Annotated in this window: 44 protein-coding genes (2 of these 44 running past the window's edge); 12 read left to right on the top strand and 32 right to left on the bottom strand. The window is 47.9% G+C overall.

The genetic code is table 11. The annotated features are described in order from the left end of the window. Together ACX0G9_RS04220 and ACX0G9_RS04225 are read left to right on the top strand one after the other, a co-directional pair. Positions 1–6,656, top strand: partial view of an RHS repeat-associated core domain-containing protein gene (locus ACX0G9_RS04220; protein WP_459063601.1) — the 3' portion only. It extends 2,191 nt beyond the left edge of the window; 6,656 of the gene's 8,847 nt are visible here — the last part of the coding sequence; its start codon lies off the left edge, out of view; the stop codon is at positions 6,654–6,656. A gap of 68 nt (positions 6,657–6,724) precedes the next feature. Next, the gene (locus ACX0G9_RS04225; protein WP_459063602.1) at positions 6,725–8,062 is read left to right on the top strand and encodes an alpha-amylase family glycosyl hydrolase; all 1,338 of its coding nucleotides are present in this window, start codon (positions 6,725–6,727) and stop codon (positions 8,060–8,062) included. A gap of 31 nt (positions 8,063–8,093) precedes the next feature. Here ACX0G9_RS04225 and ACX0G9_RS04230 read toward each other — a convergent pair whose 3' ends face one another. Then, the gene (locus ACX0G9_RS04230; protein ID WP_459063603.1) at positions 8,094–9,389 is read right to left on the bottom strand and encodes a M24 family metallopeptidase; all 1,296 of its coding nucleotides are present in this window, start codon (positions 9,387–9,389) and stop codon (positions 8,094–8,096) included. An 81-nt stretch (positions 9,390–9,470) separates the two neighbouring features. Continuing rightward, the gene (locus tag ACX0G9_RS04235) at positions 9,471–9,884 is read right to left on the bottom strand and encodes a hypothetical protein (protein WP_459063604.1); all 414 of its coding nucleotides are present in this window, start codon (positions 9,882–9,884) and stop codon (positions 9,471–9,473) included. Positions 9,885–10,035: 151 nt separating this feature from the next. Between ACX0G9_RS04235 and leuC the strand changes: the two genes are divergently transcribed. The 6 genes from leuC to ACX0G9_RS04265 all read left to right on the top strand — a co-directional run bounded on the left by leuC (position 10,036) and on the right by ACX0G9_RS04265 (position 17,600). After that, on the top strand, positions 10,036–11,442 hold the full coding sequence (gene leuC, locus ACX0G9_RS04240) for a 3-isopropylmalate dehydratase large subunit (RefSeq protein WP_459063605.1): 1,407 nt from the start codon (positions 10,036–10,038) through the stop codon (positions 11,440–11,442). 43 nt (positions 11,443–11,485) lie between these two features. After that, positions 11,486–12,082, top strand: coding sequence for a 3-isopropylmalate dehydratase small subunit (leuD, locus tag ACX0G9_RS04245; protein WP_459063606.1), 597 nt, complete (start codon positions 11,486–11,488; stop codon positions 12,080–12,082). A 17-nt stretch (positions 12,083–12,099) separates the two neighbouring features. Further along, a complete protein-coding gene (locus ACX0G9_RS04250; protein ID WP_459063607.1) occupies positions 12,100–13,623 on the top strand; it encodes an alpha-isopropylmalate synthase regulatory domain-containing protein in 1,524 nt (507 codons plus the stop codon). Positions 13,624–13,686: 63 nt separating this feature from the next. Then, the gene (leuB, locus tag ACX0G9_RS04255; RefSeq protein ID WP_459063608.1) at positions 13,687–14,760 is read left to right on the top strand and encodes a 3-isopropylmalate dehydrogenase; all 1,074 of its coding nucleotides are present in this window, start codon (positions 13,687–13,689) and stop codon (positions 14,758–14,760) included. A gap of 103 nt (positions 14,761–14,863) precedes the next feature. After that, complete coding sequence (locus tag ACX0G9_RS04260; protein ID WP_459063609.1) at positions 14,864–17,149, top strand: ATP-binding cassette domain-containing protein; 2,286 nt, start codon at positions 14,864–14,866, stop codon at positions 17,147–17,149. Between the two features lie 106 nt (positions 17,150–17,255). After that, positions 17,256–17,600, top strand: a complete 345-nt coding sequence (locus ACX0G9_RS04265) for a hypothetical protein (RefSeq protein WP_459063610.1) — start codon at positions 17,256–17,258, stop codon at positions 17,598–17,600. Positions 17,601–17,687: 87 nt separating this feature from the next. Here the strand turns inward: ACX0G9_RS04265 and ACX0G9_RS04270 are convergent, their stop codons facing one another. From ACX0G9_RS04270 to ACX0G9_RS04330, 13 genes are all read right to left on the bottom strand, one after another. Next, entirely contained in the window at positions 17,688–18,197 is a 510-nt protein-coding gene (locus ACX0G9_RS04270) for a hypothetical protein (protein ID WP_459063611.1), read from the bottom strand. A 96-nt stretch (positions 18,198–18,293) separates the two neighbouring features. Then, positions 18,294–18,770, bottom strand: a complete 477-nt coding sequence (locus tag ACX0G9_RS04275) for a hypothetical protein (RefSeq protein ID WP_459063612.1) — start codon at positions 18,768–18,770, stop codon at positions 18,294–18,296. Positions 18,771–18,807: 37 nt separating this feature from the next. Further along, positions 18,808–19,818: an SRPBCC domain-containing protein gene (locus ACX0G9_RS04280; RefSeq protein ID WP_459063613.1), complete on the bottom strand. Its 1,011-nt coding sequence runs from the start codon at positions 19,816–19,818 to the stop codon at positions 18,808–18,810. Next, entirely contained in the window at positions 19,802–20,137 is a 336-nt protein-coding gene (locus tag ACX0G9_RS04285; RefSeq protein WP_459063614.1) for an ArsR/SmtB family transcription factor, read from the bottom strand. The genes ACX0G9_RS04280 and ACX0G9_RS04285 overlap by 17 nt, the downstream gene beginning before the upstream one ends. A gap of 202 nt (positions 20,138–20,339) precedes the next feature. Further along, complete coding sequence (locus ACX0G9_RS04290) at positions 20,340–21,236, bottom strand: MBL fold metallo-hydrolase (RefSeq protein WP_459063615.1); 897 nt, start codon at positions 21,234–21,236, stop codon at positions 20,340–20,342. Between the two features lie 50 nt (positions 21,237–21,286). Then, entirely contained in the window at positions 21,287–23,503 is a 2,217-nt protein-coding gene (locus ACX0G9_RS04295; RefSeq protein WP_459063616.1) for a carbohydrate binding family 9 domain-containing protein, read from the bottom strand. A 193-nt stretch (positions 23,504–23,696) separates the two neighbouring features. Continuing rightward, on the bottom strand, positions 23,697–25,019 hold the full coding sequence (locus tag ACX0G9_RS04300) for a RagB/SusD family nutrient uptake outer membrane protein (RefSeq protein ID WP_459063617.1): 1,323 nt from the start codon (positions 25,017–25,019) through the stop codon (positions 23,697–23,699). Between the two features lie 19 nt (positions 25,020–25,038). Then, positions 25,039–28,158 (bottom strand): SusC/RagA family TonB-linked outer membrane protein, encoded by a 3,120-nt coding sequence (locus ACX0G9_RS04305; RefSeq protein ID WP_459063618.1) that lies wholly within the window; start codon positions 28,156–28,158, stop codon positions 25,039–25,041. Between the two features lie 82 nt (positions 28,159–28,240). Beyond that, positions 28,241–28,987 (bottom strand): DeoR/GlpR family DNA-binding transcription regulator, encoded by a 747-nt coding sequence (locus ACX0G9_RS04310; RefSeq protein ID WP_459063619.1) that lies wholly within the window; start codon positions 28,985–28,987, stop codon positions 28,241–28,243. A 128-nt stretch (positions 28,988–29,115) separates the two neighbouring features. Next, positions 29,116–29,730, bottom strand: coding sequence for a peptide chain release factor H (gene prfH / locus ACX0G9_RS04315; RefSeq protein WP_459063620.1), 615 nt, complete (start codon positions 29,728–29,730; stop codon positions 29,116–29,118). Between the two features lie 3 nt (positions 29,731–29,733). Continuing rightward, positions 29,734–31,134: an RtcB family protein gene (locus tag ACX0G9_RS04320; protein ID WP_459063621.1), complete on the bottom strand. Its 1,401-nt coding sequence runs from the start codon at positions 31,132–31,134 to the stop codon at positions 29,734–29,736. A 401-nt stretch (positions 31,135–31,535) separates the two neighbouring features. After that, complete coding sequence (locus tag ACX0G9_RS04325; RefSeq protein ID WP_459063622.1) at positions 31,536–32,264, bottom strand: peptidase associated/transthyretin-like domain-containing protein; 729 nt, start codon at positions 32,262–32,264, stop codon at positions 31,536–31,538. A 123-nt stretch (positions 32,265–32,387) separates the two neighbouring features. After that, entirely contained in the window at positions 32,388–33,032 is a 645-nt protein-coding gene (locus ACX0G9_RS04330) for a hypothetical protein (protein ID WP_459063623.1), read from the bottom strand. A 257-nt stretch (positions 33,033–33,289) separates the two neighbouring features. Here ACX0G9_RS04330 and ACX0G9_RS04335 point away from each other — a divergent pair, with 257 nt between their 5' ends. Next, complete coding sequence (locus tag ACX0G9_RS04335; protein ID WP_459063685.1) at positions 33,290–33,532, top strand: AlbA family DNA-binding domain-containing protein; 243 nt, start codon at positions 33,290–33,292, stop codon at positions 33,530–33,532. A 152-nt stretch (positions 33,533–33,684) separates the two neighbouring features. Here the strand turns inward: ACX0G9_RS04335 and porV are convergent, their stop codons facing one another. The 14 genes from porV to ACX0G9_RS04405 all read right to left on the bottom strand — a co-directional run bounded on the left by porV (position 33,685) and on the right by ACX0G9_RS04405 (position 53,034). Further along, on the bottom strand, positions 33,685–34,803 hold the full coding sequence (gene porV, locus ACX0G9_RS04340; RefSeq protein ID WP_459063624.1) for a type IX secretion system outer membrane channel protein PorV: 1,119 nt from the start codon (positions 34,801–34,803) through the stop codon (positions 33,685–33,687). Positions 34,804–34,852: 49 nt separating this feature from the next. Beyond that, complete coding sequence (locus tag ACX0G9_RS04345) at positions 34,853–37,645, bottom strand: hypothetical protein (protein ID WP_459063625.1); 2,793 nt, start codon at positions 37,643–37,645, stop codon at positions 34,853–34,855. A 22-nt stretch (positions 37,646–37,667) separates the two neighbouring features. Beyond that, positions 37,668–40,964 carry a TonB-dependent receptor gene (locus tag ACX0G9_RS04350; RefSeq protein WP_459063626.1) on the bottom strand — a complete coding sequence of 1,099 codons (3,297 nt, stop codon included), beginning with the start codon at positions 40,962–40,964 and terminating at the stop codon, positions 37,668–37,670. 13 nt (positions 40,965–40,977) lie between these two features. Further along, complete coding sequence (locus ACX0G9_RS04355; RefSeq protein WP_459063627.1) at positions 40,978–41,901, bottom strand: fasciclin domain-containing protein; 924 nt, start codon at positions 41,899–41,901, stop codon at positions 40,978–40,980. Between the two features lie 10 nt (positions 41,902–41,911). Then, the gene (locus tag ACX0G9_RS04360; protein ID WP_459063628.1) at positions 41,912–43,135 is read right to left on the bottom strand and encodes a hypothetical protein; all 1,224 of its coding nucleotides are present in this window, start codon (positions 43,133–43,135) and stop codon (positions 41,912–41,914) included. Between the two features lie 4 nt (positions 43,136–43,139). Next, positions 43,140–44,789: a DUF4397 domain-containing protein gene (locus ACX0G9_RS04365; protein ID WP_459063629.1), complete on the bottom strand. Its 1,650-nt coding sequence runs from the start codon at positions 44,787–44,789 to the stop codon at positions 43,140–43,142. 26 nt (positions 44,790–44,815) lie between these two features. Continuing rightward, on the bottom strand, positions 44,816–48,130 hold the full coding sequence (locus tag ACX0G9_RS04370) for a TonB-dependent receptor domain-containing protein (protein WP_459063630.1): 3,315 nt from the start codon (positions 48,128–48,130) through the stop codon (positions 44,816–44,818). Between the two features lie 80 nt (positions 48,131–48,210). Next, the gene (locus ACX0G9_RS04375; RefSeq protein WP_459063631.1) at positions 48,211–49,176 is read right to left on the bottom strand and encodes a FecR family protein; all 966 of its coding nucleotides are present in this window, start codon (positions 49,174–49,176) and stop codon (positions 48,211–48,213) included. 78 nt (positions 49,177–49,254) lie between these two features. Next, positions 49,255–49,827: an RNA polymerase sigma factor gene (locus tag ACX0G9_RS04380; RefSeq protein ID WP_459063632.1), complete on the bottom strand. Its 573-nt coding sequence runs from the start codon at positions 49,825–49,827 to the stop codon at positions 49,255–49,257. A 120-nt stretch (positions 49,828–49,947) separates the two neighbouring features. Beyond that, positions 49,948–50,592: a peptide-methionine (S)-S-oxide reductase MsrA gene (msrA, locus tag ACX0G9_RS04385; protein ID WP_459063633.1), complete on the bottom strand. Its 645-nt coding sequence runs from the start codon at positions 50,590–50,592 to the stop codon at positions 49,948–49,950. A 1-nt stretch (position 50,593) separates the two neighbouring features. Next, positions 50,594–51,136 carry a peptide-methionine (R)-S-oxide reductase MsrB gene (gene msrB / locus ACX0G9_RS04390; RefSeq protein WP_459063634.1) on the bottom strand — a complete coding sequence of 181 codons (543 nt, stop codon included), beginning with the start codon at positions 51,134–51,136 and terminating at the stop codon, positions 50,594–50,596. Between the two features lie 18 nt (positions 51,137–51,154). After that, positions 51,155–51,916: a molybdopterin-dependent oxidoreductase gene (locus ACX0G9_RS04395; RefSeq protein ID WP_459063635.1), complete on the bottom strand. Its 762-nt coding sequence runs from the start codon at positions 51,914–51,916 to the stop codon at positions 51,155–51,157. After that, positions 51,894–52,685, bottom strand: coding sequence for a cytochrome b/b6 domain-containing protein (locus tag ACX0G9_RS04400; RefSeq protein WP_459063636.1), 792 nt, complete (start codon positions 52,683–52,685; stop codon positions 51,894–51,896). Before ACX0G9_RS04400 ends, ACX0G9_RS04395 begins: the two co-directional genes overlap by 23 nt. Before the next feature lie 19 nt (positions 52,686–52,704). Then, on the bottom strand, positions 52,705–53,034 hold the full coding sequence (locus tag ACX0G9_RS04405; RefSeq protein WP_459063637.1) for a DUF6799 domain-containing protein: 330 nt from the start codon (positions 53,032–53,034) through the stop codon (positions 52,705–52,707). A 157-nt stretch (positions 53,035–53,191) separates the two neighbouring features. Here ACX0G9_RS04405 and ACX0G9_RS04410 point away from each other — a divergent pair, with 157 nt between their 5' ends. Continuing rightward, the gene (locus tag ACX0G9_RS04410) at positions 53,192–53,884 is read left to right on the top strand and encodes a response regulator transcription factor (RefSeq protein ID WP_459063638.1); all 693 of its coding nucleotides are present in this window, start codon (positions 53,192–53,194) and stop codon (positions 53,882–53,884) included. Beyond that, the gene (locus tag ACX0G9_RS04415) at positions 53,881–55,353 is read left to right on the top strand and encodes a HAMP domain-containing sensor histidine kinase (RefSeq protein ID WP_459063639.1); all 1,473 of its coding nucleotides are present in this window, start codon (positions 53,881–53,883) and stop codon (positions 55,351–55,353) included. Before ACX0G9_RS04410 ends, ACX0G9_RS04415 begins: the two co-directional genes overlap by 4 nt. 52 nt (positions 55,354–55,405) lie before the next feature. Here the strand turns inward: ACX0G9_RS04415 and ACX0G9_RS04420 are convergent, their stop codons facing one another. Together ACX0G9_RS04420 and ACX0G9_RS04425 are read right to left on the bottom strand one after the other, a co-directional pair. After that, positions 55,406–55,804: a hypothetical protein gene (locus tag ACX0G9_RS04420; RefSeq protein ID WP_459063640.1), complete on the bottom strand. Its 399-nt coding sequence runs from the start codon at positions 55,802–55,804 to the stop codon at positions 55,406–55,408. A gap of 439 nt (positions 55,805–56,243) precedes the next feature. Then, entirely contained in the window at positions 56,244–56,405 is a 162-nt protein-coding gene (locus ACX0G9_RS04425) for a hypothetical protein (protein ID WP_459063641.1), read from the bottom strand. A 53-nt stretch (positions 56,406–56,458) separates the two neighbouring features. On the opposite strand from ACX0G9_RS04425, the gene ACX0G9_RS04430 reads away from it, so the two are divergent. Continuing rightward, entirely contained in the window at positions 56,459–56,737 is a 279-nt protein-coding gene (locus ACX0G9_RS04430) for a hypothetical protein (protein ID WP_459063642.1), read from the top strand. Between the two features lie 60 nt (positions 56,738–56,797). Here the strand turns inward: ACX0G9_RS04430 and ACX0G9_RS04435 are convergent, their stop codons facing one another. Continuing rightward, positions 56,798–57,671 carry the 3' portion of an alpha-amylase family protein gene (locus ACX0G9_RS04435; protein ID WP_459063643.1) on the bottom strand. The gene runs 317 nt beyond the window's last position, so only the last 874 of its 1,191 coding nucleotides appear in the window; its start codon lies off the right edge, out of view; its stop codon occupies positions 56,798–56,800.

Consider the following 57,671-nt stretch of genomic DNA (forward strand, 5'->3'; position numbering starts at 1 on the left):
CGGCAGGGATCTCACTAGCTGCCAAGGTCGGGCATACGCCCTGCAATTTTGTACTGTTCAATAATCAACTTTATTATTGCGATAATACGGGGACCTGGAATGTCTTTAATTTTACACTGCCCGCCCTGACAGGCAACGACGCCCTGTCCGTATCGCTGCTTTCCTCCAATTACCTGGTGTTCCAGCAAAACGGAACAATTCTGGTATATCCCTTATTAAACGGCGGTATCCAGGAGCCGGGTACGGCCATCACCCTGATCAACCAGCAAAGCTATGCTCCCGGACTAACCCTGACCGGGCAACATGCCTTTGTATCCTATACCGGGACCTGGGGCTCGGCCGGATCGTTGCTTAACCTGAACCGGGTCATCGGTAATGCCATCGCCGGTTTGCAAACCGCCTATACAGTAGTATCCATCGATAACTATAACGGTTACCAACATCTTTATACCGCCTATAGTTATGACAATACAAGCGCCGTGTCCTCCAATAACGGTTACCATGGCAGCTTCCTCAGGATACTTTCCGTGGCCGGACAGCCCTTGCCTGCATTGCCTGCGAATGGCTGGGTGGAATCCTATTATTACAACGGACTGACGACGGCCGAATCCCTGTCGGCGGGAATCGTTTATCCATCCGGCAATGGCGCGAATGCCGCTTCCTATTCCAGTATCGCGGCCGGAGCCCTATATGCGCAAAAGACTTTCCCGGCCGGCGCGGCGGCAGGCGCCAACGATTCAGGTCTTACGATTTATCAAATTATCTACCCGGTTCCCCTGGGAACCAACGGACAGGGTTTTTATGCCCGCGCCATCAGGACTGAGCGCATAGTTGATTCCGTTACCAGCATATCGACGGCCGTATACAGCGCCCTTACCGGGTTGATTACCGCCAGCACCGACTATAACTATAATTCCCTCGGCCAGGCCGAACAGAACAGCACCGGCTATACCTATTTCTGGGAGATCTACGACACCTCCCGAACGCTCAACCTCCTGACGCCAACCATCCTTACCCAAAAAAACAACACCATCGGCTCGGTGGTTACCCCGGTATCTTCTTTGGCTACCGTTTACCAGGGTGATTGGGGACATGGTTCCGGGCAATGGGCGCCGGTTGGTTACTACCAGGCACAAAGCGCAACAGCACCGCCCTTTACCTCCTGGTTTCCGGCGTCCACGGCTCCGGGCCAGGGCTGGCTGCTCCTGACCGGTATCCTTACTCTTGATTCGTACGGGCAGGTACTAAGGGCTAAGGATACGCTTGGAAACACCAGCAGCATGCTGTACGATACGGATAGCCTTTTCTCCGTCGCCCAATTCGGCAATGCCGATATAGCCTCGGACGAAGCCTGTTATTACGGATTCATGCCCTATGAAGACCCTCAGGGCTGGGCCTGGAGCGGTACAGGATCCCCGCTCTCCGCCAATATCACCACTACCGATTTTCATACAGGCTCACAATGTCTCCTACTACCCCCGGTGCCTTCAGTGTCCAGCGGTCCGGTCCGGAGTTTTCAGCCGGCCACACAGAACCGGGCCTATGTATTTGGCGCCTGGGTAAAATCAGCCACCGCTTTCGACCCTTCTGCAGGAGCAGCACAAATAAAGATTACGGTTTCCAATTTGTCAGGTAATGCCGTTCTGCAAACTTATACGCTCGCGATCCCGAATACGAACGGGCAATGGGCTTATCTGCAACAGGTCATAAATCTGCCGGCTATCCTGTCTGCCAGCGGACTTCCTGCGTCAACGATCCTGTACCTGACGATTTTCGCGTATAATCTCAATGCCTCCCAAAACTGTCTGATCGACGATCTCCGGTTCTCTCCCACCGAAGGATCTTTCGGAGCGACAGTGTACGATGCCGCCAACCGGCTGGTCACTGCAACGCTGGGGAACAATGGGGAAACCAGCCGCCTGGTATACGATGCCTACAATCGTGTGCTCGCCACCGTTGGTCCGCAGGAATCGGTACAAAGCCTTTCTGCATTTTCCTTTTCCAGGGACCTTACTTCGTTGGATAGTTTTCAATCCGCCTACCCCAACAGTGTTTTGCAACTGTCCACCACCAGCCAGAGCCTGTATTATGATTTCCACAATAGTTATCCTTCGGCCAGTGGAACCGGTTCTGCCTGGGCCTATAGCGGGGACAGCCAGGCCAGCTGGGCTATCACTGGAGGAGCGTTGACCTTCACCGGAACCAGTTCAACCCCTCTGGGCAGCCGGGCCACGCTGGGTGTATTCGGATTCACCAATTTTGCCGTTCAGGTATACATACCATCTCATTCGGGAAATGTCGGCATCTCCAACGGAGAACTGGTCGCTTATTGGGATGCAGCGGCTAACAGCGGAGCCGGAACCTGGACCCTGGCGCGGTATAGCCAATCGAACAACGTAGTCACCCTCACTCCTATCTATTCCTCTTCCGTGGTGGGGTTCGGAAATTATCTGATCTTTGCCGTCGTCGATAATCTATTGCTGTTTTTCGTGAACGGCACCCAGGTATTCAGTTATTCCATTACCAATTCCGATTCCACGCTTCCGCAGTATGGATTCCCTTCCCTGCTGGTCAACCAGGCGGCCTCTTTCGACGATATGGTGGTGCTGAACGACCCGCAGCTATCGATCGGATTTATCGACGGGTTCGGCAATACCCTGCAGCAACTGAGCCTGGAAGGATATGTTGGTCAGGGAACGGCTGATCAAACCGGTTACCGGTCGGTAAGTACCGGAGTGTTTACCGACGGCCTGGGACGACCGCAGTACGCACGAAATCCTGCCCTGCCGGCCCTGGCTATTAATGCCGCCAATTACCTGATTACAGGGAACCAATATACTTACCTGGTCGATGCATCCGGCCAGCAGGAGACCTTGCAGCAATACCTTGCCGGAACCGCCGGTTTCGCTTATACGGCGATCAATTACGAACCCTCCCCTTTATCCCGGGAAACTTCATTAGTTCTGCCCCGTGAGTCCGGCCAGCCGGCGGCCAATTTCACCATTTCGCTTACCAATGGACCCGCCAACAATACCGTCGTCCCATCGACCATCCTGCCTGCGGCGGTGCTGGGCAACTATTTTATGAATTGTACAACTGATCAGAATGGAGTCTCCACCTATTCCGTCGAAGATCAGGCAGGCAACCCCATCGCGCAGCTAACGGACACGGGTAATTCCATTTTTAATATAACCGCAAACATCTATGATACCTCCGGAAGGGTCGTCACCAAACGAATGCCCAACTATTTCGACCCGCCTGCCGGATCGCAGGCCGCATCGTGGCAGGAAATCATGACCTATACGTATACAGGCCAGTTAAGCAGTATCCAAACCCCCGATAAGGGAACAGCGTATTTTATTTATGACAATAGCAGCCGTCTCCGTTTGGTCATGGATGCGAGCGGCGCCGTTGCGACAATAAACAGTTCGGTCTGCCAGCAGATACTTTATTACAAATACGATAACCTCGGCCGCGTCATCGAACAGGGTTATATCCAGGATCCTGCCTGGCAATGGGGCGCAGCCGGCACTGCCCTTCAGCAAATGGCTGGAACCACTGGCTGGCCGGCCATCGGCGACGGGACAGGCGGAACGGTGCAAGGAAAATGGACCAAGGCTTATTCGTATGATTTTGATCCGGCTGGTTTGAATACGGCCTTCCAACTGGGACGTCTCTGGCAAACGAGCATCAATAACAATGCCTCTCCATCCAACCCGGATACGGAGACGCGTCTTTATGACGCCCAGGGCAATGTAACCATGATAACCACCCTCGTGAACGCTTACGATTCTTTGGCCCGGATCACCGAGTACACCTATAATAACCAGGGGCAGATAACCGGGATCTATTACCCATATACCACGGGAAACAGGAACCAGGCTTTTACGGTGGGTTATTATTACAACCGTCTCGGACAAATGGCATCCATCGGCAACCTGTTATCGGGTACGGAAATCATCGACCCCTCCCATCCGTCTTCGGCAGGCGAGGCTCGTTATGCTTCCTACCAATATAACCCGGACGGCACCCTGGCCAGCCAGTCCTTTAACAACCATACGGAATCGGGGAACCCGGGTACCATCAATTATGGATTCAGCCGCAATTCCTCTTATAACGATGCCGGATGGCTCACAGAGACGGACGATCCCTATTGTACGGAAAATCTGAGTTATTATGAAGATCCCGGTTATAACGGCACTACCTATTATAATGGCAATATCGCCAAAACCGGTTTCTCCTATAAACAAACGATCGATGCCCTGATGGCGCCGACCCAATATACGTATGGCTATGATAAGCTGAACCGCCTGACGGCCGCCCAAAATACCCTGGGCTCTCCTTTCGGACTGTTCCTGGGTAAAGATGCAACCCTTTCTCCCCCCTCTCCTGCTATCGCCGGCTATGATGCAAACGGCAATATCCTGAACCAGCAGCGGGGATCCATGACCAATACATTTAATTATGGACAGTCGGCCGGTAATACAACAGTGACCAATAACCGATTGTTGAACAGCACCGGTACCGCCGACAATACCCTGAATATAACCGGTCAGCCGGCCCCGGGCATTAACTACCAGGGAGATTGGAGCTGGGGAAATAATAACGGCGGCCCTTCAGCCAGTACGGTAACGGATAGAACAGGAGGAGGCGGAAAATGCCTGCAGCTCGCCGGGGGAAGCTTAGGACATTATGAATGTTTGCAGATCGATACTTTTTTAAGCGCGGCGGGGAACTATTCCCTGACCTATGGATATGCAACGGCAGCCGGGTTTCCCGGCCCGGGTGATGCCGGATGGTATCTTTCGGTGCAGTCAGCATCCGGAACTTTTGCAGAGATTCCCCTGCAACGAATATCCGATAGCAACGGTATTTGGGTTACCGCATCTATCGCTTCCATTAATCTTCCCTCCATACTGGCCTCCCTGGGAATCGGGGAAAGTACCGTAATGATCACCCTGCAGCTCCGGAATGGAAAACAGCCCGTATCCGGAACCGGAACCGGCGTTTACCTCCAGGTGAACGGAGTCACCCTGTCCAGCGTAGCCACTGTAAACGCAGGCAATAACAGTTATGATGCCAATGGCAATATCATTCAATCGGTTGCCCGGGGAATAAACAATTTATCCTATGATCCCGTCAGCGGGTTGCCCATTTCCCTCAATACAGGAACTTCGGCAGGTCTCCTTGCCGCCTTATCGTATGGGAGCAACGATCAGCGCGTCTTGGAAAAGATCAGCATAGGATCCACGACCTTGCAGCAAAAATTATATATCCATGGTGGATCCGATTACCCGCTGGCGGAAATGCAGACGATTAACGGGCAGCCTCAGACGATCCATTATATTTATGGACCGGATGGCCTGGTAGCCACAGAAAATAATGGCAATTTCCAGTTTATCCTTAAAGACCATCTCGGATCTACCCGGATGGTACTGGATAATCACAATAATGTGGTGGGGATCAACGATTATCTTCCTTTCGGAGGCAGTATCCGCCAACAGGGACAGGGCAGCATACCCTATCTCTATACCGGGCAGGAGTTTGATTCTTTTAGCGGTCTGTATAATTACCGGGCCCGGTTCTACGATACGGAGACCGGAAGATTTTATGCCGCCGATCCGGTCGCCGGGACAGGAAGTCCTTATGCCTATGGCAATAACAACCCGGTCAGTTTTGTAGACGCGGACGGGCGTATCCCCCTCCTTGCCCCGATTCTTACAGGACTCGCGGCGGGAGCGGCTCTTCTCATAAGCGTTGCCCGAAGGGCGGGAACCTATGGCAGGAATAATCCCCGAAAAGCTCTGCTGGCAGGCGCTGCCCTTACAGCTTATCACCAATCCAATTCTACCATGGAATTTGCCCGCAATACAGCCACGGATATTGCCATCAACGTAATTTCTGCCAATACGATTTTCCGGCTTCTCCATGTATTGGAGGCAAATATTGCAGTCAATAACCGGGTATTCACCTATATGCTGGGGGGACTCACCCTCGGGACGGAAGGTGCGATCAAAGGAAGAATAAGACGCTGGTGGTATAATGATCCCAACGATTCACCTTATGTAAATATTATAGATACCCCGGTCCTTCGTTTTTCCCTGAAAGAACACTGGATCAAGGATGGGATTTCCAATGTAGCCAGTTATTTCATGTTCCAGAGTGCCGATCTCCGGGACGCCATTAGCCCGAGGACGACGGTCGGAAATCCGGCAGAGGGATTTTATTTAAAATTTGCCAATGATTGGAGTCAATGGAATACGATTGCTTTCTGGAAGGCATTGACCATCCTTCCCTATAAAGGAAAAACAGGAGGGGATCAGGGCTCTGTTGTCTATTTAGCCCATTACCGTCATGTACGCCATGAATGGAATCCCTATGGGTACGGTCCCTGGTTCCTGGTCGCCATTTCCAGGGATGCAGATGCCATTGATTTTCTGGAAAGAGCATCAATCATGTATGGGGGAAGGGCGGCCCGGCTTACTGATGGCACCCTTCAACAGAGCTGGAACCCCTGGACGGTTTTAAGCGCACCACATTACCAAAACTTTAAAGCAGAGTTCCTGTATTGGCATTTAAATTATGGCCTCCATCATTTTAATATCAGCCTGCCCTTTAATATCACCCTACCCTTTCTGAATATTACAGTTCCGTGAACTACCCAAATACACGACATATAAAATGCCTGAAAAAGAATTAACTTTAAGAACCTAAAGGGCATCCGATGAAAATATTTTTTGTTTTTTTGATTGCCGCGACTACGTTCGGAACCGTTACCGTTATCGGTCAATCAGGGCAGCCGGTTAAAATAGTTAATGCCTGGTCCCAACAGGGAAACATCTATGAAGTCAATGTCCGGCAATATACGCCGGAGGGAACGTTCAAGGCCTTTGCCCGGCACCTGGACCGGCTGAAAAAAATGGGCGTACAAACCCTCTGGTTCATGCCCATCAATCCCATCAGTAAAACGGATCGTAAAGGAAGCCTGGGTAGTTATTATGCCGTCTCAGGCTATACGGCCATCAACCCGGAATTCGGCAACCTTTCCGATTTCAAACAACTGGTCACCTCCATCCATGCCAAAGGCATGAAAGTCCTGATCGATTGGGTGCCCAACCATACCGGCGCCGATCATCCCTGGTTGATCCGGCATCCGGATTTTTATGTAAAAGATTCCACCGGCAAAGCTGCCGTCCCCTTTGACTGGACGGATACCCGCCAATTGGATTATACGAACCGTGAAATGCAGGACAGCATGATCGTCTCCCTAAAATTCTGGATCAACCAAACCGGGATCGATGGCTTTCGTTGCGATGTGGCCTGGAACATCCCGGGAGATTTCTGGAAACGATGTATCGGTCAGCTGCATCAACTGAAAAATGTTTTTATGCTGGCTGAAGGAGATAAACCCTATTTGCTTCAAAATGGTTTCGATGCGTTTTATCCCTGGGATATGTTCCACAAAATGGCAAGCGTGGCCAAAGGATCGTCTCCGGCCTTTGCCCTTGACAGTGTTAGGTTGGCCTACGATTCGGCATTCCCAAAAAATTCCCAGAAACTCTATTTCACCAGCAATCATGATGAAAACAGTTGGAACCAGGCCGATTTCGGCGTTTTTCCGGGAGTTTCACATGCGCCCTTTGCTGTATTTACGCAAACGATGGCAGGATCGATACCGCTGATCTATGGCGGCCAGGAAGAGCCTATCCTCCAGGCCATCCCCTTCTTCGAAAAAGATACAATCGTCTTTAACAAGCTAAAAAGAGCAGGCTTTTATAGTACCTTATTACATCTTCGAGCAAACAATGTGGCGCTGGCTGCCAACGCCTCTTTTAAAAAAATAAGCGTTGGCGACGATGCTGCCCTGTACGCTTTCGTGCGAAGTAAGGGCTTGAAAAAAATACTCGTTATCCTAAATTTATCGGCACAGGAACAAACCGTAACCATACAGGATAAAAGTCTTTATGGGCGTCCGTATAATGTCTTTATGTATAATCCTGAGCCATTAACGGGTAAGCCCTGGAAGATCGAACCCTGGGGGTATGTGGTATATGTGTATTAAAGATCAGGCATTAAAGATCATTTATTAATGATTACGACGCAAATGGCTGATCGATTGCCGGACTGGGTAATGAAAACCACTTCGGCCCTTGTTCGGTCATATAGGCGCAATCTTCGAGACGTACGCCGAACTCACCATATATGGCAATCGTAGGTTCCACACTAAAACACATGCCGGCCTGAATCGGAAGTTTATTTCCAAGAACCATATTGCCCCATTCATGGCCATCCATACCTATTCCATGACCGGTACGATGAGGACAGCCCGGCAGTTTATAGCCAGGGCCAAAACCTGCGTCGGTCAATACTTTCCGAACGGCCATGTCAACCTGCTCACAGGGAGCCCCGATTTTTGCGGCATTAAAACCTGCGGCCTGAGCCCTTTTCTCCAGATCCCAAATATCCCGCTGACGTTTAGTCGGCTCCGCACCGAATACGACCGTACGGCTTATATCGGAGGAATAACCTTCTAATTTACACCCGCCATCCATGAGTACCATATCTCCTTTTTTCAAATGCTGCGGCTGTATACTGCCATGGGGAAAGGCGGAAGCCTGCCCAAAATTAACCCCGATCTCACCGGAGACACCCAATTTTGCATGCGCCTCCGCCGTGATGGCCGAAAAATCACCCGGGGACATGCCTTCATGCAGCAAAGCAACCCCTGCTTTATAAGCGGCGATGGTAATGTCGTTGGCCTTCTGCATCAAGGCGATCTCCGCAGGCGATTTTATGAGACGGCAAGGCATGGTAACCGGATCCCCGCTGACATAATTCAGATTTGGCAATTCTTTCCGAACTCCATCCAGTATGAAAAACCGCAAACGTTCCTCTATCCCGATATTCCCGCTTCGTATACCAAGGTCCTTTAACGTACCTGCTATTTGTTTGTAGGGGCTTTCATGTTCTTCCCATGTCCTTACATCCGTTCCGATTTTTATCAACTCCCGGAGCCGTTCCGCCTCAAAAGCAGGGCTTATGTATTTGACATCTCCTTTTGCCGGAAGGATGGCTACCATCGTTCGCTCGCTGGGCCACCAACTGATACCCGTAAAGTATTGAAGCGAAGTGCCTGCATCCAGCAATAAGGCTTCCATTTTATTTTCCACCATTAACCGACGAGCTTTTTCAACCCTGGATAATCTTTCTTCGACCGTAATGGGTGTGACATCACCGGTCATGGATGTAAGACCTGCCAGGAGATTGGGCTGGCCATGGCCAGGAACGTCCTGACGATTAATAAAGGAAGAAAGGCCATAAAATAAGGCGCCGCCAACGGACGCTTTCCCTGCCGAAAGGCGGATAAAATCTCTTCTTTTTAAGCTCATATGACGGGTGTTTTATGGAAATTAAGATAAATTTCCAACTGTTGGTCACCCGTTTTCCCTACGGTTCGTCATCCGTTGGTTCTACTGTTCATCATCCGTTGATTCCGATTCCGGAAGATCAAGATCTTCTCCAAAACGGTCTGTTTCCAAATTCCCTTCATTCAGCAAATCGCCTTCGTTATCGCGGCTGTCCAATGCAGAATTTTTAACATCTGTTTCCGACTCATCGTCAGGGGTTTGGTTGGCCGCCCTTCTTAGTAGTGCTTTTTCCGGGGAAGTGACTTTTTTACCTCCATCTTCCTTTTCCAGATCCTCGTCCTCCCCTTCGAAAATATCGTCCCCTTCTTCATCAGCAGAAGAGATCGTAGTATCAGCCATTTCTCCCCATCGGGGTATCCTGATATTTTCCTGGCCGGGAATATCTTCTACATCCGGGAGGTCTATAATGGTCTTTTCCGGCGCCAAATGCTGCTTATCGTCTTCAGAATCAGCCATTTCTATTCGTGATTTCGGTTTATTTGCCATCGTTTTTATATAAGGTATAAAAATCCCGTGCCAGCACCAACCATTAGAAAAAATCCATACAAAAACCTTATAATCTGGATAAATTTCAAGAATTTTGCAGTCCGTTTATAAATTCTAAAATATGCGTACTACACCCTCTACATTATTTGACAAAGTCTGGGATTCTCATGTGGTCAGGAAAATTGAAGATGGCCCGGATGTCTTTTTTATCGATCGCCATTTTATTCATGAAGTAACCAGCCCTGTCGCTTTTCTGGGATTGGAAACAAGGGGCGTGAACGTGATGTTCCCCGAAAAAACCTTTGCTACGGCTGATCATAATACCCCTACCATCAACCAGCATTTACCTGTCCAGGACCCTCTTTCGTCCAAACAGCTAAAAGCCCTGGAGGTAAATTCGGCCAAATACGGCATTTCGCATTGGGGGCTGGGCAATCCCAAAAATGGGATCGTTCATGTCGTAGGACCGGAAAACGGGATCACCCTTCCCGGGATGACCATCGTTTGCGGTGACTCCCACACTTCTACGCATGGCGCCTTCGGAGCTATTGCCTTCGGTATCGGTACCTCGGAAGTGGAGATGGTTCTATCTTCCCAATGTATCATGCAGCCCAAACCAAAGAAAATGCGGGTTACGGTAAATGGTAAACTGGGTAAAGGAATTACGCCGAAAGATGTCACCCTTTATATCATTTCCAAACTGACGGCGGCTGGTGCCACCGGTTATTTTGTGGAATACGCCGGAGAGGTATTTGAAAGTATGAGCATGGAAGGCCGGATGACGGTTTGTAATATGAGCATCGAAATGGGCGCACGCGGAGGCATGATCGCTCCGGACGAAACCACTTTTGCTTATATCAACGGCCGTGAAAAAGCACCGAAGGGTGAAGCCTGGGACAAGTCGCTTATATACTGGAAAACATTGAAGACCGACCTGGACGCCAGTTTTGACCTGGAATATACCTACGATGCCGCCGATATCGAACCCATGATCACCTATGGCACTAACCCTGGCATGGGCATCGGTATCACCAAACATGTTCCTTTCGCCGGAGATGCAGGCGGCAGCAAAAGCAGTTATGAAAAGTCCCTTAATTATATGGGTTTTCATGAAGACGATGAAATGCTGGGTAAAAAAGTAGACTATGTTTTTATCGGCAGTTGCACCAATGGACGGATCGAAGATTTCCGTGCTTTCGCTTCTATCGTAAAAGGCCGTAAAAAAGCGGATTCGGTAACAGCCTGGATCGTTCCCGGCTCCCATATCGTTGAACAACAAATAAAAGACGAAGGCATACTGACTATCCTGACAGAAGCCGGGTTTCAGTTACGCCAGCCTGGTTGTTCGGCTTGTCTGGCCATGAATGACGATAAGGTTCCCGCCGGCAAATATGCGGTGAGTACCAGCAACCGCAATTTCGAAGGAAGACAAGGACCCGGAGCAAGGACCCTGCTGGCAAGCCCATTGGTAGCGGCGGCAGCAGCTGTAACGGGCGTGATCACCGACCCGAGGAAATTGATGGCCTAGATTTAGTTATTAACCGACAAGAATATTAAAAAGAGAATAAAAAATGGCTTACGATAAATTCACCGTACTAAGGAGTTCCGCAGTTCCCATGCCGATCGAAAATGTGGATACCGATCAGATCATCCCGGCACGTTTCTTAAAAGCGACCGAACGTAAAGGGTTTGGCGATAATCTGTTCCGCGACTGGCGTTATGAAACCGACAATACCCCTAAAAAGGATTTTGTATTGAACAACTCCATCTATTCAGGCAAAATACTGGTAGCCGGAAGAAATTTCGGAAGCGGCAGCAGTCGTGAACATGCAGCCTGGGCTATTTATGACTATGGCTTCCGTTGCGTCGTGTCCAGTTTTTTTGCGGATATCTTTAAAGGTAATTCCCTGAACATCGGTATTTTACCGGTACAGGTAAGCGCGGAATTCCTGGATAAGATCTTTACGGCCATCGAATCAGATCCACATACCGAAATCGAAGTGAACCTGCCCAATCAGACTATCACCATCCTGGCAACCGGGGCAAACGAACCTTTCGCCATCAACGGTTATAAGAAACATAATCTGACCAATGGTTTTGACGATATCGATTATCTGCAGGCCATGAACAACGAAATCCGTTCATTCGCCGCCAAGAGCCTCTATTAAAACAGCCCTTACCTTCTATGCCAGTTGCCCAACGCTATCTTGAAATAATGGACACCACCCTTCGCGATGGTGAACAAACCAGCGGAGTTTCTTTTTCGCCCACTGAAAAATTAACGATTGCCCAGCTCCTGCTAACCGAAGTAAAGGTGGACAGAATAGAGATTGCCTCGGCCCGTGTATCCGAAGGTGAATTCGAGGCGGTTAAGGCCATTACCGGATGGGCAAAGGAAAATGGCTTTTTAAACAAGGTGGAAGTACTGACCTTTGTCGATGACGATGTCTCCATAGGATGGATGCTGAAGACGGGAGCTAAGGTAATGAACCTGCTGACCAAAGGTTCGCTGAATCATTTAACACACCAGTTAAAGAAAAAACCCGAACAACATTTTGCGGAAGTAGCCGCGGTCATCAAACTGGCTAAGAAAAAAGGACTGGAATCTAATGTCTACCTGGAAGACTGGAGCAATGGAATGCGCCATTCCAAAGAATATGTATTTCAATATCTCGATTTTTTAAAGGACCAGCCGATAAAAAGGGTGATGCTTCCCGATACCTTAGGCATTCTGATCCCATCCGAAGTTTACGCCTTCGTTTCGGAGATCGTTCAACGTTACCCGAAACTACATTTCGATTTTCATGCCCACAATGATTATGACCTGGGAACCGCAAACGTGCTGGAAGGCATTAAAGCCGGCGCACACGGCATCCATCTGACGATCAACGGAATGGGTGAAAGAGCCGGCAACGCTCCCCTGGCCAGCGCCATAGCTGTCCTGAATGACTTCCTGCCGGGGATAAAAACATCCATCGCCGAAACTTCCTTATATAAAGTGAGCAAACTGGTGGAGGCCTTTTCCGGATTCCGGATCCCGGTCAATAAACCGGTGGTCGGCGAAAATGTATTTACACAAACGGCAGGTATCCACGCCGATGGAGACAAAAAGAATAAATTATATTTCAGCGATCTGATGCCCGAACGTTTTGGCCGTCAGCGTAAATACGCCCTTGGTAAAACCAGCGGCAAGGCCAATATTGAAAATAATTTACAACAGCTCGGCCTCCAATTGTCCGAACCCGATCTTAAAAAAGTGACCCAGCGCATCATCGAATTGGGAGACCGGAAAGAAGTAGTGACCCAGGCCGATCTGCCTTATATCATCTCCGATATCCTGGACAGCAACCGGATCGAGGAAAAAGTAAAAATAGAAAATTACGTACTCACCCATTCCAAGGAACTCAACCCCTCCGCCACGATCAAGATCTCCATCAAAGGAGAGCTCTTTGAGGAACATGCACAGGGGGACGGTCAGTACGATGCCTTTATGAATGCCTTGAAGAAGGTATATAAAACCCGGAAACAGGATCTGCCCGTTCTAACGGATTATGCGGTTCGTATTCCACCGGGAGGCAAAACCGACGCCCTATGCGAAACGATCATCACCTGGAGCCACAACCAAAAAGAATTCAAGACCAGAGGGCTCGACAGTGACCAAACAGTTTCGGCAATCAAGGCCACGCAGAAGATGCTGAATATAATCTGAGTCCCGGCTATCTGAATAGCAGAAAATAAATTATTACCATAAATAATAAAAGAAAACAGTCGAATGGCAAACAAGCATATTTTAATCGTACCCGGAGATGGGATCGGACAGGAAGTTACCGCAGTTGGAAAAAAAGTTTTGGATAAGATCGCCGCAAAGTTCGGTCATACCTTTACCTACGATGAAGCTCTGATCGGGCATGTAGCGATTGAAGCAACAGGCAATCCTTTACCTGACGAAACCCTGGAAAAAATGCGCAAATCGGATGCCGTTCTTTTCGGCGCCGTGGGCCATCCCAAATACGATAACGATCCTTCGGCCAAAGTCAGGCCCGAACAAGGCCTGCTGAAAATGCGCAAGGAACTGGGTCTGTATGCCAATCTCAGGCCAATCAAATTATTCGATGAATTGCTGGGCGCATCCAGCATCAAACCGGAAATTTTAAAAGGCGCAGATATTTTATTTTTCCGCGAACTGACCGGTGATATTTATTTTGGTGAAAAAGGAAGAAAAAATAACGGAGACACGGCCTATGATGTGGCAGAATACAGCCGTTACGAAGTAGAACGTATTGCCCGCAAGGCTTTTGAAGCTGCGAGAACCCGGAAAAAGAAAGTATGCTCGGTAGATAAAGCCAATGTACTGGAAACTTCCCGTCTGTGGAGGGAAGTGGTACAGAAAGTTGCCCTGGAATACCCTGATATTCAGGTAGAACATCAATTTGTCGATGCCACGGCCATGCTGCTGATCAAAGATCCCCTTCGTTTTGACGTAGTGGTTACCGCTAATCTTTTTGGCGATATCCTGACGGACGAAGCCTCACAGATCGCCGGGTCCATGGGCATGCTGGCTTCGGCTTCCATTGGGGACGGCACAGGCGTGTATGAACCCATTCATGGTTCTGCCCACGATATCACCGGCAAAGGGGTTGCCAATCCCTTAGCCTCCATTTTATCGGCAGCCTTGTTGCTGGATATTTCCTTTGGACTGAAGACCGAATCCGAAGCGATCATCCATGCTGTTGACCAGGTGTTAAAGGAAGGGTTCCGCACCAGGGATATTGCCGACAAATCCACTTCTGCAGATAAACTACTGGGAACCGAGGCGATGGGGAAAGAGGTGCTGAAGTTTATATAGCATTCGTTATAGGGCTGTGTGGAAAAAATCATGCCACCCGTTATACTAAGAGTTTATAAAAAGGCGGGACGAATTTGGTATCAAATTTGTCCCGCCTTTTTATATGAAAAGCAATGAAAATAACTATATCCTGATCAAAGGAGCAAGAGAAAACAACCTGAAGAACATTACCGTTAGTATTCCCAAAAAACAGATCACTGTGCTAACCGGAGTCTCTGGTTCGGGTAAATCCTCCCTGGTTTTCGATACGATCGCCGCGGAAGCACAACGGCAGTTAAATGAAACCTTCAGCAGTTTTATAAGGCATCGTCTTCCCCATTTCGGGCAACCGGATGCCGATCTTATAAAAAATCTTAGCCCGGCCATTGTGGTAGATCAGAACCGAATCCGGGGAAATGCCCGGTCAACCGTAGGCACCATTACAGATATCTATTCCTTGTTACGCTTGTTATACTCCCGGATCGGAAAACCATTCGTGGGTGAATCCTCCGTTTTTTCGTTCAATCATCCGGAAGGCATGTGCCCCAAATGCGGTGGAATCGGAACCGTGACTACGATTGATATTGACAGCCTGTTCGACAGGAACAAATCGCTAAACGAAGGGGCTATCCGGTTCCCGACATTTTGGCCAGGCACCGCTTTATGGAAACGATATGTTCTTTCCGGTTACTTCGATAACGATAAAAAGCTCAGCAGGTACACTGACAAAGAATGGAAGCGGCTCCTATACCAGGAGGAGATAAAACCGGAGAATCCGGCGCCCGGCTGGTGGCCGTCAGCGAAATATGAGGGAGTGATTCCCCGCTTCACTAAAAGATTCCTGGGAAAAGAAGAAGACCCAAATGACAGCCAGGAAACCCTGGCCCATGTCGTTAAAAAAGAAGTCTGTCCCCATTGTAGTGGGGCAAGATTAAATGCCACCGTACTAAACTGTAAAATAAAGGAGCTTTCTATTGCCGATTGTACCGCCATGCAGGTTGATGATCTGCTGCCCTTTATACAAACCATAAAGGAGCCGGTGGCAAAGACCATGATAGACGGCATTGCAGAAAGACTGGAACATCTTATTTCTATTGGCCTCGGCTATCTTAGTTTAAGCAGGGAAACATCCACCCTTTCCGGCGGCGAATCCCAACGGGTGAAAATGGTGCGGCACCTGGGCAGCAGTCTGAGCGATATGACCTATATTTTTGACGAGCCCAGCACAGGTCTTCATGCCCGCGATGTCCACCAATTGAACGAACTCATGCAAACGCTCAGGGATAAAGGAAATACAGTTCTGGTGGTCGAACATGATCCGGATGTCATTCTTGCTGCAGATCATATCATCGATATGGGGCCCGGTGCAGGAAAAAATGGTGGGGAAGTGGTATTTGAAGGTTCGGTACAGGGCCTGCTCCGGTCCAATACCCTGACCGGAAAATATCTGCAAAAAACAATGGGTGTAAGAAAAGAAATGAGGCCTGCCAGCGGCTTCCTGGAGATCCGCAATGCCACCTTGCATAATCTTAAACATGTCAGTGTCCGAATCCCCAAGGGGGTGCTCACTGTGGTGACCGGTGTGGCCGGGTCGGGCAAAAGCAGCCTGATCAATGGTATGATCCCCCGGCTATACCCTGAATCTATTTGTATCGACCAAAGCGCACTGGCCGGATCCAAACGGTCCAATCCCGCTACCTATACCGGTATTTCCGATCCTATCCGTCAACTTTTTGCCAAACAGAATAAGGTAAATGCCTCGCTATTCAGTTTCAATTCAGAGGGGGCCTGCCCGGTCTGCAAAGGATTGGGAGTAACCTACACCGATCTGGCCTTCATGGATACGATCGTTACCACCTGTGAAGTTTGCAAGGGTCGCCGTTTTACCAATAAGGTATTGAGCTATACGCTCAGGGGTAAAAACATCGATGAGGTGCTTAAATTAAGCGTTATGGAAGCGATCGTTTTTTTCAGGGAAAAGGAAATTACCACGGTACTGAACCGGCTGCATGAAGTCGGTTTGGATTATCTATCATTGGGGCAACCGCTTACTTCTTTATCCGGCGGTGAAAGGCAGCGTATCAAACTCGCCACAGAACTGGAAACCGAAGGGAATATTTATATACTGGATGAACCGACCACCGGTCTGCATCTTTCGGATGTGGAGAATCTGATTCGTCTTCTGAATCAGCTGGTGAATAAAGGCAGTACCGTGATCGTCATCGAACATAACCTCGATGTCATTAGCCAGGCGGACTGGATCATCGATATGGGCCCAGGCGCCGGGAAAGAGGGCGGAAAAGTTATTTTTGAAGGAAACCCGCAGGAAATGGTAAAGGACAAAAAATCCCTGACCGGTGTATTTTTAAAAAAATACATTGCTCATAAATATTCCGGTCAACACAGCTGATCCTCAGTATTTAAGATATACCAATCCTAAAAATATAAAAAAGGGCATACTAATTCTTTTCAAACACCGTTTTAAGCTGGCAAAAAGTTTTTAAATAAATACCCTTATGAAACAGACTATTCTTTTAGTGGCCGTATGTATGGCTATTGTATCTACCAATGCCTATGCGAAAACGGACAACCGTGCTGCAAATGAAGAAACACCTTCAAAAAAAAGCTCCACCGCAGTACGTCACATTCTTTCAGATAAACTGCCTGCCAAATTATTGACGACGATTAAAAAAGAGTACAAGAGTTATTGGATCACCGGTCTTTACAGGGAAACGACCAACGGGAAAAATTCCTATCACATCACCCTGGAAAATGCCGATAGGATCGTAACGCTGAGTGCTGCAAGCTCCGCAACCTGGTCTTTAGACCGCGCGGTTTCCAAAGATCAGGCGGCCTTATAAAGATGATTAGTCCTTAGAAAGAAAATTTTAGCAATTCCATAAGCCACGGGCCGGGGAGCAATCCTGGCCCGTGCACTATTTAAGGCATCAGAAGAGCAGGGTAAACGTTTTGCTGCCCATCACCTTTCCATTAACCATAATCTCCAGTTTGTGTTTGCCCGGGTAATGTTTACGGGTGGTCAGGTCTTTAAATAACTGCTTCTTGCTTATCTGGATTTCCTGGCCTGGCAGGAGAGAAACTTCTTTTAACTTGAAGACCTTTGCAGATAATTCACCAGAAGATTTGTAGTAATGTACGGCATAGTCGATAACCAGTTTCTGACTGGTCTTTTTTTCGCTGGTCAGTCTGAATTCAAAATGCAGTTCTTCTCCCAGTTTTATCGTTGCCGTACTTATTTTGAATTTATCGAAACGGACTTTGACATTTTTCTCGAAATCGAATAAAGCCAGCGATTCTTTATGCCCTTTTTTGATTAGTGTCCGGCTGGCATGTTTGATGATCCAACTGGTATGCGGGTTGTTCTTATCCCAGCTTTTTACCAATTGAAGCATATAAGCTGTATTATCCCTGGACAGATCGTTCAGATGGTTCGCCACCGATTTTTTTACATAGGGCTCTTCATCAGTCTTTAATTTTTCCAGGATCCCTCTTGTCCATTTTGGTTCTTTTATGATCTGGTCCAGCTTGAAGGATCAGGGCAGCCGGGGTCTGCTACCTTCCGAAGCCAGCCGCCTTACATGCGCGCTCCTGTCTTCCGCCCATTTTTCCATGACCGCGATAGTTCGCGCCAGGTCTGTGCGCAGAAATTCGCGGATCGCAAATTCCGAAGAACCGAAGACCGTAAAATACTTAAGGGCTTCCAACGAAAGACCGACATCTTCCTTTCCGTATAACCCGACAAAATCGGGCAGCACCAGCGCGGTATATCCGCCGGGGAGCGATGGTGCCGCCCGATATAATATTTCTATCGTTTGCTTATACGTGAAAGGCAGGTGTTTTTTAAGCACTATAGCCGTGTTTCTTAACCGGCCATTCAGCGATAATGCGCCCAAACCATCGGTTACCTCCCTTACAAATGCCTTTGCATTAAAATTCTTTTCTGTCCTTTCCAATACTCCGGCAAAATTCAGGTAAAATTCCCTGTTGAACATTTCCTTTAATGGGTCCATTAGGTAGAACTTAATATTGTACCCGCAAGATACCCGATTATGCTTTCTGCGTACAATTAAACATCCACTGCACGCCGAACTTGTCGGTCAGACTACCAAAATAGGCACCCCAGAACATATCCTGTAATTCCATGGTCACCTTTCCGCCTACAGAAAGCGCATCATATAATTTTTTTGTTTCCACCCTGGTATCCGGTTCCAGATTGATATATACATTGTTCCCGAAATTAAGCGTAAAACCCATAGATTCCGGAGCATCGGTTCCTATTAAAATATGTCCTCCGAGTATGGGCAATTCAACATGCAGGATCAATTTCTTGTCTTCATCACTTAATGTTGGCATTTCTTCTGATGGAGGAAGATCTCCCAGCCGGGAAATCCCGTTCCCGTTGAATTCAGTCCCAAATACTGTTTTGTAAAATTTGAAGGCTTCCTCCGTGTTCCGGGAAAAGTTGAGATAAGTGCTGACTCTTGACATGTTTTTTGTTTTTAGTTGTTGACGAATGGTGAGTTGTATTTTAATATATCCTTCCAGTTTGTTTAATGTCTGGTTACCGCTCTCTATGGCATTTACCTTGCGATTCAATTCTGCTATCACAGCCTCCGATTCGAAGACCGACCGCATCGTCAGGAGGGTTTTTTCCGCCGCCTCTTCAAAGGTGACATATACGGTAAAACTCAGGGTTCCTTTTCCATCTCCCTGTTTGTACGTCAGCCTGGAAGGTCGGACCACTTCCAGGTACTGAATCCTGTTATCATAGTCCTGCCCATTACCGTGCATGATAAAATTCCAGTTCTTACCCGTTTGTACATCCATTGAATTATTGGTAAGGGTAAATCCATCAGGACCCCACCATTCTTTGATATGTTCCGGCTGGGTCCAAACTTCCCACACCATATCCCTTGGCGCATTCAGCATCCGGGTATAGATCAATTCATTGCCATGCTGGCGAAACGAATTACCGGGTGTACCCGTTTCGGAATTTTTTGATGAACCTGTTTGGGTTCCGGTTGGTATAGCGGCCGGAGAACTATTTTTTTCCTGCATTTTTTTTATCTTTTTGAAGTTTGTCTAAATATCTTTCCAGTGAATCTATCTTGGTTATCCAATACCGTTGATATTGCTCTACCCATGAAAAAACTTCGTTGAGTTTGTCCAGTTTCGCTTCACAATAACGTTCCCTGCCCTTTTGTTTAATGACAATAAGCCCGCACTCGGTCAATATCTTTATATGTTTGGAAATAGCCTGCCTGCTGACATCGAAACTATCCGCCACAGCTGTCGGCGTCAAGGTCTTTGCCGCGATCAGGCTGATAATATCCCGCCTGGTCGGATCTGCTATCGCCTGAAATACGTCTCTTCTCATTGTAAACCCCTCCTTTTTATAGTTACCGCAACCTATCCGCAACCATCCGCATTCATCCGCAACTGTTCGGTTGCAAATATATGCAACTAATCGGTTGCCAAAAATTATTTTAAATAAATTTATCCGGGAAAAACCAAATTTTTCAAAAAAATGGCTACTTGATATTGATTATCAACGGGAAAGAAAAATTCATGTAGAATAACTACAGGCGACCATGTGTTTTTAATTTCCAGTAGCGGAACAATCCCGTAACCGACATAAAAGCAGGGTTCGCATATTCATAACGCATCAGCTCTTCTTCCTGTAAACCGGCAGCGGCGTATTGAGCCATGGTGTATTGCTTAAAAGCGGGAATTACTTCTTCCGGCTTTTTGCCTTTTTCAAAAAAAGGTTTTATCCAATTAGCCCAATCCTGAAGCCGGTCCTCTAATTCCAGGAATATTCCCGACGGGTCATCCTGTTTTCCAAAATGGGTAAGATATAAGGAGGAGGGATTAAGATCCTTAAGTTTTTTTATCGACTGAAGCCATAATTCAATATTAATATCCGGTGGCGGACAGGGCGGCTGAACATGACCCTTGCCGATCTTAACCCCGGCCACATCGCCGGTAAAAAGGCTGTCACCTGCCTGGTAGACATTGTGATGAATAGCATGCCCCGGAGTATACCACACATCGATCTTCAGGTCACCGATCCCGATCGTATCCCCCTCCCCCACTGGTTTTAACTGTTCCATAGGAACAGGTTCCATCCTACCCCAGAGACTACCCATTTCCGCTCCATAGATCTGGCTGGCGGAATTCCATAATTTTTCAGGATTGGCCAGGTGCGGCAATCCATTTGGATGAACATATATGGTTGCCCCATTTTTTGCCAATCTCCAGGCAGCGCCCGAGTGGTCCAGGTGAATATGCGTGACCAATACATGCCGGATATCGCTCACCTGGTAACCCGCTTGTCTTATGCCTGCCTCCAGATAATCCCAGGTGCTTTCGGGTCCTGTTTCGATAAGCACCGGCCCTTCTGAAGTTGGAATTAAAAAAGCGGCGATACTTTCTTCCGCCTTAAAATGCAAATCTAAAATATGAACAGGGGCCATAATTGTTGTTTTGTCTTACTCCGAACGAAGATAACGAGTAATGCCTTCCTTTAAAAATGTTTGAGATAGCTGACTTTTGCGATCACATGATCTTCGGATCGGGAAGGAGTAAGACCACCGTTGAAACCAGTGTGATTGTATACAAAATAGATGTAGGATAAGGGCTGGTATTCCCAGGAGAAACGAATATTAAAATTCCTGGAATTGTTCTCTGAATTCTGCTGATAAAACCCGACTAATTGAATGCGGGGATTCAAAGCAAAACGACCTTCGATGCTATAAAGATCGATGGTGGTATTTATTCTTGGTTCACCCACCCCAAAAAAACGGTTTCGGTTAAAACGGCCCGTCAACGAAATATGGGGAATGGGTGCAAACTGGAGGGTCCAGTCGCCGGAATGCAGTTTGCCGTTAAAATAGGGACCGCTGTTATAAATAACCTGCAGGTTTACAATTCTTGAAGGGTCTGTGCTGGCCCAGATCTGGTATTGCGTATACCTGTATTCGCCTGTCGATATATTTACTCCCAGCGGTTGAAACGGTTCCGTCAGGCGTTGGTAAGTGGGCGTTATTCCATAGCCAAAATAGGCTCCGCTGATAAAGTTCAGCCATACAGGATATATATTAAAAGTAGCCTCAGTTATTTTTCCGGTCGATGCCTGGTAATATAATTCAGGGCTGAAGCTTGGCTCAAAGGCCCGTAGTATTTTTTTAAAAGGCAGCGCCTTTCCCCTGTATAGGTAAAAAATGCCGGGGGTGGTCGCTACGACATCTTTCCGCGAAACGAATCCCATCTGTGGGTCGAAGTTTTTGGTGACAAAGGATTCTGTCCACCATATTTTTAAATTATTGTTGGAGTAATAATATTGCGCAAAACCCGCCATACCTTTTTGGTTGGTCCTGGTATCCGTCGACTGCATCACCATAGTGTTAATGGACTGCTCGTCCGTTAGCCGGAAAAAACCATCGAGGGCGCTCACGATATTCGAACCGTCAGAACGGTTCTTAAGGGTAATCAGTCCACCGATCCGGTTCTGGCGGCCAAAATTTTTGGAGATCCTTCCCACGGCAAAATTGCTCGCCGGTGTTGTTTGGTTACCCTGCTGCCGCATGACCACCCCCCCATAATTTAATTGGGAAGACCGGTATACAAATCTGCCTCCTGCATCGATCGGGATGGGATCGCCATTATCATCCAGACCGATGCTCCGGCTAAAGAACGGCTGGATACGCATATTCCCCCCCGAAGCGTCAGGCGACGGGCTGACACCGACTCCGAACAGGGAAGCATTCTCTAAAAAGAACTGTCTCCTCTCCGGAAAAAAAACGGAGAACCGGGTTACATTATTCACCTGTCTGTCGGCATCCGCCTGTGCAAAATCAGTATTGGCGGTCAGGTCCAATACCGAATTGGAATTAATGGCCCATTTAAGATCGCCGCCCGGTTTGTATTTTGTCTCTTCGGATTTTATAGGTTGCTCATAGCCCTTATAATGATCATAAGAGGTGAGGAAATAAGGCTGCAGACGAATATTGACTTTTGGCGGGGGAGGCTGCAAATGCGTGAGTTGACCGGCATAATCCATCCGCGTAGAAGTAACGGAACGGGGAAACTCCGATAAGGCAGAAGTTTCGTTGGTCAGCCGCCGGTTCCGGAATACATTAAATCCCCAGGTTTGCAGGGAATCCTTCGTTTTTGGATAACGCAAAGTTGTCCAGGGTATGGCCAGTTCGGCAACCCATCCCGAATCCGTTCTGGAGGTACGGACTTTCCATAAACCATCCCAATCGATATCATAATAAAGATCGTCAAAAGACAACATGTCCCTTTGTACGCCATAAGCATTCGTTGCCAGGGCCATCGCATTGCGTCGGTCATTGAATCCATCAAAGACCAGGTTAACGAGGTCATGCTGCGCGGAATTAAAATCCCGTTTGAAATCCGTTGCCCTGATAGCTGCTTTACCAACAGAGTCCCGTGCGAAAATTCCAAAATAGAGGTATTGCCGGTTATACAATACTTTAACTTCGGTTTGCTGACGGGGTTCTTTACCCTGGTAAGGTTCTATCTGGACAAAGGGGGGAGAAAAGCCCGCCAGCCGCCACTGCGGTTCATCCAGTACCCCATCTATACGCAGATAGGAATCGATCTGCACCGCGTTTATTTGTTTTTTTACCGAATCCGGTTTGAAAAAAACAATATCCTGGGCTGACAGGGAAAAAACGATAAAAATTAAGGACAGGAGTAGTAGCAGCCTGGCAATCATTTTTCAAAATAGGCAGAAAATAAAATGGCCGGAAGCGTAAATGACCATCGGCAGGGACGGCCCTTTTTCCGGTAGATTTTTTTGTTCAAACGGTAGAAGACATAAAAAAACCCGCTGCAGAATTACCTGTAGCGGGCTTTAGGTCCGGCTGCACGATAAAAGCAGCCGATCTTATTAAAGTGTTCGTCCCCTTTTAAAAAGTCGGGTCCGGAGGTGTATTGGTATTACCATTCCTTTCCACGAACGGATAAGGGAGGTAGCTGCGTTTACGCTCGCCGACCGGTCTGTTCAGTCTCCGCTGGTCAGCAAGTCTGAGCCCGGACATGAACAATTCGATAGCCCGGTGTTTGTAGATCTGCTGCAACAGATCATCCTTGGAGGTCACGACCACGGGCGTACTCAATCCCGCTCCCACGCCGAAGACATCCTGGGAGGGCTGTTTTAACACCACGCTATCCAGCCAGGCAGCCCCATTGACCAGATCGTCCTGCTGTGCATAACATTCCGCTTTGATCAGCATGATCTCACCGGGTAAGAATACGGGGATGGGAGATGTCGTGCTTGTAAAAAAGCCTTTAATCCTGTAACGGGGAATGATGCCGGTATTGATGGAGATATAAAAAGGCTCTCTTTTATCACTCAGATCGGGTTGCAGACCCACAGGTAAACCCATCGTGGAATCAGTTGGTTGATAGATATTATTGGTAGATGCGACCAGGGTGAAGATCGGGTTGGTGGTAACGGTATTATAAGTAAATGTCGAGGATAAGTTCAGTGATACACTGTTGGCTGCTGTCAGGGCGTCTGTATAATTACCGGCGAATAGCAGGAACCGGGCTTTTAAGGCATACAAAGCATTGACGATATTGGCATTCCCACCCGGGATATTACCCAGAAAGGTACTGCTGATGGCATTTGCATTTACAGCATTCAAGGCATTATCGATAACGGCGACAGCATTAAGATAGCCTTGGGTATTGGAAACGAATCCTACATTAGAGACTCCCAGTGTATCGGCAATACCAGCAGGTACATGGTCCCAGAAATTAGCCATATCCCCGATTGCCAGCGCTTTGAAAATGGAGGTATAGGCTATCAGACCGCTGGCGTAGTTTTTATCGGAAACGATCTTGCCGGTCTGGCTGAGCACACTATCCGCATCGAAAATGATCTTATTGCAGACCGCCCAGAGGCCAGTTACTATACCATTGGTATTTTGTACGGCCCCGCCCCCGGTTCCCATTTGGCCTTCATCGGTATTACCGGCATTGACCACAAACAATTGATTGGTCAGCAAACCATCAGCTGTAATAGTATTATAGAGAACGCTTCCCCTGCCATTGGTATACCAGTTCTGCAGACCAACGGCCACATCAGTCAGTGCATTGGGGGAATTAAAGGCCTGGCCGGAAGACGGACCGGAAGGGTCGGTGAAATTCTTTTTGCAGGCCGCCAGCGAAAACAACAACAGGACGCCGAGAATACGGGTTCTATATGGAAGAATTTGTTTGTTCATAATTTAATGTTTTGAAGTTTTAGAATTTTGCACGGATGGTAGCGCTGAATGTCCGGGGAATTGGAACGGATCCAAAATCGATCCCCCGAAGAATGGTGCTCTGACCGCCGGCATTCACTTCCGGATCGTATCCTCTGTACTTGTCCCAGGAGACCAGATTGCGTGCGCCAAGGCTAAAGTTGAGGTCATTAAACCCTTTCAACTTACCCATGGCAAAACTTACCGCTACTTCACGCAGTTTTACAAATGCTCCGTCATCGATCCTCCATTGCTGAGTATTATAGACGCCTGCAATATAGCCACGTGGCAGTTTGCCCTCATCTTCCTGCTGGGCAACGGTGCCATTGTCAACCCCCTGACGGGTCCTGAAATCCGCATTAAAGACATTCACGCCCTGTACGGCGTCGAATTGTACATGCAGCCCCCATTTTTTATATCCGAAATCACTGGTAAGTGTACCTGTATATTTCGGATTAGGATTGCCGATTATTTTTTGCAAGGTCGTTGCCGTTTTCAAAGGAAGTCCCGTATTAGGATCACGTTGGGGCGTATAACTCAACGGACTGTTTTGTAATCCCGTTTCAATCACCGGAATACCAGCGGGATTTTTCAGTTGATTCCCTGCGTCATCGGTGGCAAAAAAGGATCCATAAAATACTCCGATTGGCTGACCGCCGATTATCGCAACAGGTGCTCCTCCATTGGTATTATAAAGGATCAGGGATTGTCCGATATTCAGCGCCTTGTTGGTGTTGTGATTGTAAATAGCCGTCAGGTCCCAGGTAAAATCTTTTGTCTTCACCGGAGTAAAATTCAATACAAGCTCCAACCCGTTATTCTGCAGGGCTCCAATATTCCTTAATAAGGCGGAATAGCCATTCGTAGGTCCGATCAGACGACTGATCAGCAGGTCGTTTACCTTTTTGTGATAATAGTTGACGCTAAGTCCGATCCGGTTTTCCAGGAAGGCCATATCCGTACCGATTTCCAATTCCTGTTGTCTTTCCGGTTTCACATTCGGGTCGGTATAAGTTGTTTGGGATTGGAAAGAAGAACCGCCGACAAAGGCGGTTGCAGTATAGGTGTTAAACCTTGCGTAAGGAAGTATACCCGTCAGGTTGCCTGATTCTCCATAGGCTGCACGGAGTTTGAATAAGTTCCACCATTTAGCCACACCCATTTTATCCCAGTAATCCGTACCGGAAAGTACATAACTGCCGCTTAATTTTGTATATACCTGATTCCTTTCGCTGGATCCAAAAACAGAGGACCCGTCCAAACGCAGCGCACCGGTCAGGAACAACTGATTACGGTACTTAAAATTCTGCTGAATATATTCTCCGGAAATTGAATATTCGCTTCGCTGATCGGCGCCGGGTATTGCCGTACTTGCACCGCTGACCACCTGCACATAAGGCGGAAGACCACGGCCCTGCTGCAAGGAATAATGCCCCTTCTGGTATTGCTGTGAATAACCTACCTGCGTAACGGAAGCCAGGTTATCGCTGATTTTCCAGTTATAGGTTGCGTTCAAATCGTGATTGATGAGAAAGGAGGTATTGGTCCCTGCACTGGCATAGCCGTTCTGCGCAGGATCAAGGGAAGCTCCGCCGCCAAAGAAACCCAGGCTCACATTATAGGCATAGGGTGGAATAAAGGTTGTGCCGTCCTGGCTGTAATTGTCGATCCCCAAATGATAATCGACCGTCAGATTTTTAATGGGCGTCAGTTTCAAACCTGCGCCGCTGATGATCCTGCTGGTTTGCTGCTGCTGTTTGATATCCTCCACAACCGAAACCGGATTTACCCTGCCCCGCTCTCCTACTGCCTTAAGATTGCCAAAGGCATTTCTTTGCTGGATATCATAATAGTTACCGATGATGGTCACCGAATTCATCGGCGAATAAAAAGTATTGCCATCCGGTTTCTCATTGGTCTTATCATAGATATAGTTCATGCTCACATTAAACGTCGCCCAATTCGTGAGTACCTGGTCCAGGTTCATACGGAAACTATACCGGCCGAAATCCGTGTTTCGGATAATCCCCTGATTGAAGAGATAGGAGGCAGAAGTATAATATTTCGTTTTGTCTTTGCCGCCGCTTACGGAGATGGTATTATCCGATCCGATACCGGTCCTGAAAATATAATCCTGGTAATTATGCCGGGTCACCGCTGTCGTATTGGTAAGGGCCGGTGTGAGGATGGTTTGGGTCTGCACATCAGGAGAGCCGCCGAATTTAGTGGGCGCTTCATTGACCTTCAATTTTTTCCTGATCTGGTTGACATTGAAACTGGTCGATAAATTCACCACCGGTGCTCCCGTGCTGCCCCTTTTGGTAAAGATCTGCACAACACCGGCATTGGCCCTGGAACCATAAATAGCCGCAGCCGCTGCGCCGTTCAGGACTTCCACCCTTTCGATATCTGCCGGATTAATATCCACCATCCGGTTCTGTCCGACTGAACCCACGAAATTGCCACCTGCATAACTGGGATCGGCATTGGTGACCCTGGTGGTAGAATTATCGATGATGACCCCGTCAATGATATACAGGGGTTCGGTAGAGCCTGAGATAGTACTGACTCCTCTTAATTTAACGGAAATGCCGCCGGCTGGGTCTCCTGAGTTCTGGGAGATCTGCGCACCTGCGGTTTTGCCCTGAAGGGCAGCCAGCACATTGCCGGTCGAACCTTTTGACAACTCATCCGCTTTAACGCTGCTGATATAACTTCCCAGCTGGCGGCGGGTAGTGCCCTGTGAAGTACCCGTCACGACGACCTCATCGAGTTTGGAAGCGGATTCTTCCACCTGCGCATCCACAACATAGCTGGCAGCCGAACCAATGACCAATGGTTTTTCCAGGGTTTTATAACCTACACCAGAAAAAACAAGCGTATAACTGCCGGGCTTAATATCGGCACTGAGTAAATACCCGCCGTCATTATTGGTGGAAGCACCGGCCTTGTTGTTTTTAACCTGTACTGTTAAAAAAGCAGCAGGTTTACCGGCACCGTCGGTAACAGTTCCCGATATTTTCACCTGTGCATAAACGCCGGTGGCTGCGAGATTCATCAGCAGCAACAGACAGAAAATGAATAACCGGCCGGAGGGTCGGGTAAATTGGCTTTTCCTCATAATACATTGTTTTTGGATTACTTAAATTCTTTTCTAAAATTTCAATTCCCTGTTTTTTTACAAAATTTCGGTTCTTTGATTTTTACAAAATCTCGATCCCTTTGTTGCGGTAAGGTTTCAATTTTTCTGCGTCCGGAGAAAGTTCAGTGATGAGCGCATGAATCTTTTCTACCTCACAGATGATCAGCTGTTCCGATGAATTCACTTTTTCTGAAATGGATAAGGCTACTACTTTTTTGGAGGTGGCAATCATGGCTTTTTTTATTTCCACGACATCCCAGTCATTATCGGTGAGCCCATCCCGGATATCTATGGCATTGACGCCTAAAAAACAGAGATCGGCCTTGATCTGTTTTATTTTCCGGATGGCCTCCCCTCCAATGGCAATCTTAGAGTTCTTGGCAATCTTGTCCCCGATCATAACTACTTCGATACGGGGATGGTTGGTATATTCAAATGCTGCCGGCAAACTGGGAGTGATAAAGGTGGCCTGCAAATCTTTCGGAAGCATACGGGCCAGTTCAATGATAGTGGTACCTCCGGAAGTAAGGATAAACATGCCATCCCGGATCAGGCTGATTGCTTTTAAGGCGATCAGCCTTTTTTCCTCCAGGGAATAAACATCCTTCGAGGTAAAGGTTACATGAAAGGAATTAGACAGCGCCCCTCCATGCACTTTGGTGATCTTCCCTTCCTGCGCCATTTCCTGCAGATCCCTGCGGATGGTATCTTCAGAAACCTGAATTTGTTCACTCATATGAGAAGAAAGGACCCTATTATGCAAATTCACCTGGCGGAGAATATAGGCCTGGCGTTCCTCTTTTAACATAAGCGTAATGATAATATAATTTCGAATGTAAGCACAAACCAGCAAAAACAAAAATAAAATTGCGAATTTTGCGTCTTTTTATGCAGCTTTATGCGGTTTACGGATAATTTTGACCTACGGAAAATAGGTCATAGCTTACCAGTAATCGTCTTCACGGGGTTGCCCCTTTCCAATTCGTTATGTGCTTGCCAGCGGGTTTGTTGCACACTGATCAATTGACCGGTATGCCAGGCGAGGACCTTTGCTTCGAGGCGCCTCAGACAAAGTTGTTTGTTTTGCAACTGTGAGCGGCTATCCATCGCCAATACCTTGATCCCCGAAGGAATATGCGTACCTCTGACGGCGGTTTCCACTTTATTTACGTTTTGACCGCCCGGACCGGAAGCCCGGCAGGTTTCGAATATGACTTCCTTTGGATTCCATTTCATTTGCTCCCTTACATCGAATATCTCCACACCGACAAACCAGTTTTTACGTTTGTGCATATTCCGGTAAGGGCTTTGCCCTATCCATTGAATGGTCCCCCGCCATTCTTTTACAAAGGCCTGCAGGTTGTCACCCTTTGCCAGGATCGTCGCAGAAAGAAGGGCGCCTTTTAAACCGGCGTTGTTATTTTCCAGTACTTCCACTTCAATATTATTTTTCCTGGCCTGGGCCATGATCCTCTCCTGTACTTTGGCTACTACCCTGCCGCATTCAGCAGGCCCCCTTCCCGATGTTATTTGTATGATTATCTTTTCCATTTGTTAGTCTTTATTCATTCTTACGATTTTTGGCAAAAACCTGCCCTGGATGTCGACCAGCTCCCGTTGTGCTTCCATCACCCGTTCAATGTCCTTATAGGCCAGCGGGTTTTCCTCCACAGTTCCTCCGATAAGTGTCACTCCGGCTTCGGACAACATTTTTTTCAGACCGGAAACGGTCATGTTCTCTTTGGCCCTCTTTCTGCTCATGGCCCTGCCGGCCCCATGGGAGGCCGAATACAAGGTTTGCTCTCCTCCTTTGCCCTTCACCAGGTAGGCTGCCGTTGTCATACTGCCGGGAATAATTCCCAGCTCCCCTTCATGCGATGGGGTAGCGCCTTTGCGATGAATGATCACCTCCTTACCATCAGCCAATCTGTCTTTCCAGGCGAAGTTGTGATGGTTCTCCACGGTTGCCAAAGCCTGCAATCCCAGCCCTTTTAACAGATTAAAATGTATCCGGTCGTGGCAGGCCTTTGCATAATCGCCTGCCAGATTCATGCTCAGCCAGTATTCCTGGCCTGCCTCGCTGTCCAGATCCAGCCAGGCCAATTGCTGCACCTCCGATGGAAGTTTGCAGGTATCCATGGCAATCCGGGTATAATACTGCGCGATGTTCGCCCCCAGTCCCCGGCTCCCTGAATGTGACAGCAAGGCCAGGTATTTTTTGGGAGGAAGCCCCAAGGCATTGTCTTCGAATAATTCTATCTCGCCGAACTCTACAAAATGATTGCCGCTGCCGGAAGAGCCTAATTGTCTTGAGGCTTTGCCCTGGATTTTGCGCAGCAATTCAGTGGTTTGAAAAACCGGGCTGTCCAGCACTTCATGCTCCTGGTGAAAATCCAAACCGCCCTCCATTCCGAAATGCGTGTATGTTTTTAGTGCCTCCTTTACCTGGTGCGCATAACGCCGCAGAAACCGGTCATTCTCATCCAGGATCGATAAGGCCATCCGGCAACCGATATCCACCCCCACCCCAAAGGGAATGACGGCATTATCCGCAGCCAATACCCCTCCGATCGGCAGGCCATAGCCGGTATGCGCATCCGGCATCAAGGCTCCCCGAATGGCGATAGGCAGGGACATCGCTCCTTCCATTTGTTTTTTTGCCGATCCTTCGATCTCTTTACCGCCGACGATTTTCAGCGGTCCCGGTTTTGTCAATAAAGAGAACACCTTGAAACCGCATTCTTCTTCGATATCCATGAAGGTGGCGGCAATCTTTCCGGTTATTTCGTCATTGATATAGGATGAAGGATTGGCTTTGATTGCAGTCAATAACGCGATCAGTTCTTCTTTGGAATGATGTTTGAAATATTTGGACACTATGTTTATGACCAGGCTTCTTGCCTGATCGTTGGTATAACCTATTTTACTCAGGTCTTTTGTTTTTAATGTGCTCATGGTTGAATATCTTTTTTCAAAATCTTCCTTTTGGGATCGTTTTTTTTGCCGGGCAGTCCTTGCCTGTAGGGCAAGGCATGGCCTGCCCCATTGTTCTTGTGCATAAAATTTGCATTAACAAGGTTGATAATTGCTGCACTTATATTCCAGGCTGGGGGAAGACGACACAAGGGATCAGATAGGGATGCATACGACAACCCATCTGAGCAAGGTTTGATTCCAATAAAACAAAAGGAATGGTCTACACCTGCCTGTTAGGCAGCGAGATAAATGGGCGATATGGAGATGTGTCTGGTCATGATTCCTTGAGATTTAAAGATTATCAATAAGGAATTGCGCTGCAAAACTATAGTTAAATTTTGGGAAATTATAGTTTTTGCAAATTTTTTTAAAAAAAATTGTTATTGTTCCTCCTTCTGCAGTTTCGAAAAGTACAGGCCGCAATCCCTGATGTATTTATAAAACTCGTAGTCATTCTCGCAGTTGAGTATAAACTCATAACTGGGGCGATAGGCACGCATAAAGGTATCGAGGGCGGGTTGTTGCAGCCCCGTTATTTTTTTTACAAGGGTCCGGTTAAACCGGTGATCTACATATTTGTCCCGCTCTTCTTCTTCCAATCGCCGCTGTAAAGATAACATCTGCCGGTTTTTCCGGCCGCTGAATAACATATCCAGGTTAAACCCTACCCCTCCGTTGCCACCAGTAATATATTCGGGCTGATAATCGAATACCCTGCGATACTCGTCCCGATTGGCCAATGAGTCATAACGATAAATTTTGGGTCTCACCACCACCAACGGCAAACTGTCCACGTTTACCGCCAGGCTCATATCCAAGGGATAACCCGGTACGATCCTGCTTAAAGGAATTTTATCGGTGTATTTACCCAAATAGGAGAAATAAATGGAGTCACCGGAAGAAAGCCGTATCTGGTAATGTCCAGTAGAATCTGTTATCGTGCCTGCACCCGAAGATCCCAAAACACTTACCCCAGGCATAGCAAAAAGTTGCGAGCGGTCATATACGGTTCCCTTGACTTCTACCTGCCCGGTTACACGTTGGCCTAACGCCCGTTGGCCGACAAAAGCAAGGACAATCGTAACTATAAATAGGGTAAACTTATACAAGGCGGAGGTTTGGTTAATTCCTTTATTTTCATAAAGATAATGGTAACCGGGGAATATCAGGAGTAAAGAAGAAAACCGGGAAGGTCACTATTGTGTACCTGCCCGGTTTGAGAAAATGGCTTCTTATTGCTTCGCCACCTGAAAGCCATATACCGTAGGATCGTTGGGGGCATGATTGGTACCCTTCATTGTGGAGGGGCTTGCGATGACGGTAAACCAGTTATAACCGGGGATGGGCGCAAAATGTATGGCTCTTCCGGTACGTAAATAGGGCAGATCAGTATAGGTCGGCATATCCGATGGGGGACCGAATATCAGGTCTACCACTGATCCTGGTTTGAATTTCAAGGAAACATTTGCCGCCCCCCATACAGTACCGTTCAAATCTGGGATCGGGTCCGTATTCAAGGCCGCACTTTTCAAGCTCCTGCCACTCATATCGGAGCTTTGGATATTAGTCAAACTATTGCCTGATATATCCCCTTTAAAGGAAGGCGAGCCATCGAGGCCTATTGCAACCTGATTGCCAGTAACCTTCCAGCTGCCCGTATGATCGGCCAATAGTTCACGCCAGACCAGTTGGCCGCCTTCGAGAAACTCTATACTCACCGGCTCGGGTCCTTTGCCGGCATAATTAAATTCCCCCGTCCAGTTTGTGTTCTTAAACAATGTTTCGTCGTTGGCTGGGGTTGTATTATTCTTTTTGCAGGCGGTGAAAGACAAGGCCGCAAGGAGGGTGATTGCGGTATACATCAAATGCTTTTTCATGATCTTAAGTTTTTTTATACCGCAAACCTAACTTCTTAATCATGCGCGAACAATGCCATAGATATGGTATATTTTGGGGGATTGTGATTTTATGAAGTACCATGTTTAACAGCTGCAGATTCCGGTTCAGGGAAAAAATGGCTTAGTTAAAATAAATTCTTCATTCGACTAGTACTATTTCATGACTAAAGTGTTTTTATAAAAAGAGTAACGAGGTGATCTAAAATCAAAACAAATAACGATGCCAGAACAACAAAATAGAATACAAACAATCCTGGAGAGATGAATACCTTAAATGGATATGCGGTTTTGCCAACGCGCAGGGAGGAAAGATTCTCATAGGTATTGATGACAATGGGGAAGTTAGCGGCATAGATAATTTCAAAAAATTAATGGATGAAATACCCAATAAAGCAGTCAACCACCTGGGATTGGTCGTGGGCAGTTCTTCATACAAAGGAACATGGAAAAATGACCAACTCGATCTATCAGACAATTAATAATACAACCCGCAATACAGCAATCACCTGAATTATATAATCTTAATTATTTGATTTTCAGTTATTTAGATAGTCTAAAATGCTTCTTCCTTTTTCAGAAGTGAAAAATATTCCCATTTAAAAGAAAACAGAGCCTTTTGGTTTCTCCACCCTTAGAAACCCAGATTAAGTCCCATGCGTACGGTATTGGAAAGAGGATTTCTTCCTGTCCCTGAACCGGAAGGGGCTAGATAAGAAAAGTTGAAGCCCATCAAATTATAAGTAAGGCCGAACCCGCAGGTAAACCCTTTCCGTTCTCCCTGCACCTGATCTTCAAAAAAATAACCGGCCCTGATAAACAAAAGGTGATTGTAGGCATATTCTCCTCCCACACTATACTGATAGGTATTGTCTTTAAAAGAATCCGACCAGCTTTGAACGACCCCTTTTTTATAATAGGCAGCAATGCCGGCCGAATCACCAGGCGCCGACGGCACCATCAATTTACGGATATCCGCCGTCAGACTCAGTTTGTTTTCTTCATTGAGTACCACTGAATAACCAGCGCCAATACCCAGACTGGCGGGGATAAAATCCTTCTTATCGGTTGCATCGGTATAACTAATCCTGGACCCGAGATTGGACAAGGCAGCTCCGAATGTCCACCCCTCGCCCCGCTGATCGACGCCATGGTAAAATAAAGAGATATCGGAGGCAACGGCCGAACCGGCCTTGTAATTCGTACCGCTCATGTTGCCGCTGGCCAGGTTTGAATAGATATATCGAAGGGTGAGCGCCAAGCTTAATTTTTCCGAGAGCTTTCGTGCATATCCCAGGTCAAATGCCCATTCACGAGGACTGGCCGTCGAAAGATGATTACCGTTATAATCCATAATGGGAAGGTCCCCGATATTGAAATACCTGAGAGAGGCTGAAACCGCCTGACCCTTCCCGAACTGGTGATAGCCGGCGGCCGTAAGAAGGTATACTCCATCTGCGACATCCCGCATCCAGGGCGTATAAGTAATGCCAACGGCATTTTTGCGGTCAGCGAAGGGAGTCTTGGCCAGATTATAAAAAATGCTGGCGGCATCGGGGGAGCTCGCTATTCCTGTTTCCCCCATTCCGCCCGCACGCGCATCGGGGGATATTCTTAAAAAAGGGACGGCGGTAGTGACGACATTAATCGGCGACGTGGTTTGTTGCGCCCGGAGAAGGTTTGACAGCAACAGGCAGCTTACCAGTTGATAAACCCTTAACAAAAAAATCCGGGAAAAAAATTGGGCTTTCATATAAATAATTTTATTTTAATTATGTTAATTCAGGCATTACTGGTTCATTCTACTTATTAATCTTCACTTTTTGCGTCACCCGGATATTCTGTCCTGCCACACGCACGGTATAAATGCCCGACGCCGCATTGCCGACCGGAATGATGAATTGATTCGTCGCTTGTCCCGACAAGGAAACTTCCTTATTGAACAGCTGGTGTCCATACAGATCGAATACCTGCAGATTGGCCCGCTGGTCGGTTGACGCATATACATTCACCTGTAAGGTGGTGGCGCTACTGCAATAGGCCACCAGGCTATCCCCCGACGGGAAAGGCTTGTCAGGACCGGGATTGATGGTCAATACCTGGTAGACATCATCCGCCTGCTGATACTTTTCATTACCCGGCTGACTGGCAGTAATTTGCACCACGCCCGTATGTTTTAAATGCAACTGTCCATTGACGATACTTGCTATTGCCGGATCGCTGATCGTATACGTGATCAACAGGCCCGAGCTGGCGGTCGCACCTGGATTGAAATCCGTATCTCCTAACATCCTTGCATTCATCGCCGGAAAAACGATCGATTGAGTATCTTTTACGACGAACAGCGTATTGGATACAGCCGGCGCTGCCAAAAAGTCCTCGCTGCCGCCTTGCTGAGCAGTAATAATGGTTGTGCCGGACTTCAGGATATGGATGATCCCGTCGTTGATCACTGCGACCGTAGGGTCGCTGCTCAAATACGAAACCGTAAGTCCGCTGGCTGTAAATGGCATTCCGTAGCCACTGACGGCCCCACCCGGAAAATCCCCGTCAAGAGCTGTCTTCAGCGGAATTGCCGGAAATTGAATGACTTGCTGCACCGGGTATACATCCAGGTTGATCGTAGCGCTGGTCGCCGTGTGTGAAGCATCGGCCGGCTGGGATACCGATATGGTCGTATGCCCTGCCTTCAGAATATGTATACGCCCTGCCAGGATCTCCGCTACCGTCACATCCGCAATAACAAAGTCCATCTTTTGCGGATTATTGCTGGTGGCGCCCGGATCGAAATCCGCATCTCCGTAATTTTTGACGATATCGCTCCACACGATCTGGCCGGTAACGATGGCAACGACGGTTAACGGATGAGAAACATCCGTTGCCGGAAGATAATTGACATCACCCGTCTGTTGGGCGGTAATGGTGACTGTACCACCTCCAGTGAGATGTATCTTCCCATTGACGGGTGTCGCAATGGAAGGATCGCTGCTGATATAGCTTACTGTCAATCCCGAACTGGCCGTAGCCCCAGGGCTGTAATCCGGATCCGCCAGAGCCTTGTCCGCCAGGGTGGGGAAACTGATCGTCTGCGCCGCCTTGTTGATCACCAGGTTCACCACCACCGGTGTGGCTGCACCATAATTGGTGTTCCCTGCCTGGGATGCTGTTATCGTAGTGCTGCCCGCCTTTTTGATATGTATCTTCCCGTTCAACACTTTGGCAATGGCCGTGTCCGCAATAGCATAAGTAATTGGAATGGCCGCGTCAGTGTTCGTACTGGTCGCCCCAGGCGCAAGATCCGCATCGCCATAAGTCATCTTGACGTCGGCAAAACTGATAGTTGCAGCCGGCAGTGCAGGTGCCAGCTTGTAAATATGCATCACATGGTTCAGCGAATAGGACACATATATATCGCCCCTGGCATTCGCCGCAAACCCCATCGCCGTATTATCCGGCTGTTCCGGATTGCCATTACCATCTAAGTTATGAGGAGTAAAAACGGCCGTGTCGCTCACACTGACCCATTGGATCCCATCATACTTATTCACCAGGATCTTCGCTGCCCCTGTCGCGGAACTATTGGGATCCAGCAGGGAAGGCAAATATATATCTTGCAGATAGGCGATGACAGGCATATCAGCCTCCCCGATCGCCAGATACAGCTCGGTCTTGCTGTACCCTCCGGCCGTCGCTGCCCCGCCCGATGTCCCGCCCGGTACGCCGCCCGTCGGGAATATGGGACTACTGGCATCCACCCAGTCAGTACCCGATAACTTGACCAGCTTAGCGTTCGCACCATTAGAAATAATCCCAGTACTGCAAAGGACGATCGGCGTGTTCTTACTGTCGAATGCCAGGGCATGGATGCTGTTGGTAGAATACAGTGCCGTAGTACCAAGCTTTACCCAATGCGTTCCATTATATTTCGCAACGAAAAGAAAATATCCCTGATCGGGGTTGCTATTGAAATCGTCATACAGAATATAAGGTGTATTATTATGATCAAAGGCTAACTCTACGAACTGCCCCCCCTGTCCGTCCCCTAATTCACCCGCACCGAGCTCCACCCAATTCGTACCGTCAAACTTAAAGACGGACGGACTAGTCGTGTTACCATTATAGACGGCATAATATGGTGTCCCTGACCCATCCAGCGCCAATCCAGGGGATTGGTAACTGGCCACACCCTGGGCCACCGGGCTCCCCACCTGCGACCAGTCAGTACCATTATAACTATATACCAGTGGAACATTACCGCCGCTGGCAGTTATTCCCATGAATACCTTGCCCGCCACCAGCGCCTCCGCAGCCTGGCCGGAACTGGGATTAGAGAATCCGGGCGTTCCTAATTGCACCCAGGAACTTCCATTATATCTCCTCGCCGAAGATGCGCCGCTGGCGGTAGCGTCGCTGTAAAATAAATAAGGAACACCAGTTGTATCCATTATCAGGTTGATGCCTCTGTATCCTGGCATGAGCGAAAAGGCCGTCGAATCATCCCCAATGCGTTTCCAGATCTGGGCCTTCAGCCCTTCCATACTCGATAATAGCAGGGAAAACCAGATTAGCCAACCGAAAAAATTAGTTTTAGTCATTATCGTATCTTTTATGAATGATTTAGAAGAAACTGTATCGAAGCCCCACCTGCATCTGCCAGCGGGAGTTAAAGAAATCCACCGAATAGGGACGCCCCGGATCACTGAATGTATAGGCAGGGTAACCGCCGTTGATCAATAGTGGTTTTTGATTGGCGTCCAGCACCTGCGTAAGCCCGACACTGGCCGTCGAATTGAAAGTATTCGGAGAGAAATATACCCATCCCCATTTACTGCAGAGGAGGTTCGTTAGATTGATGATATCATAAGTAAAAGACAAGGTCTGCCTTCTGCCATGCAACAGGAAATGCAGATCCTGCACGATCCGCAGATCGGCCTGAACATTCCAGGGCGTCCGGCCAGCATTCCTTTCCGTCCAGTTGGCCCTTCGGCCCCGCAGATAGGTATTCTGATCAATATACCTGTCAAAGGCATCCGCCTGCTGACTGGCCGTGACGGTCACCTGCTCACTGCCCGGAGCGTAGATATCCTGAAAGAAAAGAACGCTCTCTCCTGCTTTGGGAATATAGGCCAGGCTAACCTGTTGCGGGGTTCCCTGGATCGATGTATTAACGAATCCATAAGTAAAAGGACTTCCCGATTGAGCGCTTATGAAAAGTGAAACCAAGGTGCCCCAGTGCCTGGTACCGGTATGATACCCGATATTACCGACAAAACGGTGACGGATATCAAAATTAGACCACGCAAGCCCGGGTTTGTTCGGGTTTAGCGCCTGGTTCAGCTGCCAGTTGGACTCCATTGAATTGCGAATCCCGTTCGTAATATCTTTAGACTGCCCATAGGTATAAGCCACCGAACCGTTGAAACCATTGGAAAAATTTTTGGCGGTCTGAACTGTAGCGCTATAACGATATCCCTGGCTTGTATTGCTAAGCTCATAAGCGTTGGTAAAAGCAGGATCGGCATTACCCGAACCAAATACCGGCTGTTGCCGCCGGATTGTATCATACGCAAAATATTGCGGATTATCCTTAACGTTGACCTGCTGGAATTTCACATCGTACACTGTTTTGGTATAAATGATCTCCGCGGTGAAGGACCATCCATTCGCTGTCTTACGATCCAGCGCGACACTGCTGCGCCAAACCTGCGGCATCTTAAAATTATTATCAATGACATCTACCTGCGTCGCACCCGCATATTTATCAGATACCGCCTGACCATTGGCCTGGGCAAAAGAGGCGATGCCGTTCTTAGTCGACAACAACGGATCCGTACCGGGAGTAAATGGTTTATTGATCACCCGCTGATCATAAGCGCCGTAACTATCCCCATTGTTATAATAGGAATATCCCATCCAGGCTAATGGGATCCTGCCGGTGAAAAGCCCCGATCCGCCCCTTAACACTAACGATTGATCTCCCCGAATATCCCAGTTCACGCCGACACGGGGACTCGGCTGCATTTCCTTCCACCCGAAAAAATCATTTTGTACCTGGTTCAGCGGGGTATAGGTATAGGTAGATCCGAAATAAGGATCCGGCAAAGCATTTTTTGTTTTGTCGCTAAGCACCTGCTTTTTCGGCGCTATCGTCATATCTGCCCGAATACCTAAATTCACTTTTAGCCGCTCATTTATCCTAATTTCATCCTGTAGATAGACGCTGTACATATTCACTGCAAACCGCGCGGATGGATGCATCAGTATATAGTTCCTGTCATTATTGGTATAGTTATAGTTTCCCCGCACCCTTGATGGCTGATTGTTCAGCAGATCATGAATACTGAGATAATCTACCCGGCCATTCCAGGAATTGACGAACCCATATTGAATGGAATACAGTTCATTGTGCGTGCCGAACAGGAAATTATTTCTGCCCTTATGCCAGCTAAGGTTATTTGTGATCTCCACTGTCTTCTGCCGCATGTCGAAAATGGAAGCTTCCCGATCCGTCCCCAGGAAAATAGTCGTGCCCGGCGTGTTTCCCGCGATCTGTACCTGCGGAAAAGCCGCAGCGCTCGTCGGCGTGCGGCTGTCATGCACGCTGGTATACCCAAACATAAAGACATTGGATAATCCCCCGGGCCATCTGCTCTTCAGCTCTGCAACGGTTGATTGCTGGCGGTTCTTTTGTACATAATCGATGCTGGAAAAACGAAAATTCTGTTGATCCCTTTCCAGGTTCGTGGATTCGGAGGATACGAAATTGTTCCGGATCGCCAGTTGATGAACGGAATTGATATTCCAGTCAAGCCTGTTAAAAAATTTATCCGAGTTAGAATAAATAAGATAGTTGCCATATCTGCCTGCATTGAAACCATAATTATTCCGCAGATAGTCCACGATCATCCGGGCCGAGTCCCCGCTGATCACTGCAGACGATCCTTTTGATCCTGCACCGAGCAGGATCACGTCCTGACGCCGGGTGATCTCTTCATTGGTAAAAAAGAACAGCTTATTTTTTACGATGGGCAACCCAACCCGGAATCCCGTTTGCGTTTCATGAAAACCAGAAGGCATCTTGCTTCCATCCCCGGCATGATCCGGCCCTGTCAGCGAAGAATTCCTCGCCGTCACATATACCGATCCCGTAACGTCATTGCTGCCCGAGCGGGTGACCGCATTAATGCTGCCGCCGGTAAAATTCCCGATCTTGACATCATAGGGCGAAAGATAGACCTGGATATCTTCTATCGCATCAATGGAGATCGGATTGCTCCGGGTACTGGAGCCCGGCATTCCCGAACTGCCCGTGATACCGCCAAGCGAAGGGCTAAAACCGATGGCGTCATTGTTGATCGCTCCGTCGATCGTTACATTATTATACCTGAAATTGGCGCCCCCAAAGGAATTGTCTTTGCTGCCCTGCGGCACCATACGCGTCATGTCCTGGATACTCCTGGAGGCGGTAGGCATGCTGCTGATCCGCGAGGAACTGATATTTGTCCCGGCGCCATACGCATCTTTAGAGGCCGCGCGTCGGCCCGTTATGATCACATCCTTCAAAACCGCCGCCTTTTCCGCCATTACAAAATCAATGCGCAGGCTCCTTCCCAGGCTGACGGTAATATCCTCTTTGCGCTGTGGGAGCTTTCCCGTATAACTTATATCCATTACGTACGGACCGCCGATACGCAGATTGGTCAGCTGATAGCGGCCATCCCTATCCGTAACCACCTGATAGTGACTGCCCGTTGGCAGATGACCCGCCATCACAGTAACCCCGGACAGCGGCAATCCCGCGGAGTCGACGATCCGTCCCTCCAGCCCGCCGCCTGTCTCCTGCGCCGTCAGCCTGGATGAAAATACCATGAACAGGATCAGATTGGTCGCTGCAAATACTATTATTTTATTCATGTGCTATATCCCGTTATTTTCCTAATACTTTATCGATCTTATGTAATACACCGTTCAAACAAAGCAGGTTCTGGCTGATAAACCCGGCCGATCCCGCGATATCGACCAGCTCCACCCTGAATGCGCCTTTTTTGCCTGTCACTTTTAATGACGGACCAGTGAATGTTCCGCCATACAAGTCCTGCATCGGAAAAAATCGCTGACCATATATAAAATTGCTGCCTAACGACTGGGAAAGCATTTCCGTTATATAGGGGAACCGAGCGGTATCCGCATATCCCTTTGCAATAAAAGCCGCATTTGTCGGTGCGAGGAAGGTCCCCCCATTCACCCGGTAAAAGAAATCCTCGTCCCATCCCAGTATCCTGAAAGCCGCACTGAGATAGCTTAGATCCGGGTCATCATTAATGGCCTGCAGCAGGCTCCTGTCGGGTATGTTCAACACCCTGTCGATAACATGTACCTGCCCGTTCCTGGCAGGAATATCCACGCTATCCAGAAAGGCGCCATTGATCGTAATGCCCATGAAAAAGACAATATATGCATACAGGGAATCGGACATTCCCAGCGGCAGAAGGTATCCCCCTTTAAACCTGCCTGCCGGATAATTACCAACAGCAATATGATAACGCAGCAGACGCGACAACTGACCGGCGTCTATCCTGCTGACACTGTCCGCCGTAAGCCCGGCTGCTAAAAAGGCTGAATCGGCTGGGGCAAATATCGTATACAGGATTCCCGTATCCGAAAGGATCTTATCCATCCCGGTTTTCTGCAACGCCGAATAAAAGGTGGCCAGCCCCTGCTGTCCCGCAACGACACGATCAAGGGTTTTATAGGAAGGTAAAACCGGCGTGACCGCGCTCTTATGGCAGGCATTCACTACTACCAGCGCAGGAATCAGCAGGTACGCCCATCGTCTGAGTATTTTCATCATGATTATCTTATTAGTTAGTTTCTGAAACTTTAAGCAGGTATTCAACAGTTATCAGCGACGCCTGGATCTTTTTGTCCTTTGTGACCTTGAGCTCAAGCGTATTCACCATCGGGTAAGGATTGGAACGGTTATTTTGCGTAACGGTCTGCTCCATCGGACCTATGAGGCGCCCCTCCACATGCCCGTTAAAGGCTGTCCCCGCAAGAGTCGGCGCATAATAAACATCACCTGCCGTAAAGGCGAACAATGGCTGGGCATTCCCTGCCTCATTCTCCCCTACCCTGTATAACCTGATGATAATGGTGGGCCGCTTCATCTGCGGCCGGTAATCCCCGCCGGCATATACAAATGAGTCGCGGGGAATGCCATCAATCGCATAATACGGGGCATCAGCGGCGACATCCGTGGCAAATCGCTTATGTATGGTAGTCATGAAGACTTCAGGCGTAAGCACATGGCTGCCGGCTGCGCCAGCTACCGCGCTGTCAAAGTATTTGCAGTAATAGGCATCCACCGTCTCCGGCAAAATGCTCGTATCCGAGGAAGAATTAAGCAGGTTGAGATAGATCTTGTCTTGTGAAAAAGAAGCATAGGGAAATAATTCCCGCCGCACCACCAGTCCCCAGGTTAAAGGCTTATCGGCATCCTTATTCAATACCTCCAAACTATAAAAAGTAGCCACGTTGAAGTCTAAAACCGTGTCCACGATCACGGGCCTCCGGTAAGGCAAAAGCAGTTTCGGAAAAGGTGTCTCCGTAGCGTCCCGGAAAACAAATACCACCCGGTGCCTCCCGGAAGGAACCTGCGCCCACCGGGAAAGATCGAGACCTTTTGTCACCGGCGCCGTAAGCACCGTCCCAACTCCGGGATAGTCCTCATTGTAGCTGTTCTCAAACGCTCCCGTCGCCTTCTGCCCTGGCCGCACCTGCTGCGGCAGAAAGTAGTCGGGCATCGGTCCAAGAAAATCGCCGAGGATCGACGCATCCATGGGGTTGCCGCTAGCATCAAAGACCGGGTCGAATAAAAAGCATACTCTTGGGAAAGGCGCCAGCTGGTTCAGCGTATCTCCCGGCTGGTAAATGGCCGGGGTATTGATCCCGTCAAATACCCGGATATAGGCTGCGGCAGGTATCGAACCGGGTCTCGCATATTTTTTACAGCTCCCGAGACAACACAGACCCAGGATCCCGAGGACGAAAAGAAAGAAATTCGGAAATATTTTTATTCGAAGCATAACCTTATTTATTATGTTTTATCAGGATTAGCCTGGGTTTTTCTGACGCGGAGGTATCGATAGTCAGCCTGCCGATAAGAGCAACCGTATATATTCCAGGCTCTCCGGGAGGCAGCTGCCCCTGGTACATTTCGGGGTTCGCTACGAACGGGTACATGAGCGTGGGCACTTCGGAAACCCGCATACCGGGCAGGGGCTCCAACGTGTCGTCCGCCCGGTATACTTCCAGCATGGTCGGGATCGCCCCATCATTCATGATCCGCGTATAGGGGGAGTCCGGCACTATCCGGGCAAAAGGCAGCATCTGCGAAGATTTGGGCGCCGAGATGACCGTGTTGGCAAAAAACGATATCGTCGGAGGTATTAACTGACCTCCATTCGCAAAGGTGGCATAAGGCACTTCGGGACAGAGATTTAAAAACCGGATCTGAATCGAATTGGGCAGCGTGAGCGTTCTGCTCAGATTATTGGGGTTATTAAAATTCACGCCGATGCTCATATCCGTATTGGTATAAAGCAAGTCGTATGTCGTGTCGTTATGAAAAGCCCACATCGTCAACGCATCACCCGGATCAAGTTTCACCGCCTTCTGCACAAGGGTCTTCCCGCCATGAACCAGGCTCAGTATGTGCGGTCCCCTGTAAAATGCCTGGTAATCGCTATGTTCCCCAAAAGCCAGCGATTCCATTTCTTGTCCGTCGACCAGAAAATTTACGGGAGAAAAACCAGCCACTGCATTCACGAACTGTATATGCCCATAACTGTTATTTACCGGGCTGTTTTCGGTCATCACCTGGAAACGACCGGTCATAGGATTTATCAGTACCGTATAGATCCCGCCCGGCTGCAGCGTATGTAGTTGGGTGTACGGCACAGTCCTGAGAGAAGGATCTGCCACATCTACTGTGTTATTGTAGGAATTCATATCACCCGCGGCCTGGAAGCTTTCTTCTACGGGAACCCCGATATCGTCGTAAACATGAAATCCATATGTTCCGTAGGGAATTTCAATATATGAGCTTCTTCCGCCATTGAAAGGGATATGGCTTGTTACCGGACTCACCGCCTTTCCATCAGCAAAGGTCAGATTCATAGGATAGGTCGAACCGGACCCGGTGTAGTTCAGGTTGACCAGCCGGATCTTACATTTGACAGGATCACCCGGGGGAATGATATCTCTCTTTACGATGAAAGATCTGTTAAAGCCGACAAACAGATCGGAAGCTCTATTCTCCAGCACCGTATCCAACACAGCGTACAAACTATCTTTAAACTCTCCGTTGGGATCTGGACGAAAATTCCCGGAAAGGCCGATCCGTACATGCGTTTTGTTATTCACAAAAAAAGAATCCGGAATGGCAAACTTACCGGAGAGTTTGCCATTGGCCGTAAACCAGGGCGTAGGTGTCGAAAAAATCGGATCAGGGCTACCTGAAGGCAAGAAATAGAAAATATAGTTGGTCAGTTTTTTCTCGTTGATGGTGAGGTCATAGCCGTCGGTAGGTCCCAGGCAAATCAGCCGGACCGAAGAATTGGATACCGGTGTAGTCACATAGGACGGCCTGGGAGCATCGAAAGACCGCTTGCTGCAGGAAAGAAATAACAGGAAGACCGCCGCTGTTATGGGAAGAAATTTATACAGATTGCTTAACATACTTATGTTTTGATTGCAAGTTTCCATCAGAATACATTGTAAGCCACACCCACTACTATTTCCGCTCCCCGATGATAGCTCCGGTAGGTATAGGTGTGCCCGTAAAGTTGACCGTGTTCGCCGGCATTGGTATAGACCTGCCGGAATGCCGGATCAAGGATATTTTTCGCAAACCCCTTAAACTGCCAGTGCCGGCCTACCCGCTGGCTAAACACCAGGTCCAGCATCGAAGCAGGCTGATCATAAATGTCGGGCTCACCCGTCAGGTTGACCTGGATAAGCCTTTCGCCGACCCTGTTAAAATTCACTGCTGCTGAACTACCCAACCGCGGATTGTCATAGTCCAGGCCGAAATTGAGAGAATAGGGAGGCTGCTCGAACAAAGGGCTTTTGGCGGGTGAGGTACGGTCAATGCTGCGCGCGGCAGTAAGACGGCTGGAATTCTTATTGATCTCGCTGTGCGCCAGCATCAGGTTGGCGGCTATAAAAAAATATTTCAGCGGCTTCGCTATCCTGCCCAATCCCTTCCTGAATTCAAGCTCCGCTCCATATACGCTGCCCTGCTCCGTATCATTGATGAATTGCACCTGGTTGAACTCCGTATAGGTCGTCGAAACACCCAAACTATCATTCAGGAAGATCTTGGTAAGCTGGTTCTTTACCGTTTTGCCGAACAAGGATATGGCCATTACCTCACCGGGCCCGGTAAACCATTCCCACCGTAGGTCATAGCTGTTCGTCAGTTGATTTTTTAAATTGGGATTACCCGACACGACGGCAAACTGCAGTGGATCGAACTCTACCACCGGCATCAGCTCCCTGATCTCCGGCCTGGCCAGCGTGCTGCTATAAGCCAGCCGCAGATTCATAACTGGTTTAACCTTATAGACGATATTACCGGAGAAATAGGGCTTGAGCGGTTCTTTATATGCAGTTCTGACTATCCCTCCCGTATCCACGATTCCGCTGATATCGGTCGATTCAAACCGGACGCCGCCGACCAGCCTCATCCGGGAATTCAGTTTAAGGTCCAGCATGGAATAGATGGCTCCTACTTTCTGAGACCCGGAATAATTCGAAAAGTCTTTTTGGAAACTATACAGGAAGCCGACAAAAGGTGGTTGTCCTTCCATGGAAGTGGCGGGCAATCCAAGCGCGATCTTATCCGGCCCGATAAACCTGTTAAGATCGCCATTACTGTAATAAAGAGCCTGCGACCCGGGCAACCCCAGAATATTTTCCGTAAACACCCGATCCTTCTTCAGGTAATATCCGCCCATCTTAAGTACCTGCCGGTTACCCGCTACCTGGAAGGGAATCGAAAGATCGGCCGTGTAATTCCGGCTGTCCTCCGCCAGATGACGAAATCTTCTGCCGTTGGGGTCGATCGAATAGGTAACGCCGGGAAGAATATTGGTGACCTTTCCGCTCAGAAATTGATAATAATAAGTGCTGACAAAAGATTCATCAGACGGAATGCCTCCATGCGGATAGTAAACGTTGCTGTCCCCGCGCAGATTGATATATCGGTAGTCGGGATCGTCCTGGGTAGCATGTGACCCGCTCAGGTTCCAGCTGAAGCGAGGCGCGAAGGCTCCTGCCCCCAGTTTGTGCTCACCCCTGAACTGTAACGTATTGAAGGTACGGGAAGTTTGCCGCAACGTATTGGACGTATCGGTGATCGGATGATCAAGGCCAGTATTCCCAAAATATCCCGTCAGGCTGCTTCCTGTCACCTCCGCACCCCGGTTGCCGATAAAGTGCATGCTTATTTCATGTCTTTCACTGAACCGGTAAGTAAGAGCGGCCAGTACGCCGTAATTAATGGTTTCTGTACCGGTATTCTCCGTATACGTAAGTGCCTTTCCCAGCCGGATATTGTCGGGCGTAATAAAGGGAGGCACCTGTGAGTTGTTCACCCCCTGGTAAATACTCCATTCCGTCAGCGTCCCGTCGCGGATAGCCGATGTCCGGCGATAATAATTTCCGCCCAATATGATGCCCAGCTTATGACCGTGCAATAACCGGAAAGTATTTCCGAACGTCGCCGTGTATATCTGGTTCGGCTGTGCATTCCGGTAAGAGGTATTCAGGACCGGATCAAAACGATGCATGATGCCGTTGATGCGTTTCGCCTCAGCCGTAGCACGGGGAGTTTCTTTACTGGTGACCAGAAATGCCTCCATCTGAGACCCACCTCCGGGATACTGACCGGCAAGATCGGTAAAATCCCGGGGCATGCTCTTCTTAGAGATATTTTGACCGAAGAATCCGGGATCAGCGTTGTAAAAAGAATTAAAATTTCCCCCCAGCCCGACGGTTGTATTGCTGCCGATCGTTGCAGCTATAGTGATCGTAAGGGAGTCAGGTACCGATTTTGTTTTTAGCTCCACGATGCCGGCCGGAGCGTCTGCAGCTTTATCAGGAGTTACTGACTTATAAATGGTAATATTATCCAGCAGGGCGGCTGGAACCAGGTCTAATGGAACGGCATTCCTGTCGGTATTGGTGGCCGAGAGGCGGGCGCCATTCAGTTCGGCAATGACGTTGCGGTCCCCCATTCCCCGGATCGCTACATATTTGTCGTCCGTGATGGTGACCCCTACTACCCGTTGCAAGGCCTGGGTCGTAGTGATACTGGCCGTTCGTTCAATATTCTGGGCCGAGATCCCATCGGAGATCACAGCGGCATTCCGTCTTTCATTCAGCAGGGCGGCTTCCAGATTCATCCGACGGTGAGCCTCGACAGTTACAGAACCCAGCGTCCTGTTGTCAGGTCTTAGTTGTACTTCCATATTGCCTCCGGCAGTGAACGGCAGGATCTTCATCGCATATCCCACCATCGTTAGCGTAATCCTATCCGTTGTATCTGCCAGCGCGACCAAAGCCTTTCCGGCCGCATCCGTCATTGTGCTGATTCCTTCACCTGCTACTTCGACAGTGACGGCCTCCAGCGGGCGTCCCGTTCTGGCGTCTGTGACGCGAATTTCGGCCCTGTGCCAGAGAGCCGGTTCTTTTTTTGCGGGCGCCTCCTTTTCATACAAAACAATACTGCCGGCCACCACTTTATAACCGATCGATGTTTTTTTCAGGATAAATTCAAGCACTTCCGAAAGACGCGCCTGTTCAAAATTGTGCGCCGGGATATCCCATCGCTTCAAATTTAATTTCGACGCGTCATAAGCGAAGTTTACAGGGCTGGCCTCCTTCAACTGCCGTAAAGCTGCCCCGACATCTATCGCCGGAAAATTAATTGAAAGCCGCACCTCCTGCAGGGACTGAGCCTGTACGCGAATAGTAAGAGCCAATAAGGCAAATAAGCAGAGCCAGTTTCGATTCATCCTCTCGATTTTAGTGTATGATAGCCGCGCTGATCCACCCGCACGGATCGGTTTTAATTAACAATACCCTGATGATGGTTTTAATAGAATTGGATCTCGTTCCCTTTCATCCTGAAATGAATATGTTGCACTTCCGATAAGGTTTGCAGAATAGCCTGCACTGGGGTTCGTATATAAAATTTGGCATCATATGATTGCAAGCGGATCGAAGGATCGGCAGTCACCAGGCGGATGCCGTAAAGCTCCCGCAACTGGGACGCCAGTTCTGTGAAACTGGCCGATTGTAATAGCAGGATACCTTTCTGCCAGGCCAGCGCCTGTTGCCATTTCAGACTGTCACAGGTAAATTGCGCCTGGGCCTTGTCCCATTGCAGGCGCCGGTCAGCCGTCAATACCTGCAATACCCGTCCGGAATCGCTGACCTGCACACACCCATGATCCACCCATACCTGTATATGAGGGTTTTCCCTATAAGCCTGCACATTAAAGGACGTACCCAGCACTTTCGTCTCCAGGCGCCCCGTTTTTACCAGAAAAGGGTGATTGCCATTTTTCTGCACTTCGAAAAACGCTTCGCCTTCCACCAGCTCGACCTCCCTGTTGCGGTACCCGAAGCTGGCATCATAACGCAGGGTCGTTCCTGACTTCAGCCAGGCGACTGAATTATCCGGAAGTAATAACTGCTTTACTTTACCCAATGGTACGGTTATGCTGATATATTGCCGCTGCCCTTGATTTTGGAGCTGCCGCCAGAAATAGCCTGCAGGAATTACCATACATCCGGTCAATATAGCTGCTGCCCAAAAAATTCGCCGTCTCATGGTGACCGCCCTTGCCTTTCGCCCATTTTCCGATCCGGTCCTGTCAAAAATATAGGCATGCATAGACTTCACCATGTTATCCTTCTTATGCTCTTCCGTCCAAATGGAAAGTGGCTCCGCATCATCTACCGAGTTATACCATGAATCGATCCGGCGTTCCTCGGCGGACGTAGTTTTCCCTTTTAAAAATTGTCTTAATAATTTTAACGGCTCAGGTAATGACATTCGCGGTTCTTTACTGATATATACCGGAATGGGAAGAAGGTACTATAATTGGTATGTTACCAAAATGTGAAGCAATGGCTAGATAAAGAAAACCAGGAAGGCGCCCGGCTGTTGAAGCCGCAGCCGCAGCCGTTTCATGGCTGTATGAAGTGTGTTCTTGACAGTTTGTTCCGAAAGGGAAAGACGCAACGCAATGTCGCGCACGGATAATTCCTGTTCTCTGCGGAGGCGGAATATCTGTTGCATGCGCAGGGGCATTGCTGAAACTTCCTGGAGGACAAGCGTTTGCAAATGTTCGACCTCCTGCCAATCCGATAGAAAACCTTGTTCTTCTGCCGGAATATCGAGTACCGATAAAGGCAATTTCATGTATCCCTTTTTGGAGGACCGGTAAATTTCACGGATAATGCTGTATTTGAGCGCTGTCATTAAATACGGAGCCAGGCTGTCACTGACGACGATTTCCCGGCGATTTTCCCAGGTCCGGATAAAAATATCCTGAACGATATCCTTGGCCCTGGATTCATCTCCCAAACGACGGTAGGCCATATTGAACATTTGCTCCCAATATTGATGGAACAAAGGCTCGAAAGCAGAAGGTTCGTCCCGCATTACTTTTTCCCAAAGCTCATTGTCTGGCTGATCTGACATGTATACGCTTAAATTACCCGGCAAAAATAGCGATAGCGTTTAAAAAGAATGTTAATTTATCATTATGAGCCAACCAATTAAATGATGGAGAATAGCAGGAAGAGGTTTTCGGGAATATCCTTATTTAAAATTCCCAGGGAACGATTTTTTGAATGAAAGGAATTCCGGGATGGAAACATGGGCAACATAAGGGTTTTCAGGATGGCGCCCGATATACTCCTGGTGATATTCTTCTGCGGGATAGAACCGGGTAAAGGGCAGTATTTCCGATACAATGGGTGCGTTGTATTTTTTTTCGACAGTCAATCTTTTTATTTCTGCTTCAATTGTCCGCTTCTCCGTTTCATTCCGGTAAAATGCTATGGATCTGTATTCAGTCCCGTTATCATTCCCCTGCCCGTTCAACTGGGTAGGGTCCTGGCTGGCAAAAAAGGCAGCCACCAGCGTTGTGTAAGATATCTTGGCGGGATCGTAGTATACCTGCACCGTCTCTGCGTGTCCTGTTTGTCCCGTACTTACCTTTTCATAATTCGGGTGCTCGTCCTTTCCGGCTGCATAACCGGACACGGCATCCCGGACACCGGCGAGGCTTTGAAATACCAGTTCGGCATGCCAGAAACAGCCTTCGGAAAAAGTGGCCACCGCTTCTGCCGTACCCGAGACCCTGTTCTTTTCTCCTGGGGGAAACCGGAAAGATTGGCCATAGGTTGGTCCACAACTGAAAAAATCTGCAATCAGCAATGAAGCGAGGATAATTTGTCTCATATTAATTAATTTTATTTATTAGTGGTGGTTTTCCTCCCGCCGGTACAAAAAGGAGAGCAGCAGCGTTCATGCAGTACCGCTTTCCGGTAGGGGGAGGGCCATCGTCAAATACATGTCCCAGGTGCGATCCCGTCCGACTGTCTACCACCTCCCATCTTTCCATCCCATCACTATCATCCAGTACCAGTCTTACTGCATCAGGGTTGATAGGGGCGTAAAAACTGGGCCAGCCCGTGTGGGAGTCGAATTTTTCAGAACTGCTGAAAACTGGCTGTAAGGAGGCGGCAGAATAATAAGTGCCTTTTTTATAAAAATGATCGTACTTGCCCGTAAAGGCTCTTTCCGTTCCTTTGTCCCGAAGAATATGGTATTGCTGGTCAGTCAGCATGCCCCGCCATTCAGCCTCGGTATGGCGTACCGGGTATCCTGTTGTTGCAGTGGCTTTGGGAGGATCTTGAAACCGGTTACTTTCGGTTTGTGCAGCACAGGTCATGCACATCAATAAACTGGCTGCCGTAATCTGTATTAACAATATCGTTTTCATGGCAATATTTTATTTATGTTATAACCCTGCATAATAATCATATCCCCTTTCTGCCCAGTAATCCGGGGGTCGGTCGTTGCTGAAAAAGATACGGCCGACCCGCTTCAGGTTCTTGATCCCATATTTCACCGGGATAATCAGCCGCAGTGGGAATCCGTGTTCCGGCGGTAAGGGCATACCATTCAATTCATAACAAAGCAAAGTTTGGGGGTGAAGGGCACTTGGCATGTCGATACCGACATAATAGGCTTCATCCGGGGTGAGCAACCCCGTGTATCGCATTGCAGCTTCCGGAGTCAAATTGTAATGGGCCATAAAATCACTTAAACGAACGCCTCCCCAATGGCTTATCTGCGACCAGCCTTCTATGCATTTAAAATCAAAAGCAAAGCTTGTTTTGGTCAATTGTTTTAATTCCTCCAGACTGACATGAAGTGTCTTCCCATCAGACCTGGTTACTTCCAACTGCCAATTATCGACATCCAATTCTTCGTCTATACCAATGTCTCCATTTCTCCGTACTGCTTTTGCGGCCATTGATTCGGGATAGGTCTTTGCCAGCCTGTGGGGGCTATAGAGCCTGCTTAGTATTTGCTCATTGCCATTGAGTACGTCCCTGGCCGGTTGGGGCAAGCTTCCCGTGATGCCTTCCCTTTCTTCAGCATGATGTCGGAGCCAATTCCAACCTCCAAAGGTTAACACGCCTCCAAGAACAAAAACGGCCGAACTGATCCAGGTCCGGCGGCTGACCTGCTTTTCACTGACTTCTCTGATCTTCATGCGCTTCATTTTTAGGTGTTTCCAGTCCGGGGGGAGCTTCGACCATAGTAGTTTCGCCTTTAGGATCTTCACCCTCAGAAAATTCCCTTGCAGGGCCTGCCAGTCGGATTTCTGGTTCGGAGGGCAGCAATTCAAAACCCGTTATCACCGACCTGAAATTGTTCCATCCTGCTAGGATCACCTGCAAGATATGGACCAAGAAAAAAAGGACATATCCTACCGTCAATATAAAATGTTCTACCCGAACAATACCATACCCACCCAGCAGCCGGCATAACCATCCCAGCTGGATGGGTTTGTATATGGCAACTCCTGTAAGCAGCGAGCCCATTCCCATTAGGATGATGGCGAAATAGGCGATGCGTTGAGCGCCATTATATTTTAATTGCGCCGGCTTGGTTTTACGTATATGCAGGTCATGGAGTACCACCAGCCAGGCGTCCCGAAACGAATGCCGGTCCGGCACCAATAATCGCCATTCACCTGAAATAAGGGTGTAAGTCACGTATAAAACACCATTCAAAGCAAACAGCCACATGAAGATAAAATGCCAGGCCATGCCTTCTGCAAGATGTTGCGGTATATCCAGCTCCTTGTAAAACCAAACCGGGAAAAAACGAATGAGGATCTTGTTACCGATTGAAATGGTATATACATCGTTAGCCCAGTATATCAATAAACCGCTCCATATCATAATGGTCAGAAGGGGAAAATTGATCCAATGAAACCACCGGATAGCTATTGGATGTTTTTCCATTATACGCCGCATAATGACAATTTTAGGATTGCTACATTTTTTTGTTCATTTTGCCGGATGCCTTTTTCATCTTACCATTCATCATGATGCAATCCCCATCGCCCATCTTCGACATCTTTCCGTCCTTGGTCTTTACAGACCCGTCTTTCATAACCATGGTGCCATTCGAAAGGGACATATCCTCTTTCATTTCCATGGTGCTCCCGCCTTTTTGGACCATCATTTTGCCACCCTTCATCATGATACAGTCTTTCATTTTGTGATCCATCTTCTGATCCATCTTCTGATCCATTTTATCCTGGGCCGAAACAACTGTCATACCCATTACCAAGGCGATTGCTAAAAACATGATCTTTTTCATATTTGTGATTTTTGGTTAAAAATGCTTTTTGTCGTATTTGTCATTTCTTCCTCAAAGAGAATAAGAATTGGCCGGAAAGTCCTCACAGAAGTATCACAAGAGTATACTAGAAGTATCCAACGGGCGCGGATTCCCAAAAACAGCATTACTTTACAGTATGAATAGCATTTTACTGGTGGAAGATGATCCCGAGATCGTAACCTTGCTAAAACATCATTTTTCTGCGGCAGGGTACCAGGTAAGCAATTGTATTACAGGTCATGAAGCCTTACAATTAGTTAGGGCTGCTCCTGTGGATTTGATCATTTTGGATATCATGTTGCCGGATATGGATGGATTTGCCATTTGCAGGAAATTGCGTGAACTGCTTATTAAAGTCCCTATCCTGATGCTCACCTCCCGTTCTGATGAATTTGATAAAGTGCTGGCCCTGGAACTCGGGGCGGACGATTATGTATGCAAGCCTTTTAGTATCCGGGAGTTGCAGGCGAGAGCGAAAGCGCTCATCAGGCGTTCCGTACAGGCAGACATGCCGGAAAAGCCAGGGGAAAAGGAGATTGTAGCGAAAGACCTCATCATTAACAGGGAGAACCGTAAGGTCAGCATCAATGGCCGGCGCCTCGACCTCACGGCAAAAGAATTTGAATTGCTCTACCTGTTGGCAAGCAATAAAGGCAAGACCTTTTCCCGATTCGAGCTGCTGGAAGAAGTATGGGGCATTAGCTTTTCGGGTTATGAGCATACCGTTACCTCGCACATCAACAGGTTGCGTTTAAAGATTGAGCCCGATATCAACCAGCCACAATACATTCTCACCACCTGGGGCACGGGGTATAGATTTTGCGAATGAAACGTTCAAACAAAAGCATTTTCAGGAGCATCAGCTTATTGATATCAGGATTGATCCTGGTACTGGCAGGTTTATTTATAACCCTGACCTACCTGGCCACGGTGCATTATTACCAGGCTACCACACAGCGAATCAATAAGGATGTGGCGGCGCATATTGCCAAATTCGCCTCCCCTTTCGACAGTACCGGCCTTAACCGGAAGATAGCCGATTCCGTCTTTTACGATGCCATGATATTAAGTCCCAGCGTGGAAGTGTATTTTTTGGACACAGCCGGCAAGGTAATGTATTTTCACGCCCCGGACTCGGTAATCAAGGTATGGCAACTTCCCCTGGATCATATCAGACAGTATATCAATTCGGGAGGGTTGGAATACATTAAAGGACCTGATCCCAAATTGCCTGGGATGGAGAAGATATTTTCCGCCGCTGAAGTGAGGCACGGTAATAGGAACCTGGGTTATATTTATGTGGTCCTTGGAGGCAACAATTACCAGACTATTTCCCAGATGTTGTTTGGTAATCATGTGACATCCCTGGCCATAAAAGTGTCTGCCATAGTAGTAATCCTTTCCATCGTCGTCAGCCTCTTCTACCTGAACCGGATCAAAAGGAAACTAATCAGGATCACTGATGTCATGACAGCCTTCAGGGAAGGCAATTACAAGGCCAGGTTCGACTCAGGCATCTTTGACGAGTTCTCCTCTCTCACCGGCTCTTTTAATACTATGGCCGACCTCCTTACCCACAATATCGAGCGATTGGAAATGGCCGAGATGGAGCGGAAGAATTTTCTGGCTAATATTTCCCATGACCTCCGGACACCGCTGACGGTGATCCGGGGATATGTCGAGACCTTGCAGGGAGAATCGAACAGCGAGCGGCTTACCTCCGAAAAACAGGAAGAGATTACGGTGCTGCTACATAAAAAGATCAGACAAATGGAATCGATGATCATGCAGTTATTCGAATTGTCCAGGATGGAATCTGCCGAATTTAAACCGGCCAGGGAGCCCTTCAACATTTCGGAAGTGATGGAGGAAATGACCAGCGACCTGCGCAAACCGGCTGAAAAGAAAAAGATACAATTGAGCTCTTCCGGAACGCACGAAATGACCTGGATCGATGCAGATATCGCCCTGATGGAAAGGGTCATTCAAAACCTTGCCGCAAATGCCATCAGACATACCCCTCAACATGGCTGGGTGCATATTAAGCTCGAAAAGAAGGAGCAGGACATCCTGGCGATTTTTGAGAACAGTAGTCCAGCCCTGCCTGAAGATCTATTGCAATGGATTAACACTAACACTAACACTATACACAAAAATACCGATCTCAAAGCCAGACGGGGTCTTGGCCTGGCAATCGTTAAAAAAATATTGCAATTGCATGGCTATGAAATAAAGGCAAGTAACACAAATGGTTTTGTCCGGATTGAAATAATTTTAAAGGCATTCCGATCGCACTAAAAAGCGTTCAACTATGCTAGATGGTGAAAAAAAATTGAGTATTTGCGAGCACTCATCTTGTTCTTACAAACCAATCAACCGGTCGCCTTAATGAAACCGGATCAGGACAACTTTTGACATAACCTAAACGTATGATGAATTGAATGGCGTCGTTTATACCAACTGATTGATTAACTGATTGATTGATTGATGGTTCATCCAATATCTGTGTCATTGGATGAATGGCAATGCCTTTATCCCGTACCTTTAAAAATAGCCTTTGCATCCGTCTGCCAGTTTCCAGTAATGTCATTGTCGAATTGTCTTTGCTGGTAATAATTAACCAACCTGCCGATTGCGATACCTGGATTCTAACCTTATCAATGCTTTTTTCTCTGAACTTATTTTTTGTCACACTGGTTTTATCATAGAAGTTACGAACAACCCAACCTGGTATTCCTTCTATTTCCATACTTGCGGTTGTAAGTCCGTCACAATATTTCATAGCATCTTCGGATGAAAACCGTTTGAGTAATTTAAAACCCCTGTAAGTCCTACAGCACTTATTAAAAGCAGACTGTAAATAATATATTGCTTCTTATTTATAGAAAGGAAAGTTTTAAGTTCCGTCATACTTGTAGTTAAGTCAAATTCTGCTTTTCTGGAGGATACTGTTCATCAAAAGCCATAATAAACTCCTTTGTCCGCTAGAAATAATTTTATTTGCCCATGCGGCTGTTCAATCCAATATACCGGCCCTTTTGTCACTTTCCACCAATTTATTGTCACATATTTGTATCATTTTTGTGACATTTACTTATTGCTTTTGTGACAAAAACTGCTCCATATTTTTTTAACAATAGTACTTTTGCCATTACCATTAGGCAGACGATGGGACGGTGACGAATAAATCAATTATCTACCGCTTTACCGGAAAACACTTCGAGTATAGCCTCATGATCGGTGGGACAAAGTATGCACCCGGCGGTGGGATCGGCAACATTGTCTACACTTACAGCCTCAATATTGTGTAATAAGGCTGCTTTCACTACAAAACAAAGGGGTGTTAACATGGCAGGCTTTTTGACTTATTAGGTAGTTCCAACTTACAAAGGAATGTGAATATATGGAAAAATTACAGCAACTTGAGCTAATGGATAAAATACAGCGTGAATTGGAAGACCTGCAAAACAGCCAGACATCGGTGCTGAAGAAGGTCTCTCAGATAGCTGCGCACAATATAACCCTAGGTGTTGGTTTGTTAGATGAAAAACTTCCTGAATTGGAAGATGAAGTAAATGCAAGTCTGAACGTGGTGACGGAGTTAGCCGAAGCGTTCACTGCACACCGTAATAAGTTTTATACGGACAACAAGCTTGCAGCCTTAGTTGATCCCACTGTCTGATATTAATTTGAGGGTTACTGCCCAGTGTTAAGTTAAGTTTTAACTTTAGGCATTCATTGATCATGCGGATAATCCATCCTCATGGCCAAACGTATTGCAGCCTATTATATACATATCACCCGCGGCCTCGCGAATATTTTTATACAACGCCAGTGTTATTTCTGCGGTAGTTTTAGTGTTGTCATTAAAACGCCAGCCTTTAGCGGTAATTTCTTCCGTCATTTCAAAACCCCATTTGCCTAAAATATCATAGGTTGTAAAATCATGTTTTACCAACTGGTAGCCCCACAGTTTGTATAGCGAAATATTATTCCTTACACGCTCGAGATTTTCCTCAATGGAAGGGTCAAGCACGGGGTTCTTAGGGTTATCCCTTCCGGGTATAGCGGGCAACAACAATGATTTAGCCTCACCATGCTTGCCACATAAAGCCCTTGTCCATAAACCCGGGCGCATGCCTATTTTTTTTATGCCTTCGGCCATGGCATGCATATCCTTGAATTTATCATTAGGCCTTGAAAAATCCTCGGCCCAACCACCATCATTGGGCAGGTATGGGCTGTATTGGGCCCAGCCTGCATCTATTACGGAGAAGGGGATATTGTTGGTATCAGACGCTAAATCTGCCAGCAGATTAGTATGCTCCAATATGAGCTGGAAAGAATTATTGCCGTATGCAAAATACCAATCGTTAATACCATACACCGGTTGCCTTGGTAATATCGGTTTGTCACACATCATTTTGCAAAAGCGTTGTGTGGTGGCAAACAGGCTTTCACCATTATGGCTTGTGGTAATAATAATATCGGCGGCATGTAAGCTCCTGTTGCCCAATTGCACGCCAACGCCCCCATTGCGGGTATCCAATACCAGCTGCAGGCTTTTATCTCCCAATATCCAATGGCAGATAGTATTAGCACCAGTTTTTACACCA

The organism is Flavitalea flava, from assembly GCF_054461575.1.

What these genes read in the sequence shown, in the direction of transcription:
- ACX0G9_RS04225 (WP_459063602.1), top strand. Translation starts at nt 6,725, where the DNA reads ATGAAAATATTTTTTGTTTTTTTGATTGCCGCGACTACGTTCGGAACC.
- ACX0G9_RS04230 (WP_459063603.1), bottom strand. Translation starts at nt 9,389, where the DNA reads ATGAGCTTAAAAAGAAGAGATTTTATCCGCCTTTCGGCAGGGAAAGCG.
- ACX0G9_RS04235 (WP_459063604.1), bottom strand. Translation starts at nt 9,884, where the DNA reads ATGGCTGATTCTGAAGACGATAAGCAGCATTTGGCGCCGGAAAAGACC.
- leuC (WP_459063605.1), top strand. Translation starts at nt 10,036, where the DNA reads ATGCGTACTACACCCTCTACATTATTTGACAAAGTCTGGGATTCTCAT.
- leuD (WP_459063606.1), top strand. Translation starts at nt 11,486, where the DNA reads ATGGCTTACGATAAATTCACCGTACTAAGGAGTTCCGCAGTTCCCATG.
- ACX0G9_RS04250 (WP_459063607.1), top strand. Translation starts at nt 12,100, where the DNA reads ATGCCAGTTGCCCAACGCTATCTTGAAATAATGGACACCACCCTTCGC.
- leuB (WP_459063608.1), top strand. Translation starts at nt 13,687, where the DNA reads ATGGCAAACAAGCATATTTTAATCGTACCCGGAGATGGGATCGGACAG.
- ACX0G9_RS04260 (WP_459063609.1), top strand. Translation starts at nt 14,864, where the DNA reads ATGAAAAGCAATGAAAATAACTATATCCTGATCAAAGGAGCAAGAGAA.
- ACX0G9_RS04265 (WP_459063610.1), top strand. Translation starts at nt 17,256, where the DNA reads ATGAAACAGACTATTCTTTTAGTGGCCGTATGTATGGCTATTGTATCT.
- ACX0G9_RS04275 (WP_459063612.1), bottom strand. Translation starts at nt 18,770, where the DNA reads ATGGACCCATTAAAGGAAATGTTCAACAGGGAATTTTACCTGAATTTT.
- ACX0G9_RS04280 (WP_459063613.1), bottom strand. Translation starts at nt 19,818, where the DNA reads ATGCAGGAAAAAAATAGTTCTCCGGCCGCTATACCAACCGGAACCCAA.
- ACX0G9_RS04285 (WP_459063614.1), bottom strand. Translation starts at nt 20,137, where the DNA reads ATGAGAAGAGACGTATTTCAGGCGATAGCAGATCCGACCAGGCGGGAT.
- ACX0G9_RS04290 (WP_459063615.1), bottom strand. Translation starts at nt 21,236, where the DNA reads ATGGCCCCTGTTCATATTTTAGATTTGCATTTTAAGGCGGAAGAAAGT.
- ACX0G9_RS04295 (WP_459063616.1), bottom strand. Translation starts at nt 23,503, where the DNA reads ATGATTGCCAGGCTGCTACTACTCCTGTCCTTAATTTTTATCGTTTTT.
- ACX0G9_RS04300 (WP_459063617.1), bottom strand. Translation starts at nt 25,019, where the DNA reads ATGAACAAACAAATTCTTCCATATAGAACCCGTATTCTCGGCGTCCTG.
- ACX0G9_RS04305 (WP_459063618.1), bottom strand. Translation starts at nt 28,158, where the DNA reads ATGAGGAAAAGCCAATTTACCCGACCCTCCGGCCGGTTATTCATTTTC.
- ACX0G9_RS04310 (WP_459063619.1), bottom strand. Translation starts at nt 28,987, where the DNA reads ATGTTAAAAGAGGAACGCCAGGCCTATATTCTCCGCCAGGTGAATTTG.
- prfH (WP_459063620.1), bottom strand. Translation starts at nt 29,730, where the DNA reads ATGGAAAAGATAATCATACAAATAACATCGGGAAGGGGGCCTGCTGAA.
- ACX0G9_RS04320 (WP_459063621.1), bottom strand. Translation starts at nt 31,134, where the DNA reads ATGAGCACATTAAAAACAAAAGACCTGAGTAAAATAGGTTATACCAAC.
- ACX0G9_RS04330 (WP_459063623.1), bottom strand. Translation starts at nt 33,032, where the DNA reads ATGAAAAAGCATTTGATGTATACCGCAATCACCCTCCTTGCGGCCTTG.
- porV (WP_459063624.1), bottom strand. Translation starts at nt 34,803, where the DNA reads ATGAAAGCCCAATTTTTTTCCCGGATTTTTTTGTTAAGGGTTTATCAA.
- ACX0G9_RS04345 (WP_459063625.1), bottom strand. Translation starts at nt 37,645, where the DNA reads ATGACTAAAACTAATTTTTTCGGTTGGCTAATCTGGTTTTCCCTGCTA.
- ACX0G9_RS04350 (WP_459063626.1), bottom strand. Translation starts at nt 40,964, where the DNA reads ATGAATAAAATAATAGTATTTGCAGCGACCAATCTGATCCTGTTCATG.
- ACX0G9_RS04355 (WP_459063627.1), bottom strand. Translation starts at nt 41,901, where the DNA reads ATGATGAAAATACTCAGACGATGGGCGTACCTGCTGATTCCTGCGCTG.
- ACX0G9_RS04360 (WP_459063628.1), bottom strand. Translation starts at nt 43,135, where the DNA reads ATGCTTCGAATAAAAATATTTCCGAATTTCTTTCTTTTCGTCCTCGGG.
- ACX0G9_RS04365 (WP_459063629.1), bottom strand. Translation starts at nt 44,789, where the DNA reads ATGTTAAGCAATCTGTATAAATTTCTTCCCATAACAGCGGCGGTCTTC.
- ACX0G9_RS04370 (WP_459063630.1), bottom strand. Translation starts at nt 48,130, where the DNA reads ATGAATCGAAACTGGCTCTGCTTATTTGCCTTATTGGCTCTTACTATT.
- ACX0G9_RS04375 (WP_459063631.1), bottom strand. Translation starts at nt 49,176, where the DNA reads ATGTCATTACCTGAGCCGTTAAAATTATTAAGACAATTTTTAAAAGGG.
- ACX0G9_RS04380 (WP_459063632.1), bottom strand. Translation starts at nt 49,827, where the DNA reads ATGTCAGATCAGCCAGACAATGAGCTTTGGGAAAAAGTAATGCGGGAC.
- msrA (WP_459063633.1), bottom strand. Translation starts at nt 50,592, where the DNA reads ATGAGACAAATTATCCTCGCTTCATTGCTGATTGCAGATTTTTTCAGT.
- msrB (WP_459063634.1), bottom strand. Translation starts at nt 51,136, where the DNA reads ATGAAAACGATATTGTTAATACAGATTACGGCAGCCAGTTTATTGATG.
- ACX0G9_RS04395 (WP_459063635.1), bottom strand. Translation starts at nt 51,916, where the DNA reads ATGAAGATCAGAGAAGTCAGTGAAAAGCAGGTCAGCCGCCGGACCTGG.
- ACX0G9_RS04400 (WP_459063636.1), bottom strand. Translation starts at nt 52,685, where the DNA reads ATGCGGCGTATAATGGAAAAACATCCAATAGCTATCCGGTGGTTTCAT.
- ACX0G9_RS04405 (WP_459063637.1), bottom strand. Translation starts at nt 53,034, where the DNA reads ATGAAAAAGATCATGTTTTTAGCAATCGCCTTGGTAATGGGTATGACA.
- ACX0G9_RS04410 (WP_459063638.1), top strand. Translation starts at nt 53,192, where the DNA reads ATGAATAGCATTTTACTGGTGGAAGATGATCCCGAGATCGTAACCTTG.
- ACX0G9_RS04415 (WP_459063639.1), top strand. Translation starts at nt 53,881, where the DNA reads ATGAAACGTTCAAACAAAAGCATTTTCAGGAGCATCAGCTTATTGATA.
- ACX0G9_RS04420 (WP_459063640.1), bottom strand. Translation starts at nt 55,804, where the DNA reads ATGGAAATAGAAGGAATACCAGGTTGGGTTGTTCGTAACTTCTATGAT.
- ACX0G9_RS04425 (WP_459063641.1), bottom strand. Translation starts at nt 56,405, where the DNA reads ATGTTAACACCCCTTTGTTTTGTAGTGAAAGCAGCCTTATTACACAAT.
- ACX0G9_RS04430 (WP_459063642.1), top strand. Translation starts at nt 56,459, where the DNA reads ATGGAAAAATTACAGCAACTTGAGCTAATGGATAAAATACAGCGTGAA.